Annotated in this window: 64 protein-coding genes, 1 other RNA gene and 1 pseudogene (1 of these 66 only partly in view); 32 read left to right on the forward strand and 34 right to left on the reverse strand. The window is 65.9% G+C overall.

Annotation, left to right across the window (positions count from 1 at the left end; genetic code table 11):
• From rplO to rpsL, 25 genes are all read right to left on the reverse strand, one after another.
• On the reverse strand, positions 1 to 274 hold the 5' portion of the coding sequence (rplO, locus tag ACV959_RS16495; RefSeq protein ID WP_475737635.1) for a 50S ribosomal protein L15. 203 nt of this gene lie to the left of the window's left edge; only the first 274 of its 477 coding nucleotides appear in the window; it begins with the start codon at positions 272 to 274; its stop codon lies off the left edge, out of view.
• A 10-nt stretch (positions 275 to 284) separates the two neighbouring features.
• A complete protein-coding gene (rpmD, locus tag ACV959_RS16500; protein ID WP_475737636.1) occupies positions 285 to 470 on the reverse strand; it encodes a 50S ribosomal protein L30 in 186 nt (61 codons plus the stop codon).
• A gap of 15 nt (positions 471 to 485) precedes the next feature.
• Positions 486 to 1,058, reverse strand: a complete 573-nt coding sequence (rpsE, locus tag ACV959_RS16505) for a 30S ribosomal protein S5 (protein WP_475737637.1) — start codon at positions 1,056 to 1,058, stop codon at positions 486 to 488.
• A gap of 80 nt (positions 1,059 to 1,138) precedes the next feature.
• Positions 1,139 to 1,501: a 50S ribosomal protein L18 gene (gene rplR, locus ACV959_RS16510; protein WP_475737638.1), complete on the reverse strand. Its 363-nt coding sequence runs from the start codon at positions 1,499 to 1,501 to the stop codon at positions 1,139 to 1,141.
• 12 nt (positions 1,502 to 1,513) lie between these two features.
• Entirely contained in the window at positions 1,514 to 2,047 is a 534-nt protein-coding gene (gene rplF / locus ACV959_RS16515; protein ID WP_475737639.1) for a 50S ribosomal protein L6, read from the reverse strand.
• A gap of 85 nt (positions 2,048 to 2,132) precedes the next feature.
• On the reverse strand, positions 2,133 to 2,531 hold the full coding sequence (gene rpsH, locus ACV959_RS16520; RefSeq protein WP_475737640.1) for a 30S ribosomal protein S8: 399 nt from the start codon (positions 2,529 to 2,531) through the stop codon (positions 2,133 to 2,135).
• Between the two features lie 13 nt (positions 2,532 to 2,544).
• On the reverse strand, positions 2,545 to 2,850 hold the full coding sequence (gene rpsN, locus ACV959_RS16525; protein ID WP_475737641.1) for a 30S ribosomal protein S14: 306 nt from the start codon (positions 2,848 to 2,850) through the stop codon (positions 2,545 to 2,547).
• 44 nt (positions 2,851 to 2,894) lie between these two features.
• Positions 2,895 to 3,545 carry a 50S ribosomal protein L5 gene (gene rplE / locus ACV959_RS16530; RefSeq protein ID WP_475737642.1) on the reverse strand — a complete coding sequence of 217 codons (651 nt, stop codon included), beginning with the start codon at positions 3,543 to 3,545 and terminating at the stop codon, positions 2,895 to 2,897.
• Positions 3,538 to 3,855 carry a 50S ribosomal protein L24 gene (rplX, locus tag ACV959_RS16535; protein ID WP_475737643.1) on the reverse strand — a complete coding sequence of 106 codons (318 nt, stop codon included), beginning with the start codon at positions 3,853 to 3,855 and terminating at the stop codon, positions 3,538 to 3,540. The genes rplE and rplX overlap by 8 nt, the downstream gene beginning before the upstream one ends.
• Positions 3,855 to 4,223, reverse strand: a complete 369-nt coding sequence (rplN, locus tag ACV959_RS16540) for a 50S ribosomal protein L14 (RefSeq protein WP_475737644.1) — start codon at positions 4,221 to 4,223, stop codon at positions 3,855 to 3,857. The genes rplX and rplN overlap by 1 nt, the downstream gene beginning before the upstream one ends.
• A gap of 210 nt (positions 4,224 to 4,433) precedes the next feature.
• Positions 4,434 to 4,676: a 30S ribosomal protein S17 gene (gene rpsQ / locus ACV959_RS16545; protein WP_165055000.1), complete on the reverse strand. Its 243-nt coding sequence runs from the start codon at positions 4,674 to 4,676 to the stop codon at positions 4,434 to 4,436.
• 13 nt (positions 4,677 to 4,689) lie between these two features.
• Positions 4,690 to 4,896, reverse strand: coding sequence for a 50S ribosomal protein L29 (rpmC, locus tag ACV959_RS16550; protein WP_475737645.1), 207 nt, complete (start codon positions 4,894 to 4,896; stop codon positions 4,690 to 4,692).
• Positions 4,897 to 4,908: 12 nt separating this feature from the next.
• A complete protein-coding gene (gene rplP / locus ACV959_RS16555; RefSeq protein WP_475737646.1) occupies positions 4,909 to 5,322 on the reverse strand; it encodes a 50S ribosomal protein L16 in 414 nt (137 codons plus the stop codon).
• A gap of 35 nt (positions 5,323 to 5,357) precedes the next feature.
• On the reverse strand, positions 5,358 to 6,116 hold the full coding sequence (gene rpsC, locus ACV959_RS16560) for a 30S ribosomal protein S3 (RefSeq protein WP_475737647.1): 759 nt from the start codon (positions 6,114 to 6,116) through the stop codon (positions 5,358 to 5,360).
• A gap of 12 nt (positions 6,117 to 6,128) precedes the next feature.
• Entirely contained in the window at positions 6,129 to 6,515 is a 387-nt protein-coding gene (gene rplV / locus ACV959_RS16565; protein WP_475737648.1) for a 50S ribosomal protein L22, read from the reverse strand.
• Between the two features lie 3 nt (positions 6,516 to 6,518).
• On the reverse strand, positions 6,519 to 6,797 hold the full coding sequence (gene rpsS, locus ACV959_RS16570; RefSeq protein WP_475737649.1) for a 30S ribosomal protein S19: 279 nt from the start codon (positions 6,795 to 6,797) through the stop codon (positions 6,519 to 6,521).
• Positions 6,798 to 6,800: 3 nt separating this feature from the next.
• Complete coding sequence (rplB, locus tag ACV959_RS16575; protein ID WP_475737650.1) at positions 6,801 to 7,640, reverse strand: 50S ribosomal protein L2; 840 nt, start codon at positions 7,638 to 7,640, stop codon at positions 6,801 to 6,803.
• A gap of 22 nt (positions 7,641 to 7,662) precedes the next feature.
• The gene (locus ACV959_RS16580; RefSeq protein ID WP_475737651.1) at positions 7,663 to 7,959 is read right to left on the reverse strand and encodes a 50S ribosomal protein L23; all 297 of its coding nucleotides are present in this window, start codon (positions 7,957 to 7,959) and stop codon (positions 7,663 to 7,665) included.
• On the reverse strand, positions 7,956 to 8,576 hold the full coding sequence (gene rplD / locus ACV959_RS16585) for a 50S ribosomal protein L4 (RefSeq protein ID WP_475737652.1): 621 nt from the start codon (positions 8,574 to 8,576) through the stop codon (positions 7,956 to 7,958). Before rplD ends, ACV959_RS16580 begins: the two co-directional genes overlap by 4 nt.
• Positions 8,577 to 8,579: 3 nt before the next feature.
• Complete coding sequence (gene rplC, locus ACV959_RS16590) at positions 8,580 to 9,296, reverse strand: 50S ribosomal protein L3 (protein WP_475737653.1); 717 nt, start codon at positions 9,294 to 9,296, stop codon at positions 8,580 to 8,582.
• 55 nt (positions 9,297 to 9,351) lie between these two features.
• The gene (rpsJ, locus tag ACV959_RS16595; RefSeq protein ID WP_003613511.1) at positions 9,352 to 9,660 is read right to left on the reverse strand and encodes a 30S ribosomal protein S10; all 309 of its coding nucleotides are present in this window, start codon (positions 9,658 to 9,660) and stop codon (positions 9,352 to 9,354) included.
• 116 nt (positions 9,661 to 9,776) lie between these two features.
• Positions 9,777 to 10,967 carry an elongation factor Tu gene (gene tuf / locus ACV959_RS16600; protein WP_475736294.1) on the reverse strand — a complete coding sequence of 397 codons (1,191 nt, stop codon included), beginning with the start codon at positions 10,965 to 10,967 and terminating at the stop codon, positions 9,777 to 9,779.
• A gap of 47 nt (positions 10,968 to 11,014) precedes the next feature.
• A complete protein-coding gene (fusA, locus tag ACV959_RS16605) occupies positions 11,015 to 13,090 on the reverse strand; it encodes an elongation factor G (RefSeq protein WP_475737654.1) in 2,076 nt (691 codons plus the stop codon).
• Between the two features lie 27 nt (positions 13,091 to 13,117).
• Complete coding sequence (gene rpsG, locus ACV959_RS16610) at positions 13,118 to 13,588, reverse strand: 30S ribosomal protein S7 (protein ID WP_475737655.1); 471 nt, start codon at positions 13,586 to 13,588, stop codon at positions 13,118 to 13,120.
• Positions 13,589 to 13,609: 21 nt separating this feature from the next.
• Positions 13,610 to 13,981 carry a 30S ribosomal protein S12 gene (gene rpsL, locus ACV959_RS16615; protein ID WP_026015930.1) on the reverse strand — a complete coding sequence of 124 codons (372 nt, stop codon included), beginning with the start codon at positions 13,979 to 13,981 and terminating at the stop codon, positions 13,610 to 13,612.
• Between the two features lie 532 nt (positions 13,982 to 14,513).
• Here rpsL and ACV959_RS16620 point away from each other — a divergent pair.
• Positions 14,514 to 14,753, forward strand: coding sequence for an HP1242/YdcH family protein (locus ACV959_RS16620; protein WP_475737656.1), 240 nt, complete (start codon positions 14,514 to 14,516; stop codon positions 14,751 to 14,753).
• A 25-nt stretch (positions 14,754 to 14,778) separates the two neighbouring features.
• On the opposite strand, the gene ACV959_RS16625 is transcribed toward ACV959_RS16620, so the two are convergent.
• Positions 14,779 to 15,531, reverse strand: a complete 753-nt coding sequence (locus ACV959_RS16625) for a HugZ family pyridoxamine 5'-phosphate oxidase (protein ID WP_475737657.1) — start codon at positions 15,529 to 15,531, stop codon at positions 14,779 to 14,781.
• A gap of 308 nt (positions 15,532 to 15,839) precedes the next feature.
• Between ACV959_RS16625 and ACV959_RS16630 the strand changes: the two genes are divergently transcribed.
• The 5 genes from ACV959_RS16630 (at position 15,840) to ACV959_RS16650 (ending at position 19,833) form a co-directional block, all read left to right on the forward strand.
• The gene (locus ACV959_RS16630; protein ID WP_475737658.1) at positions 15,840 to 16,538 is read left to right on the forward strand and encodes a response regulator; all 699 of its coding nucleotides are present in this window, start codon (positions 15,840 to 15,842) and stop codon (positions 16,536 to 16,538) included.
• A gap of 18 nt (positions 16,539 to 16,556) precedes the next feature.
• Positions 16,557 to 18,455 (forward strand): stimulus-sensing domain-containing protein, encoded by a 1,899-nt coding sequence (locus ACV959_RS16635; RefSeq protein ID WP_475737659.1) that lies wholly within the window; start codon positions 16,557 to 16,559, stop codon positions 18,453 to 18,455.
• Positions 18,452 to 18,916, forward strand: a complete 465-nt coding sequence (locus ACV959_RS16640) for an HPr kinase/phosphorylase (protein WP_475737660.1) — start codon at positions 18,452 to 18,454, stop codon at positions 18,914 to 18,916. The genes ACV959_RS16635 and ACV959_RS16640 overlap by 4 nt, the downstream gene beginning before the upstream one ends.
• A 205-nt stretch (positions 18,917 to 19,121) precedes the next feature.
• Positions 19,122 to 19,523 carry a PTS sugar transporter subunit IIA gene (locus ACV959_RS16645; RefSeq protein WP_475737661.1) on the forward strand — a complete coding sequence of 134 codons (402 nt, stop codon included), beginning with the start codon at positions 19,122 to 19,124 and terminating at the stop codon, positions 19,521 to 19,523.
• Between the two features lie 7 nt (positions 19,524 to 19,530).
• Positions 19,531 to 19,833, forward strand: coding sequence for an HPr family phosphocarrier protein (locus ACV959_RS16650; RefSeq protein WP_475737662.1), 303 nt, complete (start codon positions 19,531 to 19,533; stop codon positions 19,831 to 19,833).
• A gap of 12 nt (positions 19,834 to 19,845) precedes the next feature.
• Here the strand turns inward: ACV959_RS16650 and ACV959_RS16655 are convergent, their stop codons facing one another.
• Positions 19,846 to 21,813 (reverse strand): putative bifunctional diguanylate cyclase/phosphodiesterase, encoded by a 1,968-nt coding sequence (locus tag ACV959_RS16655; protein WP_475737663.1) that lies wholly within the window; start codon positions 21,811 to 21,813, stop codon positions 19,846 to 19,848.
• A gap of 151 nt (positions 21,814 to 21,964) precedes the next feature.
• Between ACV959_RS16655 and ACV959_RS16660 the strand changes: the two genes are divergently transcribed.
• Positions 21,965 to 23,782, forward strand: coding sequence for a glucan ABC transporter ATP-binding protein/ permease (locus tag ACV959_RS16660; RefSeq protein ID WP_475737664.1), 1,818 nt, complete (start codon positions 21,965 to 21,967; stop codon positions 23,780 to 23,782).
• 99 nt (positions 23,783 to 23,881) lie between these two features.
• Here the strand turns inward: ACV959_RS16660 and rpsR are convergent, their stop codons facing one another.
• Positions 23,882 to 24,118 (reverse strand): 30S ribosomal protein S18, encoded by a 237-nt coding sequence (gene rpsR / locus ACV959_RS16665; RefSeq protein ID WP_457797938.1) that lies wholly within the window; start codon positions 24,116 to 24,118, stop codon positions 23,882 to 23,884.
• Positions 24,115 to 24,543 (reverse strand): 30S ribosomal protein S6, encoded by a 429-nt coding sequence (gene rpsF, locus ACV959_RS16670; protein ID WP_475737665.1) that lies wholly within the window; start codon positions 24,541 to 24,543, stop codon positions 24,115 to 24,117. Before rpsF ends, rpsR begins: the two co-directional genes overlap by 4 nt.
• A 352-nt stretch (positions 24,544 to 24,895) precedes the next feature.
• On the opposite strand from rpsF, the gene ACV959_RS16675 reads away from it, so the two are divergent.
• The 6 genes from ACV959_RS16675 (at position 24,896) to ACV959_RS16700 (ending at position 29,617) form a co-directional block, all read left to right on the forward strand.
• The gene (locus tag ACV959_RS16675) at positions 24,896 to 25,714 is read left to right on the forward strand and encodes a hypothetical protein (RefSeq protein ID WP_475737666.1); all 819 of its coding nucleotides are present in this window, start codon (positions 24,896 to 24,898) and stop codon (positions 25,712 to 25,714) included.
• 83 nt (positions 25,715 to 25,797) lie between these two features.
• Positions 25,798 to 25,935 (forward strand): hypothetical protein, encoded by a 138-nt coding sequence (locus ACV959_RS16680; RefSeq protein WP_475737667.1) that lies wholly within the window; start codon positions 25,798 to 25,800, stop codon positions 25,933 to 25,935.
• Positions 25,936 to 25,963: 28 nt separating this feature from the next.
• Positions 25,964 to 26,785: a 3-methyl-2-oxobutanoate hydroxymethyltransferase gene (gene panB / locus ACV959_RS16685; RefSeq protein WP_475737668.1), complete on the forward strand. Its 822-nt coding sequence runs from the start codon at positions 25,964 to 25,966 to the stop codon at positions 26,783 to 26,785.
• 164 nt (positions 26,786 to 26,949) lie between these two features.
• Positions 26,950 to 27,960: a ferrochelatase gene (gene hemH / locus ACV959_RS16690; protein ID WP_475737669.1), complete on the forward strand. Its 1,011-nt coding sequence runs from the start codon at positions 26,950 to 26,952 to the stop codon at positions 27,958 to 27,960.
• A gap of 50 nt (positions 27,961 to 28,010) precedes the next feature.
• Positions 28,011 to 28,319, forward strand: coding sequence for a hypothetical protein (locus ACV959_RS16695; protein ID WP_475737670.1), 309 nt, complete (start codon positions 28,011 to 28,013; stop codon positions 28,317 to 28,319).
• Positions 28,320 to 28,396: 77 nt separating this feature from the next.
• The gene (locus tag ACV959_RS16700; RefSeq protein WP_475737671.1) at positions 28,397 to 29,617 is read left to right on the forward strand and encodes an LL-diaminopimelate aminotransferase; all 1,221 of its coding nucleotides are present in this window, start codon (positions 28,397 to 28,399) and stop codon (positions 29,615 to 29,617) included.
• A gap of 3 nt (positions 29,618 to 29,620) precedes the next feature.
• On the opposite strand, the gene murA is transcribed toward ACV959_RS16700, so the two are convergent.
• The 3 genes from murA to ACV959_RS16715 all read right to left on the reverse strand — a co-directional run bounded on the left by murA (position 29,621) and on the right by ACV959_RS16715 (position 32,402).
• A complete protein-coding gene (murA, locus tag ACV959_RS16705) occupies positions 29,621 to 30,916 on the reverse strand; it encodes a UDP-N-acetylglucosamine 1-carboxyvinyltransferase (protein WP_475737672.1) in 1,296 nt (431 codons plus the stop codon).
• On the reverse strand, positions 30,916 to 31,110 hold the full coding sequence (locus ACV959_RS16710) for a hypothetical protein (protein ID WP_475737673.1): 195 nt from the start codon (positions 31,108 to 31,110) through the stop codon (positions 30,916 to 30,918). The genes murA and ACV959_RS16710 overlap by 1 nt, the downstream gene beginning before the upstream one ends.
• Positions 31,111 to 31,184: 74 nt before the next feature.
• Positions 31,185 to 32,402, reverse strand: coding sequence for a beta-ketoacyl-[acyl-carrier-protein] synthase family protein (locus ACV959_RS16715; protein WP_475737674.1), 1,218 nt, complete (start codon positions 32,400 to 32,402; stop codon positions 31,185 to 31,187).
• Between the two features lie 287 nt (positions 32,403 to 32,689).
• On the opposite strand from ACV959_RS16715, the gene ACV959_RS16720 reads away from it, so the two are divergent.
• From ACV959_RS16720 to ACV959_RS16760, 9 genes are all read left to right on the forward strand, one after another.
• Entirely contained in the window at positions 32,690 to 33,322 is a 633-nt protein-coding gene (locus tag ACV959_RS16720) for a 50S ribosomal protein L25/general stress protein Ctc (RefSeq protein ID WP_475737675.1), read from the forward strand.
• 64 nt (positions 33,323 to 33,386) lie between these two features.
• Complete coding sequence (pth, locus tag ACV959_RS16725; protein ID WP_475737676.1) at positions 33,387 to 33,992, forward strand: aminoacyl-tRNA hydrolase; 606 nt, start codon at positions 33,387 to 33,389, stop codon at positions 33,990 to 33,992.
• On the forward strand, positions 33,989 to 34,249 hold the full coding sequence (locus ACV959_RS16730; protein ID WP_475737677.1) for a hypothetical protein: 261 nt from the start codon (positions 33,989 to 33,991) through the stop codon (positions 34,247 to 34,249). The genes pth and ACV959_RS16730 overlap by 4 nt, the downstream gene beginning before the upstream one ends.
• Positions 34,250 to 34,382: 133 nt before the next feature.
• Positions 34,383 to 34,736, forward strand: a transfer-messenger RNA (tmRNA) gene (gene ssrA / locus ACV959_RS16735).
• A 50-nt stretch (positions 34,737 to 34,786) separates the two neighbouring features.
• Positions 34,787 to 35,380 (forward strand): SspB family protein, encoded by a 594-nt coding sequence (locus tag ACV959_RS16740; protein WP_475737678.1) that lies wholly within the window; start codon positions 34,787 to 34,789, stop codon positions 35,378 to 35,380.
• A 13-nt stretch (positions 35,381 to 35,393) separates the two neighbouring features.
• On the forward strand, positions 35,394 to 35,585 hold the full coding sequence (locus ACV959_RS16745) for a DUF4169 family protein (protein WP_475737679.1): 192 nt from the start codon (positions 35,394 to 35,396) through the stop codon (positions 35,583 to 35,585).
• A complete protein-coding gene (locus ACV959_RS16750; protein ID WP_475737680.1) occupies positions 35,582 to 35,815 on the forward strand; it encodes a ribbon-helix-helix domain-containing protein in 234 nt (77 codons plus the stop codon). The genes ACV959_RS16745 and ACV959_RS16750 overlap by 4 nt, the downstream gene beginning before the upstream one ends.
• Before the next feature lie 114 nt (positions 35,816 to 35,929).
• On the forward strand, positions 35,930 to 38,263 hold the full coding sequence (locus ACV959_RS16755; RefSeq protein ID WP_475737681.1) for an ATP-dependent helicase: 2,334 nt from the start codon (positions 35,930 to 35,932) through the stop codon (positions 38,261 to 38,263).
• Between the two features lie 130 nt (positions 38,264 to 38,393).
• The gene (locus tag ACV959_RS16760) at positions 38,394 to 38,588 is read left to right on the forward strand and encodes a type II toxin-antitoxin system HicA family toxin (RefSeq protein ID WP_475737682.1); all 195 of its coding nucleotides are present in this window, start codon (positions 38,394 to 38,396) and stop codon (positions 38,586 to 38,588) included.
• Here the strand turns inward: ACV959_RS16760 and ACV959_RS16765 are convergent, their stop codons facing one another.
• The gene (locus tag ACV959_RS16765) at positions 38,589 to 38,885 is read right to left on the reverse strand and encodes a type II toxin-antitoxin system HicB family antitoxin (protein ID WP_475737683.1); all 297 of its coding nucleotides are present in this window, start codon (positions 38,883 to 38,885) and stop codon (positions 38,589 to 38,591) included.
• 400 nt (positions 38,886 to 39,285) lie between these two features.
• Between ACV959_RS16765 and ACV959_RS16770 the strand changes: the two genes are divergently transcribed.
• From ACV959_RS16770 to ACV959_RS16815, 10 genes and pseudogenes are all read left to right on the forward strand, one after another.
• Entirely contained in the window at positions 39,286 to 40,884 is a 1,599-nt protein-coding gene (locus ACV959_RS16770) for a L,D-transpeptidase scaffold domain-containing protein (protein WP_475737684.1), read from the forward strand.
• A 186-nt stretch (positions 40,885 to 41,070) separates the two neighbouring features.
• Positions 41,071 to 42,885, forward strand: a complete 1,815-nt coding sequence (locus ACV959_RS16775) for an ABC-F family ATP-binding cassette domain-containing protein (RefSeq protein WP_475737685.1) — start codon at positions 41,071 to 41,073, stop codon at positions 42,883 to 42,885.
• 265 nt (positions 42,886 to 43,150) lie between these two features.
• The gene (locus ACV959_RS16780) at positions 43,151 to 44,410 is read left to right on the forward strand and encodes a serine hydroxymethyltransferase (protein WP_475737686.1); all 1,260 of its coding nucleotides are present in this window, start codon (positions 43,151 to 43,153) and stop codon (positions 44,408 to 44,410) included.
• A 22-nt stretch (positions 44,411 to 44,432) separates the two neighbouring features.
• Positions 44,433 to 45,635: a GNAT family N-acetyltransferase gene (locus ACV959_RS16785; RefSeq protein WP_475737687.1), complete on the forward strand. Its 1,203-nt coding sequence runs from the start codon at positions 44,433 to 44,435 to the stop codon at positions 45,633 to 45,635.
• Positions 45,632 to 46,106, forward strand: a pseudogene (locus ACV959_RS16790) (nuclear transport factor 2 family protein). The gene ACV959_RS16785 and the pseudogene ACV959_RS16790 overlap by 4 nt, the downstream one beginning before the upstream one ends.
• Before the next feature lie 98 nt (positions 46,107 to 46,204).
• Positions 46,205 to 46,909 (forward strand): pirin family protein, encoded by a 705-nt coding sequence (locus ACV959_RS16795; RefSeq protein ID WP_475737688.1) that lies wholly within the window; start codon positions 46,205 to 46,207, stop codon positions 46,907 to 46,909.
• Positions 46,910 to 47,027: 118 nt separating this feature from the next.
• Positions 47,028 to 47,792 carry a class I SAM-dependent methyltransferase gene (locus ACV959_RS16800; RefSeq protein WP_475737689.1) on the forward strand — a complete coding sequence of 255 codons (765 nt, stop codon included), beginning with the start codon at positions 47,028 to 47,030 and terminating at the stop codon, positions 47,790 to 47,792.
• 127 nt (positions 47,793 to 47,919) lie between these two features.
• Positions 47,920 to 48,990 (forward strand): recombinase RecA, encoded by a 1,071-nt coding sequence (recA, locus tag ACV959_RS16805; protein WP_475737690.1) that lies wholly within the window; start codon positions 47,920 to 47,922, stop codon positions 48,988 to 48,990.
• Between the two features lie 194 nt (positions 48,991 to 49,184).
• The gene (gene alaS, locus ACV959_RS16810) at positions 49,185 to 51,854 is read left to right on the forward strand and encodes an alanine--tRNA ligase (protein WP_475737691.1); all 2,670 of its coding nucleotides are present in this window, start codon (positions 49,185 to 49,187) and stop codon (positions 51,852 to 51,854) included.
• Positions 51,851 to 53,098, forward strand: coding sequence for a cyclic nucleotide-gated ion channel (locus ACV959_RS16815; RefSeq protein WP_475737692.1), 1,248 nt, complete (start codon positions 51,851 to 51,853; stop codon positions 53,096 to 53,098). Before alaS ends, ACV959_RS16815 begins: the two co-directional genes overlap by 4 nt.
• Here the strand turns inward: ACV959_RS16815 and ACV959_RS16820 are convergent.
• Positions 53,095 to 53,496: a F0F1 ATP synthase subunit epsilon gene (locus ACV959_RS16820; protein WP_475737693.1), complete on the reverse strand. Its 402-nt coding sequence runs from the start codon at positions 53,494 to 53,496 to the stop codon at positions 53,095 to 53,097. The two genes, ACV959_RS16815 and ACV959_RS16820, sit on opposite strands and share 4 nt — an antisense overlap.
• Positions 53,497 to 53,598: the final 102 nt, after the last annotated feature.

Here is a 53,598-nt window from a genome sequence, read left to right on the forward strand (position 1 = left end):
CGTCCAGCTTCCCGGCGTCGAGCGCAGCCTGGATGCGGCCGATATTGACCTCGTTGTAATCGACCGAGAAGGGGTTGTGGAACCCGCGCTTCGGAAGGCGGCGATGCAAGGGCATCTGACCGCCTTCGAAGCCCTTGATCGAGACGCCAGTGCGGGCCTTCTGACCCTTCACGCCGCGCCCGCCGGTCTTGCCCTTGCCGGAGCCGATGCCGCGGCCAACGCGCATCCGGTTCTTGCTGGAGCCCGGATTGTCGGAGATATCGTTGAGTTTCATTGCCGCGTCCTCACTTCTCGCCGACGATTTTGACGAGATGCGCCACCTTGGCGATCATGCCGCGCACAGCGGGCGTATCCGCCAGTTCGCGGCGACGACCGATGCGCGTCAGGCCGAGGCCGAGAAGCGTCCTGCGCTGACGTTCGGGGCGACCGATGGGGCTGCCGATCTGCTCGACGATGATTTTGGTGCTCATGTCCAAGCCTCCCCGTTACGCGTCGACGGCGTCGGCGTCGACGCCCTGGCGGCGGGCCTGCAGCGCCGAAACCTTCAGCGACCGCCGGGCGGCGACCGAGCGCGGCGAGTCCTCGCGGGAGAGCGCATCGAAGGTCGCCCGGATCATGTTGTAGGGGTTCGACGATCCCTGGCTCTTTGCGACGACGTCATGCATGCCGAGCGTCTCGAAGACGGCGCGCATCGGGCCGCCTGCGATGATGCCTGTGCCGGCAGGGGCCGCGCGAAGCACGACGCGACCCGCGCCATGACGGCCGTAGACGTCGTGATGGAGCGTGCGGCCTTCGCGAAGCGGCACGCGGATCAGCGCGCGCTTGGCGGCTTCGGTCGCCTTGCGGATCGCCTCCGGCACCTCGCGGGCCTTGCCATGGCCATAGCCCACGCGGCCTTTCTGGTCGCCGACGACGACGAGAGCGGCAAAGCCGAAACGGCGCCCGCCCTTCACAACTTTCGCGACGCGATTGATGTGGACCAGACGATCCACGAATTCGCTGTCGCGCTCTTCTCGATCCCGGTCGCGACCGCGACCGCCTTCAGCTTCACGCGCCATTTCTCTTTCCGTCACTTACGCGGCGCGAAGCGCCGCTCGCTTCGTTATGGCCCTCCCCCGCTTATGGGAGACGGGAATTATTAAAACTCGAGACCGCCTTCGCGGGCCCCGTCGGCCAGCGCCTTGACGCGGCCGTGATACATGTAGGCGCCGCGGTCGAACACGACCTGCTTCACGCCCTTCGCCGTGGCGCGCTCCGCGAGGAGCTTGCCGACGGCCTTGGCGGCGTCAGTATTCGCGCCGGTCTTAAGCGACTCGCGATTCGCCTTCTCGATCGAAGAAGCCGACACGAGTGTCTGGCCCTTCTCGTCGTCGATGATCTGAGCGTAGATCTGCTTCGACGAGCGGAACACGGAGAGACGCGGGCGGCCGTAGGCGCGCTCGCGGATCGCCTTGCGGACACGCGCCTTGCGGCGCTGTTCGATGCTGACATCCTTGGCCATGGCGGCTCGTCCTTACTTCTTCTTGCCTTCCTTGCGGAAGATGAATTCGTTGGCGTATTTGACGCCCTTGCCCTTGTAGGGCTCGGGGCCGCGCAGGCTGCGGATCTCCGCAGCCACCTGGCCGACCTGCTGCTTGTCGATGCCGCTGATCATGATCTCCGTCGGCTTCGGCGTCGCAATGCTGATGCCGTTCGGGATCGGATAGTTCACGTCATGGGAATAGCCCAGCGCGAGCTGGAGCACCTTGCCCTGGACGGCGGCGCGATAACCGACGCCGGTGATCTCGAGCTTCTTCTCGAACCCCGACGTCACGCCAATGACAAGGTTGTTGACGCGTGCGCGAGACGTGCCCCAAAGCGCGCGCGCGCGCTTGGTGTCGTTCCGCGGATCGACCTTGATTGCGTTGTCCTGATAGACGACCGAGACGTCGTCCGGCACCACGAATTCGAGCTGGCCCTTCGCGCCCTTGACGGTCACAAGCTGACCATCGACCTTGGCGGTGACGCCGGCCGGGACGACCACAGGCTTCTTGCCGATACGAGACATTGTTGCAAATCCTGTTCAGTCTGAGCAGGGCCGATTGCCGGAAAACCGCTGCGCGATCGTCCGAAGCCCCGCCGGGCGCGCAAGGTCAGAAGACCTTGCACAGCACCTCGCCGCCGACGTTGTTCTCTCGGGCCGTGTGATCGGCCATGACTCCCTTGGGCGTCGACATGATCGTCACGCCGAGGCCGTTAGCCACGCGCGGCACCGCATCGACGGCCGCATAGACGCGGCGACCGGGACGCGAGACGCGCTCGATCTGCTTGATGACCGGCTCGCCGTCGAAATATTTCAGTTCGACTTCGAACTCGGTGCGGCCGTTGCCGAAATCCGTGGTCGTGTAGCCGCGGATGTAGCCTTCTTCCTTCAGCACGTCCAGGACATGGGCCCGCAACTTCGAGCCCGGCGTCGAAACCTTGTCCTTGCGGCGCATTTGCGCGTTGCGAATGCGGGTGAGGAGATCTCCCAACGGATCGTTGATCGCCATCTCAAGAGTCTCCTTACCAGCTCGACTTCACCAGGCCCGGGATCAGGCCGCGGGACCCGAGCTCACGCAGCGCGATGCGCGACATCTTCAGCTTGCGATAAAAGGCGCGCGGGCGGCCCGACACTTCGCAGCGGTTGCGAATGCGGATCGCCGCCGAGTTGCGCGGAAGCTGCGCGAGCTTCAGGCGAGCCTCGAACTGCTCCTCGATGGACAGCGACTTGTCCTTCGCCTTCGCCTTCAGCCGCTCGCGGCGGCCGGCGTAAGCCTTGACCAGCTTCGCCTTCTTCTTGTTGTTCTCAATCGCGCTTTTCTTCGCCATGAGTATTTTAGCCTTTCGGTATCCGCGTTTGAGGCCCTATGGCCTCACTGCCGGAACGGGAAATTGAACGCCTTGAGCAGGGCGCGCGCCTCTTCGTCGGTCTTCGCCGTGGTGCAGACGATCACGTCCATGCCCAGGATCGACTCGGCCTTGTCGTAATCGATCTCGGGAAACACGATGTGCTCCTTGATCCCCAGCGCGTAATTGCCACGACCGTCGAACGACTTGGGATTGAGGCCGCGGAAGTCGCGCACGCGCGGCAGGGCGACCGTGATCAGCCGGTCTAGAAACTCGTACATGCGCGTCTTGCGCAGCGTGACCTTCGCGCCGATCGGCATGTTCTCGCGAACCTTGAAGGTCGAGATCGCCTTGCGGGCGCGCGTGACGACCGGCTTCTGACCGGCGATCAGACCGAGATCGTTCGCCGCCGACGTGACCTTCTTGGAGTCGTTGACCGCTTCGCCGACGCCCATGTTCAGGACGATCTTTTCGATCGCGGGAACTTCGAGCGGGTTCTTGTAGCCGAACTGCTCAGTCAGCGCCTTGCGCACCACCTCGTCGTAGTGCTTCTTCATTCGGGGCGTATAGCCGGCGACGCTGGCCTGAGCGACGGCGGCGGTCCGCTCGTTCCCCGGCGTTTCCTTCGCGGCGGCCTTGGGAGCCTTGGCGGCTTTCGGCTTCTTTTCCTCAGCCATCGATCAATTCTCCGGAACGCTTGGCGACGCGGACCTTGCGGCCGTCGTCGAGAATCTTGAAGCCGACGCGGGTCGCCTGGCCGTCCTTGGGATCGGCGACCGCGAGATTGGAAAGGTCGATCGGAGCGGCCTTGTTGACGATGCCGGCTTCGCGATCCTTGGTCTGGCGCTGATGACGCTTGACCATGTTCACGCCGTCAACGATGGCGCGGCCCTCGTCTGGCATGACGCGCAGAACTTCGCCGGTCTTGCCCTTGTCGCGGCCGGCGATCACCACCACCTTGTCGCCCTTCTTGATCTTGGCGGCCATTACAGCACCTCCGGGGCGAGCGAGATGATCTTCATGTGGTTCTTCGCGCGCAATTCGCGCGGCACGGGTCCGAAGATACGGGTGCCGATCGGCTCCTGCTGATTGTTGATCAGCACTGCGGCGTTCGAATCGAACCGGATCACCGAGCCATCCGACCGCTTGATATCCTTCGAGGTGCGTACGACGACCGCCTTCAGCACGTCGCCCTTCTTCACGCGTCCGCGCGGAATCGCTTCCTTGATCGACACGACAATGATGTCGCCGACGCTCGCGTATTTGCGCTTCGAGCCGCCCAGCACCTTGATGCACATCACACGGCGGGCGCCGGAATTATCGGCGACGTCGAGATTTGTTTGCATCTGAATCATGGCTTACCCGCCTTTCACTCCGGTCTGGTTTCGGCCCCGCAGTATCGCGTCGGCCGACTTCGTCCGGAAAACCTTGCTCTCAATTTCCAGCGCGCTTCCCCATCGCATGGGTCATGCGATCGAGAAGCGCGCCAGTTGATGTCAGGGCTCGAGCAAATCCGGTAGCGAAAGGGCTTTTGCCCTCACCTCGAACCGGCTCGAGCGGTGTCTTTACGCGTTCGCGCCGTTTTCGACAACCCGCCAGCGCTTCAATTTTGAAATCGGCGCTGTTTCCTCGATGAATACCGTATCGCCGACTTTGAACGCGCCGTTTTCGTCATGCGCGTGATAATGCTTGGTGCGGCGCACCGTCTTCTGGAACAGCGGGTGGGTGAAACGGCGTTCAACCTTGACTACCACCGTTTTGTTCTGCTTGTCGCTGACGACGACGCCTTGGAGAATTCGCTTCGGCATGGCGCTCTAAACCTTACTTTTCCGTGCGCTTCTGCGCGGCGATGGTCTTGGCCCGGGCGATGTCGCGGCGAATGACGCGCGCGCGGGCGGTGTTCTCCAGCTGGCCGGTCGCCCGCTGGAAGCGCATGTTGAACTGCTCTTTTTTGAGCTTCAGCACTTCCTCATTGAGCTGGTCCTCGGTCATCGCCTTGATGTCGGAGAGGCGCTGCTTGGCTTTCATGTCGTCCTCCACTTACTCGGCGATGCGCTCGATGAAACGGGTCTTGATCGGCAGCTTCGCCGCCGCGAGCGTCAGCGCCTCGCGGGCGAGCGGAGCGGGAACGCCGTCGATCTCGAACATGATGCGGCCGGGCGCGACGCGCACCGCCCACAATTCAGGAGCGCCCTTGCCCTTACCCATGCGGACTTCGGTCGGCTTCTTGGATACCGGCACGTCCGGGAAGATGCGGATCCAGACGCGGCCAGCGCGCTTCATGTGGCGCGTCATGGCGCGGCGGGCCGCCTCGATCTGCCGCGCGGTAATGCGCTCGGGTTCGAGCGCCTTCAGGCCGAACTGACCGAAGTTCAGCGAGAACCCGCCCTTCGCGGCGCCGTGGATGCGGCCCTTGAAGGCCTTGCGGAACTTGGTGCGTTTGGGTGACAGCATGATGGGTGCTCTTTAGAAATTTATGTGCTCTCGCGTTACGCCGCGTCGCCGCGGGGTTCGCGCGGCTCGCGACGACGACGATCGCCGCGTTCGCGATCACGCTCGCCGTGCTCGCCGCCCGCCGAGGCCTGCTCGGCCGCGCGACGCTCCTGCGCCATCGGATCGTGCTCGAGGATCTCGCCCTTGAAGATCCAGACCTTGATGCCGCAGGCCCCGTAAGCGGTGTGCGCGGTCGCCGTGCCGTAGTCCACGTCGGCGCGCAGCGTATGCAGCGGCACACGGCCTTCGCGATACCATTCCAGGCGGGCGATTTCCGCTCCGCCCAGACGGCCCGAGCAATTGATGCGGATGCCCTGCGCGCCGAGACGGATCGCCGACTGCACAGCGCGCTTCATGGCGCGACGGAAAGCGACGCGACGCTCAAGCTGCTGCGCAATCGACTCGGCCACCAGCGCGGCTTCTGTTTCCGGCTTGCGCACTTCGACAATGTTGATCACGACCTCGCTGCCCGTCAGCTTCGCGACGAGTTTGCGGATCTTGTCGATGTCGGCGCCCTTCTTGCCGATCACCACGCCCGGACGGGCGGAATGGATCGTCACGCGGCACTTCTTGTGCGGACGCTCGATGACGATCTTCGAGACCGCCGCCTGCTTCAGCGTCTTCGCCACCGCCTCGCGGATCGCCATGTCCTCATGCAGGAGCTTGGCGTATTCGCCCTTGCCCGCAAACCAGCGCGAGTCCCAGGTGCGGTTGACGCCGAGGCGCAGCCCGATCGGATTAACCTTTTGACCCATGGTTCTGATCCTTTAGGCGTTCGCTTGCGCTTCGACTTCGCGCACGATGATCGTGAGATTCGAGAAGGGTTTCTCGATCCGGTTCGCGCGGCCGCGGGCGCGGGCGTGGAACCGCTTCATCACCAGCGCCTTCCCGACGAAGGCCTGCGCGACAACCAGATCATCGACGTCGAGCCCGTGATTGTTCTCGGCGTTCGCGATCGCGCTTTCGAGAGCCTTCTTCACCTCGTGCGCGATACGCTTCCTGGAAAACTCCAGATCGGCGAGCGCGCGATCAACCTTCTTGCCGCGGATGAGCTGAGCGAGCAAATTGAGCTTCTGCGGCGAGACGCGCAACATGCGTGCGACGGCCTTCGCTTCATTCTCCGCGAGCCGGGGCGGATTCGCCTGCTTCGACATTGCTTAGCCCCTCTTCGCCTTTTTGTCCGCCGCGTGACCATGGAAGGTGCGCGTCGGCGCGAATTCGCCGAACTTGTGCCCGATCATGTCTTCGCTGACATTCACGGGAATGTGCTTTTGGCCGTTGTGCACGCCGAACGTCAATCCGACGAACTGCGGCAGGATCGTGGAGCGACGGCTCCAGATCTTGATGACCTCCGAGCGGCCGGAAGCGCGCGAGGCCTCCGCCTTCTTCAGCAAATAGCCGTCGACGAACGGGCCTTTCCAAATAGAACGAGCCATGGATCAGCCCTTCTTCTTGCGATTGTGTCGCGAGGACACAATGAAACGATCGGTGGATTTGTTGGAGCGGGTCTTTTTGCCCTTGGTCGGCTTGCCCCACGGGGTCACCGGGTGGCGGCCGCCCGAGGTGCGGCCTTCGCCGCCGCCGTGCGGATGGTCGATCGGGTTCATGGTGACGCCGCGGTTGTGGGGGCGACGGCCAAGCCAGCGCGAACGTCCGGCCTTGCCGATCGATGTGTTCATGTGATCGGGGTTCGACACTGCGCCGATCGTGGCGAAGCACTGGCCATGGACGAGGCGCTGTTCGCCCGACGACAGGCGGATAATCACATACCCCTGGTCGCGGCCGGCGATCTGCGCATAGGAGCCGGCGGAGCGTGCGATGGAGCCGCCCTTCCCGATCTTGGTCTCGATGTTGTGGACGAGCGTGCCGACGGGAATGTTGCCGATCGGCATGGCGTTGCCGGGCTTGATGTCGACCTGCTCGCCCGACACGACTTCGTCGCCGACCGACAGACGCTGCGGCGCGAGGATGTAGGCCAGCGTGTCGTCCGCATAGCGGATCAATGCAATGAAAGCGGTGCGGTTCGGATCGTATTCCAGACGCTCGACCTTGCCGACCACGTCAACCTTGCGACGCTTGAAGTCGACGAGCCGATAGGCCTGCTTGTGGCCGCCGCCGCGGAAACGAACCGTGACGCGACCAAGATTGTTACGTCCGCCCTTCGAGGTCTTCCCCTCGGTCAGCGTCTTGACCGGCTTGCCCTTGTAGAGGTCGCTGCGGTCGACGATGACGAGCTGGCGAAGGCTCGGCGTGACCGGCTTGAATGTCTTCAGCGCCATTTTCTTGTCCCTACGCCTTCTCTTACAGTCCGGTCGTCACGTCGATCTTGTGCCCTTCGGCCAGCGTGACGACGGCCTTTTTGACGTCGCTCTGCCGCCCGCGCACGCCGCGGAACGCTTTGACCTTGCCCTTGCGGACAAGCGTGTTCACAGACTCGACCTTCACGTCGAACAGGCCTTCTACCGCCGCCTTGATCTGCGGTTTGGTCGCGGTCCTGGCGACCTTGAAGACCACCTTGTTGTTTTCCGAGGCGAGCGTCGCCTTTTCGGTGATAACCGGGGCGACGATCACGTCGTAATGGCGGACGTCCTTGCTCATTTCAGGCGCGCCTCCAGCGCGTCGACCGCGGCGCGGGTGAGGACCAGCTTCTCGCGACGAATGATGTCGTACACATTCACGCCCTCGACCGGCAGCACGTCGATCTGCGGGATGTTGCGCGCTGCGAGCGCGAAGTTCTCCTGCGGCGCTCCGCCGACGATGATGATCGCGTTGGCGAGGCCGCTCTTGGCGAAGCCGGAGGCGAGAATCTTCGTCTTCGGCGCGTCAAGCTCGGCCTTCTCCCAGACGATGATGCCGCCGTCCTTGGCCTTCGCCGACAACGCATGCTTCAGCGCGAGCGCGCGCACTTTCTTCGGCAGGTCGTGCGCATGGCTGCGCACCTGCGGACCGAAGGCGCGTCCGCCGCCCCGGAACTGCGGCACGCGGGCGGAACCGTGGCGAGCGCCGCCGGTGCCCTTCTGCTTGTACATCTTCTTGCCGGTGCGGGCGATGTCCGCGCGGTTCTTCACCGCATGGGTTCCAGCGCGGCGCTTCGCAAGCTGCCAGCGGATCATCCGGTGGATCAGATCCGGGCGCGGCTCGAGGCCGAAGATTTCATCGGAAAGATCGATCGAACCGGCCGCCTGGCCGTCGAACGACGTGACGTCGATCTTCACGGCTCAGTCCTCCTTGTTTTCTACTTGAGCGGAAGCGGCGTCGCCGGCGAGACGGAACTTGCCCGGCTGCGGCGCATCTTTCGGGAGCGCGCGCTTGACGGCGTCCCGCACGTAAATCCAGCCGCCGGCGGTCCCCGGAACGGCGCCTTCTACCAGCACCAGGCCGCGCTCGACGTCAGTCTGCACGACGCGCAAATTCTGCGTGGTCACGCGTTCGACGCCCATATGGCCGGCCATCTTCTTGTTCTTGAAGGTCTTGCCGGGATCTTGACGGCCGCCGGTCGAACCATGCGAACGGTGCGAGATCGAGACGCCGTGCGAGGCGCGCAGACCGCCGAAGCCCCAACGCTTCATCGGACCCGCGAAGCCCTTGCCGGTCGTTGTGCCCGTCACGTCGACGAACTGTCCGACGACGAAATGGTCGGCGGTGATTTCGGCCCCAACCGGAAGCAAAGCGTCCTCGTTCACGCGGAATTCGGCAAGCTTCATCTTCGGCTCGACCTTGGCCGCGGCGAAGCGGGCGCGCTCGGCCTTGGAAACGTTCTTCACCTTGGCGCGGCCGATCCCGAGTTGAACGGCGGTGTAGCCATTCTTCTCCTTCGTCCGTTGAGCGACGACTTGGCAGCCGTCCAGCTTCAGCACCGTGACCGGCACATGTTCGCCCGCTTCCGTGAAGATGCGGGTCATTCCGACCTTTTGCGCGATGACGCCCGACCGCATGTTCATAAATCCTTCGCGAAGCGGCCGCCACTCTTGGGCGCCGCCCAATTCGTTCTTAGAGCTTGATCTCGACGTCGACGCCGGCGGCGAGGTCGAGTTTCATCAGCGCGTCCACCGTCTGCGGAGTGGGATCGACGATGTCGAGAACGCGTTTGTGAGTCCTGATCTCGAACTGCTCGCGCGACTTCTTGTCGATGTGGGGCGAACGGTTCACCGTGAACTTCTCGATCTTCGTCGGCAGCGGAATCGGCCCGCGGACCTGGGCGCCCGTGCGCTTGGCCGTGGAGACGATCTCCTTCGTCGATGTGTCGAGAATCCGGTGATCGAACGCTTTCAAGCGAATCCGGATATTTTGACCGTTCATTGTCTCGTCCTTTGGGACCGTGAGCGCTTTCGCCCGCTTTCATGCGCCGCGCGCTTTTCAGCGCGCGGCTTTTTTTGCAAGAGCGAGCCGTTGGACTCGCGGTCCAGATCCGCTTTTTACTCGATGATGCTGGCGACGACGCCGGCGCCGACGGTGCGGCCGCCTTCGCGGATGGCGAAGCGCAGCTTCTCTTCCATCGCCACCGGGACGATCAGCGTCACTTCCATCGCGACATTGTCGCCCGGCATCACCATTTCGACGCCCTCGGGAAGCTGAACGACGCCCGTCACGTCCGTCGTCCGGAAGTAAAACTGCGGACGATAGTTCGTGAAAAACGGCGTATGGCGACCGCCTTCTTCCTTCGTCAGAATATAGGCCTCGGCCTTGAACTTCGTATGCGGCTTCACCGAGCCCGGCTTGCACAGAACCTGTCCGCGCTCGACGTCCTCGCGCTTCGTCCCGCGCAGCAGGCAGCCCACGTTGTCGCCCGCCTCGCCCTGGTCCAGAAGCTTGCGGAACATCTCCACGCCCGTCACCGTCGTCTTCGTCGTCGGACGGATCCCAACAATCTCAACTTCCTCGCCAACCTTGATGACGCCGCGCTCAATGCGCCCCGTCACCACCGTGCCGCGGCCCGAAATCGAAAACACGTCCTCCACCGGCATCAAGAACGGCTGATCCTTCGGACGCTCCGGCTGCGGAATGTAACGATCGACCTCCGCCATCAGCTTCAAAATCGCGTCATGCCCGATCTCCGGGTTCTTGTTCTCCAGCGCGCACAGCGCAGAACCCTTCACGATCGGAATGTCGTCGCCAGGGAAATCATACTTCGACAAAAGCTCGCGAACCTCGAGCTCAACAAGCTCCAGAAGCTCCGGATCGTCGACCATGTCGACCTTGTTCAAAAAAACCACCAGCGCCGGAACGCCCACCTGACGCGCCAGAAGAATATGCTCGCGCGTCTGCGGCATCGGACCGTCCGCCGCCGAAACAACGAGGATCGCCCCGTCCATCTGCGCCGCGCCCGTGATCATGTTCTTCACATAGTCCGCGTGGCCAGGACAGTCCACATGCGCATAGTGACGGTTCGCCGTCTCATACTCAACATGCGCCGTCGAAATCGTGATCCCGCGCGCCTTCTCCTCCGGAGCCTTGTCAATCTGGTCGTAGGCCGTAAACGTCGCCCCGCCCGTCTCCGCAAGAACCTTGGTGATCGCCGCCGTCAAAGACGTCTTGCCATGGTCGACGTGTCCAATCGTCCCAATGTTGCAGTGCGGCTTCGTGCGTGTGAACTTTTCCTTGGCCATCGCCGTTCTCCTTCAGAGAGTTCCGTTTACCCGTAGCGTCCTTGAGATCAGGCGTATTTCGCCTGCACCTTCTTCGACTCGGCCTCGGGCACCTGTTCATAGTGATCGAACTGCATCGTGTAGCTCGCGCGGCCCTGCGTGCCGGAGCGCAGATTGTTGACGTAGCCGAACATGTTCGCGAGCGGCACCATGGCGTTGATGACCACGGCGTTGGCGCGCATGTCCTGACCCTGGATCTGACCACGACGCGAGTTAAGGTCGCCGATGACCGTGCCGGTATATTCCTCCGGAGTCACCACCTCGACCTTCATGATTGGCTCAAGCAGCACCGAGCCGCCCTTCTGAAGCGCCTCGCGCGTCGCCGCGCGGGTCGCGATTTCGAAGGCCAGCACCGACGAGTCGACGTCGTGAAAGGCGCCGTCGATCAGCGTCGCCTTAAGGTCGACGACCGGGAAGCCAGCGAGAACCCCCGAAGACGTGACCGACTCAATGCCCTTCTGCACGCCGGGGATGTATTCCTTCGGCACGGCGCCGCCGACGATCTGGCTCTCGAAGACATTGCCCGCGCCAGGTTCATTCGGCTCGTAGATGATCTTGACGCGCGCGAACTGGCCGGTGCCGCCGGTCTGTTTCTTGTGCGTGTAGTCGATCTCTATCTTCTTGCCGAGCCTCTCGCGATAGGCGACCTGCGGCGCGCCGATATTGGCGTCGACCTTGTAGGTGCGCTTCAGAATGTCGACCTTGATGTCGAGATGCAGTTCACCCATGCCCTTGAGGATGGTCTGGCCGCTCTCCTGGTCAGTCGACACGCGGAAGGACGGATCCTCCGCCGCGAGCTTCTGCAACGCGACGCCGAGCTTTTCCTGATCGGCCTTGGACTTCGGCTCGATCGCGATCTCGATGACCGGCTCGGGGAACTCCATGCGCTCCAGAATGACCGGCTTCTGTTGATCGCAGAGCGTGTCGCCCGTGCGGGTTTCTTTGAGGCCGGCGAGCGCGACGATGTCGCCCGCAAAGGCTTCCTTGATGTCCTCGCGGTTATTGGCGTGCATCAGCAGCATGCGGCCGATGCGCTCCTTCTTGTCCTTCGTGGAGTTGAGAACGGTCGTGCCCGACTCGATCTTCCCCGAATAGACGCGCGCGAAGGTGATGGTGCCGACGAAGGGGTCGTCCATGATTTTGAAGGCGAGCATGGAGAAAGGCTCGGAGTCCGACGGATTGCGAACGATCTCGGCGCCCGTATCCATGTCGACGCCCTTGATGGCCTCGCGATCGACCGGCGAGGGCAGGAAGTCGACGACGGCGTCGAGCAGAGGCTGCACGCCCTTGTTCTTGAACGCCGAACCGCAGAAGACAGGATGGAAGACGATGCCGCGCACCGCCTTGCGGATGAGGGCCTTCAGCGTCGCCTCGTCCGGCTCGTTGCCGTCGAGATAGGCAGCCATAGCGTCGTCGTCGAGCTCGACAGCCGCCTCGATCAGCGCCGTGCGATATTCCTTGGCCTTGTCGAGCAGGTCGGCCGGAATCTCTTCGTCGTGATATTTCGCGCCAAGGCCCTCGTCCTCCCAGACGACCGCCTTCATGCGGATCAGGTCCACCACGCCCTTGAAGTTGTTCTCCGAGCCGATCGGGAGCTGCACGCAGACGGGCCGGCCGCCGACGCGGGTCTTGATCTCTTCCGCGCAGCGATAGAAATCGGCGCCGATCTTGTCCATCTTGTTGACGAAGACGATGCGCGGCACCTTGTACTTGTCGGCCTGACGCCAAACGGTCTCCGTCTGCGGCTCGACGCCCTGATTGCCGTCGAGAACGCAGACCGCGCCGTCGAGAACGCGCAGCGAACGCTCGACTTCGATGGTGAAGTCGACGTGGCCAGGCGTGTCGATGATGTTGAGGCGCTTGCCGTTCCAGAAGGTCGTGGTCGCGGCCGACGTGATGGTGATGCCGCGCTCCTGCTCCTGCTCCATCCAGTCCATCGTCGCGGCGCCTTCGTGCACCTCGCCGATTTTATGGCTCTTGCCGGAGTAATAGAGGATGCGCTCCGTCGTCGTCGTCTTGCCCGCGTCGATGTGGGCCATGATGCCGAAGTTGCGATAATCCTCGATCGGATGCGAGCGGGGCATGGGTATGTCCTCGTAGAGAGCTTCGGCTTACCAGCGATAATGCGAGAAGGCGCGGTTGGCTTCCGCCATGCGGTGCGTGTCTTCGCGCTTCTTCACGGCGGCGCCGCGATTGTTGGACGCGTCGAGCAACTCGGCGGACAACCGGTCGACCATGGTCTTGTCGTTGCGCGCGCGGGCGGCGGAGATGATCCAGCGGATCGCCAGCGCCTGACGGCGCTCGTTGCGCACCTCGACCGGCACCTGATAAGTGGCGCCGCCGACGCGGCGGGATCGCACCTCGATGGCCGGCGCGACATTGTCCAGCGCCTGCTTGAAAATCGCGAGCGGATCGCTCTTGGCCTTGGACTCGACCTGGTCGAGCGCGCCATAGACGATCGCTTCGGCGACGGACTTCTTGCCGTCGTACATGATGGAGTTCATGAACTTCGCGAGAACGACGTCGCCATACTTGGCGTCCTCGATAACCTCGCGCTTCTCAGCCCGGTGACGTCTCGACATTGGTGTCTTCCTCTGGCCGGATTACTTCGGACGCTTCGCGCCGTATTTCGAACGGCGCTGCTTGCGGTCCTTGACGCCCTGCGTGTCGAGCACGCCGCGCAGAATGTGATAACGGACGCCCGGAAGGTCCTTCACGCGGCCGCCGCGGATCATCACCACGGAGTGCTCCTGAAGATTGTGGCCTTCGCCCGGAATGTAGCCGATGACCTCGAAGCCGTTGGTCAGGCGCACCTTGGCGACCTTGCGAAGCGCGGAGTTCGGCTTCTTCGGGGTCGTCGTATAGACGCGCGTGCACACGCCGCGCTTCTGCGGGCAGGCGCCGAGATGGCGGGCCTTCTCGCGATACGTCTTCGGGTGACGCGGCTTGCGGATCAACTGGCTGATCGTCGGCATCAAATAGTCCTTCGCTTCGCTCAACTCGCGAATGGCGGATGTTCGGGTGGACCCGCCGGCGCATCCTCAAAGACGCGCAAACGAGCGAAGCGCCGATGGCCGGAAGGCCAAGGCGCTCCTGACGCAGAGGACCCCGGAAAATGCCAGGGTCGTGCCTTCCTGTCCGTCGCCGCTAGGCGACAGGTTGATTACCAAACTGACTTGGCGGTCACAGGCAAGGCGACAGCGTATAAGTTCGAAGGGTCGAGAGCGCGGCGCTCGCCGACGGCGTGAACTTACGGCCTGTCGAAAGTGGGCGGAACCTAATCGCGGCTTAACGGCGCGTCAAGCGAAGATTCGACCCGGAGGCGATAAAATCCACGCCGACGCGAAAATTCGCCCCGATGTCGCGCGCCACGACGATCGCGCGACGGAAGGCCGCATCGCAAAGCGATGCCGCCGCTTGCCGCCGCGGGTAATATGATCCCGATGGCCCCGCTTCGGGCGGGACGCCTCGACGAATGAAACCGAAGAAGAGGGTTCGGAGAAAAAAATGAGCCATGTTGCGCATGAACTGCACGAAGAGTTCCCCGAGAAGGCCGCCGCGATCCACGCGCTGAAGACCAACAACGCCCATTTTGCGCGCATCGCAGAAGAATATCATGTGCTCAACCGCTCGATCCATCGAATGGAAACGAACGTCGAACCCGCCGACGACGCGACGATCGAGGAATTGAAGAAGAAGCGCCTCTCCCTCAAGGACGAGATCGCGACCTTCCTCGCCGCGGTTTGACGTCGCGCCCGCGCGCTCCCCGCGCTCAGGCGCGGGCGAGGCGCGCGAGTTCGACGAGAACCTCCCGCGATTCGGCCGGCGTGCGAATGACTTTCGGAAACGTCACCCGCGCCGTGGCGTCGCCCGCGACGAGGTCGATTCCCTCCGGGTCTATTCCGCTCGCCCGCCATTGACCGGGGGCCGCGCCGGCGATTTTTTCCGCATACAGGGCCAGGGCGTCGGCGTGGTCGGCGTTCATATGGTCGAGAATGTCGCTCTCCGCGGCGATCAGCGCCGCCGCGCCGGCGACGTCCGTGAGCAGCGCGGCCGGCCCGAAATCCGCCGCGCGGGCGAAGCCGCCGTTGAGATGCACGGCCTCGATCTCCGTCCGCCAGAAGGAGAAATCGGGAAAATCCGCATAGAGCTGCGCCTTGGGATTTCGCCGCAGAAAACGCGCGCGCGCCTGCGGGCTTTGCGTGCGTGCCGCGCGCGCGACGAGCGTCAGTCGCGGATGGGCCATCGGGTCGCCGCGCCCGCCCTGCGCGAGGAGCAGCGAACAACGGCCGTCCCGCTCGAGATTGCCGGTGTGATGGGCCAGTTTGGACAGAAGAAGGATGGGGGTTCCGTCATAATCCGTGGCGATCGCGGTCAAGGTCGCAAACGGCGCCCCGGTTTCGGTCAACGTCGCGAGCGTGGCGGTGCGGATCGCGCGCAGAAGGCGCTTTGACTCGGCCACCGGATCGAAGCCCGGATCTTGCCGCGGATCGCGCGGCGGCGCGCCTTCTTTTGTTATCGTCATGATTTCGCCTGCTTTCCTAATTCAGAAAAACGCCAGAGTCGCTTTGGCGGCCAGAAATGTATATAAGGGGCGGGAGGCTGTCGCGGCCATCGGCGCCTCCCTTGTGAGCATCGGGCGTTTCTGGCCGTCTGTAAGGCCACATTTCAGCCGCGATGGGCCCGGACTTTGTCCAGGCCGCCAAACGCCTGCGAGTCGCCGGGCGACATCGACCGGCGCGGCGCCGCATGCGGCGCGGGACCAGCGTGTCCGCGGATCGGGTTCCGTGCGTCGCCTTAAGCGCCCGTCGCCGCCAACAGCAAAGGACGATCATGCCGACCATCGCTCTCGTCGACGACGATCGCAACATCCTGACCTCGGTCTCCATCGCGCTCGAGGGCGAGGGCTATCGCGTGCAGACCTACACGGACGGCGCCCAGGCGCTGGACGGTCTGCGCGCCAATCCGCCCGATCTCGCGATCTTCGACATCAAGATGCCGCGCATGGACGGCATGGAGCTTCTGCGGCGTCTGCGGCAGAAATCCGACCTTCCAGTTATTTTCCTCACCTCCAAGGACGAGGAAATCGACGAACTCTTCGGCCTCAAAATGGGCGCCGACGACTTCATCCACAAACCCTTTTCCCAGCGCCTCCTCGTCGAGCGCGTGAAGGCAATCCTGCGCCGGGCCAATCCCAAGGAGGCGGCGGCGCAAAAAGAAACCGAGGCGAAGGTTCTGGAGCGCGGCGCGCTGGTGATGGACCCCGAGCGCCACACCTGCACCTGGCGCGGCGATCCGGTCACACTCACCGTCACGGAATTTCTGATTCTCCAGTCGCTCGCCCAGCGTCCCGGCGTGGTGAAGAGCCGCAACGCGCTGATGGACGCCGCCTATGACGACCAAGTCTATGTGGACGACCGCACGATCGACAGCCACATCAAACGGCTGCGCAAGAAGTTCAAGGTGGTCGATCCCGATTTCGAGATGATCGAGACGTTGTATGGCGTCGGCTACCGCTTCAAGGAAATGTAAGGGCGAGACGCGCGGGGCATGAGCGCATCCGAGCCCGGAGAGATTGCAGCGGCGGAGAAGGCGTCGCCGACTCCTGCGCCCGCCGTCGCTCACGTGCGAACGGCGGATGCGCCGAGGTCGACGACGCGTCGCGCCCGCACCCTGTCCATCCGCCTGCGGCGTTTGTCGCGCGCCATTCAGTCACATTTCTCGTCGTCGCTGACGCGCCGCATCGTGGTTCTCAACCTCGGCGGACTCGTCGCGCTGCTCGGCGGCTTTCTTTACCTCAACCAGTTTCGCGAAGGCCTAATCGACGCCCGCGTCCAGAGCCTCCAGACTCAGGGCGAAATCATCGCCGCAGCCATCGCCGCCTCGGCGACGGTCGACACCGACGCCATCACCATCGATCCCGAGAAGCTCCTCAAGCTCGCCCCCGGCGAAAGCGCGAGCCCCTCGGAAGACCAGCCGGCGATCGAGTTCTCGCTCAATCCGGAGCGCATCGGGCCGCTGTTGCGCCGGCTCGTGTCGCCGACGCGGCTGCGCGCGCGCATCTACGACCGCGACGGCTATCTTTTGCTCGATTCGCGCTCAGTCTCCGGCCGATCCAACATTCTGCGCTTCGACCTGCCGCCGGCGGGCCGAGAGCCGACGAGGATCGACGCCTCGTCCTTTCTGCAGCATGTCCTCGACTTGCTGCGCCGACTGACCCGGCGCCCGGAATTGCCGCTCTACGAGGATATCGGCATGGCGAACGGGAAGAACTATCCGGAGGTAGGGAGCGCGCTCGAGGGCCGCGCCCACGCCGTGGTCCGCGCCAACGCCAAGGGCGAAACGATCATTTCCGTCGCCGTGCCGGTGCAGCGGTTCCGCTCCGTGCGCGGCGCGCTGCTTCTCTCCACCATGGGCGGCGACATCGACGCCATCATCGCCACGGAGCGCTGGGGCATCATCCGCATCTTCCTCGTCTCGGCGGGCGTGATGCTGCTGCTCTCGCTCTTCTTCACCAACACCATCACCGAGCCCATGCGCCGGCTCGCTGAAGCCGCCGAGCGCGTACGGCGCGGCGCCAAGTCGCGCCAGGAAATTCCGGATTTCTCCGATCGTCAGGACGAGATCGGCCATCTGTCCGGCGCGTTGCGCGACATGACGACGGCGCTCTACAACCGCATCGAGGCCATCGAACATTTCGCCGCCGACGTCGCCCACGAGCTGAAGAATCCACTGACCTCTCTGCGCAGCGCCGTCGAAACGCTGCCGATCGCCAGGACCGATTCGGCGCGCGACCGGCTGCTCGCCATCATCAAGCACGACGTGGGCCGCCTTGACCGGCTCATCAGCGACATTTCAGACGCCTCGCGGCTCGACGCCGAGCTCGCGCGCGCCGACATGGGCGACGTGGACCTCTCGAAAGCGCTCGTCACCGTCGTCGACGTCGCCCGCGCGGTTGACCGCGGCGACGGCGTCACGGTCGCCCTGACGATCCGCCCCGGACCGAACGAAGCGGCGCGCAACCACTGGCGCGTGCGCGGCCACGATTCCCGACTGGGACAGGTGTTCAACAATCTGATCGACAACGCCCGCTCTTTCTCCGAACCGGGCGGCAGCGTGCGCGTGTCGCTGTGGCCGGAACGCGCCAAGGGGCCGGGCGGCGTTCCGCTCGATGGCTACGAGATCATCGTCGACGACGACGGGCCCGGCATTCCGGAGGGCGCCTTCGAGCGCATTTTCGAGCGCTTCTACACCGACCGTCCCGAACAGGGCTTCGGACAGAATTCCGGCCTCGGCCTGTCCATCTCGCGCCAGATCATCGAGGCGCATGGCGGGCGCATCCGCGCCCTCAACCGGACCGTCGCCCACCCGCAGGGCACCGACGAGCCCGAGCCGGGAGACCGGACGCTCGGCGCCCGCTTCGTGGTCTGGCTCCCGGCGGCGCGATGACCGCAGCCGCGGACGCCGTTTTCGTTCACGCGACGGCGCTGGCGGTGGGAGAAACCGGCCTCCTCCTCCGCGGCGCTTCCGGATCGGGCAAGAGCGCCCTCGCCCTCGCGCTGATTTCCCATACGCAGGCGCACGGCGCGTTCGCGCGTCTCGTCGGCGACGACCGCGTCGGACTCGAAATCAGAAACGGCCGGCTTCTCGCCCGTCCGCATCCGAGCATCGCCGGACTGATCGAGGCGCGGGGCCTTGGCCTCGCGGCGGTCGCCTTCGAGCCTGTCTGCGTTCTGCATGCGATTGTCGATATTTGTGCGGCGGGAGAGCGCCCGCCGCGTTACCCTGATGTCGATGAACGGCGTGCGGTCATTCAGGGGATCGCCCTGCCCCGCCTCTTCGTCGAGAGCGGAGATGCCGCGTCAGTGGCTAGAATCATACTGTTTCTACAGGGGATTAAGACATTTTGACGCGCAGCCGCGCTTTTTGCTTGCCAATTTCGCGGCGACGCACAAAATGTCGCCCCTGACGAAGGCCGGACAAAATGTTTATGGGCGTGGCGGCTGTCCTCGTATATGCTGCCGGCCGGGGGCGGGAGCGCCGCGACGTCGTCACATCGCACGGCGTCGTCCGGCCTCGCAGAGCGCGAGACGTCTTCATGAGTGGTAGGGTCGAATGATCGGAATGGTCTTGGTGACCCACGGCCACCTCGCCACGGAGTTTCGCGCCGCGCTCGAGCATGTGGTGGGCCCGCAAAAACAGCTCGTCTCGATCTCCATTGGTCCCGAGGACGATATGGAGCGCCGCCGGGCGGAAATTCTCGAAGCCATTCACGCGGCCGACAGCGGCGACGGCGTCGTGCTGTTGACCGACATGTTCGGCGGCACGCCGTCCAATCTCGCCATCTCCGCGATGAACGGCGGCAATGTCGAAGTGGTCGCCGGCGTCAATCTGCCCATGCTGATCAAGCTCGCTTCGGTTCGCGACTCCGCCACGCTCGAGCAGGCGGTCCTGCAAGCGCAGGACGCCGGCCGAAAATATGTTTATATCGCGAGCAAAGTGCTCAACCCGAAGTGACTTTCCAATGACCGACGCGCAAGAGCGGGCGTCCGACAGCGCTGTTTCCCGCGACCTCAAGATCGTCAACAAGAAGGGTCTCCACGCCCGGGCGACGGCGAAATTCGTGCAGTGCTGCGAGAAATTCGACGCCGAGATTTCCGTCGCCAAGGATGGCGAAACCGTGGGCGGCAGCTCGATCATGGGCATTTTGACGCTCGGCGCCGGACAAGGGTCCACGATCACCGTCACGGCAAGCGGGCCGCAGGCCCAGGAAGCGCTCGACGCGCTGGAGGCGCTCGTCGCCAATCGCTTCGGCGAGGAGGAATAGCGGCCGCGCCGCTCAGGCGGGCGTCCTGAGCGCCGTCCGCTCCCCGAGGGAGCCGGGCCGCGAGGCCGAGACGAACGCCTCGAAAGCGGCGAGCGGCATCGGCGGGGCCACGGCGTCCCCCATGGCCTCCGCGCATCCAAGCTCCCGGAGCCTTTGCAATTGTGCGGTCGTCTTGATTCCCCTCGCGACGACGCCGACGCCCAGCTCCCTCGCCATCTGGGCCAATCCGCCGACGATCGCGGCGCAATCCTTGCGGGCGGACGCGTCGTGGACGAGCGGGCCGTCGACGACGATCCGGTCGAGCGGCGGCCGCCTGAGAGATCTGAGCGCGGAATCGCAACCGAAGCCGTCGAGCGCAACGCCAAAGCCCGCACGCGACAGAGCCAGCACCGCCGCCTCCAGCGGCGCGCTGAGGGCCCGTTCCGCGACCAGGATCTCAATGCGCCCCGGCGACGCCGTCGCCCCGGCGACGGCGTCGAGCAGGCTTTCGCAGAAATCCGCCCGGCGGAGCTGCTTGGTCGACACGCGGACGGCGACGCGCAGGCGCGACGGCAGACGCCCCGCCGCGAGGGCGGCCTGTTCGAGCGTCCATTTCCCGATCTCGTGAGCGAGGCCGAGCCGCTCGGCGAGCGCCATGAACTGGCGCGGCGCGAGTTCTCCCCGGTTCGGATGCGCCCAGCGAAGCAACGCCTCGCAGCCGGCGATCTCGCCGTTCTCCAGATTTGCGACCGGCTGGAACAAGAGTTCGAACTGGCCCAGCGCCAACGCGCGCCGCAGATCCTGCTCGAACGCCTTGTCGTCCGGCCCGGCGGCGTCCCGCGCGTCGCCAAACAGGCTCCAGCCGCCGCCACGCTGTTTGGACTGATAGAGCGCGACGTCCGCGCATTTGAACAGTTCGCGCTGATCGACCGTGTCGCGGCCCGCCATCGCCCCGCCGACGCTCGCCGCGCCCTTGACGGCGCGGCCTTCGAGCAGGAACGGCTCGTCGTAGCAGGAAACGATCCGCTCCGAGAGCACCTCCGCGGCGTCCTGGGTCACGACATCCGACGCGATGACGGCGAATTCGTCGCCGCCAAGGCGGGCGATGAAATCCGAGGTGCGCAAAGAGGCGCGCATGCGCCGCGCCGCCTGCGACAGCAGCTCGTCGCCCGCCGGATGGCCGTAGCGATCGTTGATCGTCTTGAAATTGTCGATGTCGATGCACAGAAGGAGGAAACCGCCCCCATAGCGGCGCACGCGCGCGATCTCGCGTTCGAGCGCGTCCGTGAAGGCGAGACGGTTGGCGAGCCCGGTGAGCGGATCGGTCCGCGCCTCCCGCTCGACCCCGATCTGGGTCAGCACGCGGTCCCTGAAACTCGCCGCCTCCATAAAGACGTTGCGCAACAGCACGGCGGCGTAGACGCCAAGGACAAAAGCGATACGCGACAGATCCGAGTCGCCGCTGCTCAAAAGCGTCGCCACCGCGGCCAACGTGATGAGGCCAGCGAACAACGTTGCCGCGAGCGGCGCGCGAGAAAGCGCGAAAGCGCCGCCGAACAACATGCCGGCGGTGAGCGAAATGACCATGAGCCGCGCGCCGGGACTCGCATCGAGGAAGAACAGCGGCGGCACGGCGCCCCAAAGCCCGCCGAGGATCAGAGCGTTTAACAGCGCCCGCCGGCAAACGCTCGTCGGTTCGAGCGCCTCCCGGCGGACGCCGCCGTCGCGCCGCCGCGCGCGCAGAAAGATGTAGCCCGACACGCACAGAACCGCGCTGGCCCACAGAAGGACGCGCGGGGCGAGCGGCGTATCGATCAGCGTCGCGACGAGAACCAGCGCGTTGCAGACATTGGCCGCCATCATGGCGGGCGTGTTCCGGCGGACGGCGACGAACTGCTCCTGCTGCAATCGCGCGGCGGTCTGGGGATCGGCGGGATAGGCGAACGCGTCCTTAAGCCGCTTCACGCGAGACCAGATGGCCGGCAAGTGCGCGTCAAACATAGGGGCAACCTCCGAACGCTTCGGCGGCCTCCGTCCCTACCGGCTCGCGCCTGCGCCACGCTGACCATGTGGGGAAGAAGGCGCGCCCGGCCCTTGCGCCCGAGGAAACGCCGCGGTAAGCGCGAAAGCGGGGCATCCAGCGGGCGAGACGATGTCGGTCCTGAAGATTTATGCGCGCGTCCTCGGCCAGTTGCGCCCCCAGGCGCGGCTGTCGGTCATTCTGGCTTTCGCCAATCTGTCGCTCGCCATCGCGCAATTCGCCGAACCTCTTCTCTTCGGGCGCATCATCGACCGCATGACTCAGGCCCAGGCGCCGGACCAGACCCTAAGCTGGGGCGACCTTCTGCCGCTGCTCTCGGCCTGGGCGGGCTTCGGCCTGTTCTCGATCGGCGGCGCGATCCTTGTCGGCCTCAACGCCGACCGGCTCGCGCATCGCCGACGCCTTGCCGTCATGTCCGATTATTTCGAGCATGTTCTTAATCTTCCCCTCACGTTTCACGCCAGCGCGCATTCCGGGCGGCTGCTGAAGACCATGCTCGACGGCTCGTCGGCCATGTTCGGCCTGTGGCTGTCCTTTTTTCGGGAAAATTGCGCCTCCTTCGTCGCGCTGTTCATTCTTCTGCCGGCGACGCTGTTTCTCAACTGGCGGCTCGGCGGGTTGCTGATCCTCCTTGTCGCCGTCTTCTATCTCGCGACCAGTTTCGTGCTGAGGCGCACGGAAAACTTGCAGGGCGAGGTCGAGCGCTTCAATTCCTCGCTCGCCGAACACGCCTCCGACACGCTTGGGAATATTCCTGTCGTTCAAAGCTTTACCCGCATCGAGAGCGAGTCCCGCGCGCTCAACCGCATCATCGACGACCTGCTCGCGGCGCAAATGCCGGTGCTCTCCTGGTGGGCCCTCGTCGCTGTCGCGAGCCGCGCCTCGGCGACGCTGACGATCCTCTCGATCTTCCTGCTCGGAACCTGGCTGCATCTGAAGGGGATGGCGAGCGTTGGCGAAATCGTCACCTTTACGAATTTCGCAACCATGCTCATCGGCCGCCTCGAACAGGTCGTCGGCTTCGTTAACGTCCTCTTTCAGCAGTCCGCCAAGATCGGCGAATTTTTCGCGGTTCTGGACACGCAGCCGGCGGTGGCCGACCGGCCCGGCGCGCGCGACGCGGGGCGTCTCGCCGGCGCGGTCGCCTTCGAGAATGTGACCTTCTCCTACGACGGGCGCCGCAAGGCCGTGAAAAACGTCAGTTTCACAGCGAAGCCCGGCCAGACCGTCGCGCTCGTGGGCGCCACGGGATCGGGCAAGTCGACGACGCTCGGCCTTCTGCATCGCGTCTTCGACCCGGACGAAGGCGCGGTGAAGATCGACGGCGCCGACATTCGCGACTTCACGCTGGCGTCGCTGAGGCGCAACATTGGCGTCGTCTTTCAGGAACCGATGCTCTTCGCCCGCACGATCGAGGAGAATTTGCGCATCGGGAACCCGGATGCGACGGAGGAAGAGATCCGGCGCGCGCTGGAGCTGGCGCAGGCCTCCGATTTCGTCTCGCGCCAGAGCGACGGGCGGGAGACCCGCATCGGCGAGCGCGGCCGCTCGCTCTCGGGCGGCGAGCGCCAGCGCCTCTCCATCGCGCGCGCGCTTCTGAAGAACCCGCCGATCCTCGTCTTCGACGAGGCGACCTCTGCGCTGGACGCGACGACCGAGCGCCAGATCCAGAAGGCGCTGGACGCCGCAACCAGGGGGCGCACGACGTTCGTCATCGCCCACCGCCTCGCCACCGTGCGCAACGCCGACGTCATTCTCGTCTTCGATCAGGGCGAGATCGTCGAGATGGGCTCCTTCGAGGCGCTCGTGGAAAAAGGCGGCCGCTTCGCCGCGCTCGCCGCCGCGCAATTCATGGCCGAGCCGCCCCAGCCGACGGCGAGGCTGGAAGGGTTGCACGAGGCGACGGCGCCGCAGGCGAGGGCGGGGTAGCGACGCCGTCGACTCATCCGCGTCGCCGCCATCCACCCGCAAGCGCAAAGCGCCGCGCCCCTATCGGAGCGCGGCCCAAGGTTGCGAAAAGCGGATCTCTTACCGGATCACATAGGGCAGCAGGCCCAGGAAGCGGGCGCGCTTGATGGCCTGGGCCAGTTCACGCTGCTTCTTGGCCGAAACGGCCGTGATGCGTGAGGGCACGATCTTGCCGCGCTCCGAGATGTAGCGCGAGAGCAGGCGCGTGTCCTTGTAGTCGATCTTCGGCGCATTGGCGCCGGAGAAGGGGCAGGACTTGCGGCGACGGAAGAAAGGACGGCGGGGCGCGGCGCTCATTCGGCTTCTCCTTCAGCGCGGCCTTCTTCACGACGGGGGCGGCGCTCGCCGCGATCGCCGCGCGGGCCGCCGGGTCCGCGGCGCTCGCCGCGTTCGTCGTCGTCGCGCTTGCGCAGCTGCGCGGACGGGCCTTCCTCCAGCGCCTCGACGCGGATCGTCAGGACCCGGAGAATGTCTTCGTTGATGCTCTGCTGACGCTCAAGCTCGGCGATGGCCGCCGGCGGCGCGTCGATGTTCATGAGCGTGAAATGCGCCTTCCGGTTCTTCTTGATCCGATAGGCGAGCGATTTGACGCCCCAATATTCGGTCTTCGCCACCGTGCCGCCGAGAGACGCGACGACGTTCTTGAACTGGCCGGTCAGGGCTTCCACCTGCTGGGGAGAAATGTCCTGACGGGCGAGATAGACATGCTCGTAAAGAGCCATGAGCTTCGCCTTTCCTTTGCCGCGAGCCGCTCCGGCGCCAAGCCCTTCGAGCGCTTCTGGGGAAGAATCCCGGGAAAGGCTCGAGAGGAAGTGAGTTCGAAGGCGGAGACACGGGAAGGCGGGGCGGGCCCCTCGCCTGTCGGCAAGACAAGCGCTTCCGTTCAGCCCCCGGCCGGGAACGTCGCGATGCGCGCCTTATACGCGGCTTTCGTCAGGATGCAAGGGCGCAAGGCCGCCGCGACGCGACCGATGCGGCGAGCAGGGCAAAAATCTTAGCAATTTCGTCGAATTATCCTCTAGCGCGGGCCGGACGCCGGTTCGGGGCGGCGCGTTCTGGAGGGAGGGGTCGGCGATGAGTTTTCGCGTTCCAACGCTGTCAAGCAAGCTGCGCGCGGCGCTTTTTTTCGCACTCCTCGCGATCGTCGCGGCGAGCCCCGCCCGGGCGCAGGCGGCCGAAGCGGACAACGCCACCATCGCGGATCCGTCGCTGGTGCGGGTGCTGGTCGTCAACCTCAACGCCTCCACGCTCCATGTCGCCTTTACCACGCAGTCGCACCAGCCCGGGCCGATCCGCTGGTCGGCCGCCTGTCCCGTGCGAAACCACCAGATCGCGCTCGCGCCGGGACAGCGTTGCGAAGGCCTCGCGCCCATATCGGCGGGCGTGTCGCGATTCTGCGCCTCGGACGCTCCGGAACGCGCCGGCAGGACGCCCGACTGTTTCGAGGCGCAGCGCCACAACCAGACGATGATCGAGACCAATTTCGCGAGCGGGGCCGGCTGCTATCCCGCGACCCAGTCGAGCTGCGTCTGGTACGACGTCAGCGTCATTCCCCAGACCTGCACGAATTGCGACTGGGCGGCGGATAACTGCAAGGACGCCGGCGGCGTCTCCTACAACGTGCCTGTCCAGCTGGCCTGCGCCGACGCGCCGACCTTCACTTGCCGCGGCCCCGTCGGCCCCATCGGCGCGCACGGCGCCCGTTACCCGACCCGCTGCGGGGCGGTTTTCAACGAGCCGACTTGCGCTGGCGGGCCGCAGAGCTGCCTGCAGGCCTATTTCTTCCCCATGTTCACCTCGGGCGCCTGCAAATATCCGACGAGCAAGCCGCAGCCCAACGCCCAGTGCATGCAGGGCAAGACGCTCGTCATCCGTCTGCTCGACGGCCCATGACGGACGGGCCGCCCGCGCCCATTCTTGTCGCAGGCGCCGGGCGGGGCTATGGTCCCGCCACAAATCGCCCGAAGGGGAGCGGCATGAATCGCAGACTGGCGTTGTTTTTCGGGCTCGCGGGGCTGACGCTGATTCTCTCCGCCTGCGACAAATGCGGCGGCTTCGAGGAAATTCGCGCGCCCGGCCAGCCGCACGCCTGCCGGGACGCCGCCGCGCGCTGATCCGGGAAACCGCCAGCCGGAGCCTCGAGTGTCCACGGCAGATTCGCTCCTCGAAAAGAAACGCCGCGGCGAGAAGATCGTCGTCGTGACCGCCTATGACGCGCCGACGGCGCGCGTCGAAGCCGAGGCGGGCGTCGACGTCATTCTCGTCGGCGACAGCGTGGGCGTGAACGTTCTCGGTTACGCCCACGAGCGCGAGGTGACGCTCGCCGACATGGCGCATCACATCGCCGCCGCGCGCCGCGGCGCGCCGGGCGTCTATCTCATCGGCGACCTGCCCTATGCGACCTACGACACGCCCGAGATGGCGTGCGCGAGCGCGCGCGTCCTGCGGGACGCCGGCGCCGATTGCGTCAAATTCGAGGGCGCGCAGCCCGACGCGGTCGCGGCGCTCGTCGCGGAAGGCTTCGACGTCTGCGGACATTTGGGGCTCGAATCCCAGCATCAGGACGTCAAGCGCCGGCAGGGCAAAACGGCGCAGGCGGCCTTCAGGCTTTACGAAGACGCGCTGGCCGCCGACGCCGCAGGCCAGAAGCTCCTCGTGCTCGAACTCGTGCCGCAGGAAGTCGCCGCCCGCATCACGCGCGCGGTGAGGGCCGCCACCATCGGCATCGGCGCGGGGCCGGACACCGACGGGCAGGTGCTCGTCGTCAACGATCTCGCCGGGATCACGGCGCGCGACTTCAAGCACAACCGGCGCTACGGGCGCGTCGCAGATGCGCTGCGGGAGGCCGTCGGCGCCTATGCGGCCGAGGTCCGCGCCGGCGCCTTTCCGGCGGCCGAACACGCTTTCCACATGGCCGAAGAGGAACGCGCGGCCTTCGAAAATCTCGTGCGAAACCGACGCTGACGGAAGCGCTCCGCAACGGGCGCGCCGGCGGCTGCGGGCGCCCCGCTCTTTCGCTCGCCGTAGACGCCTGCGGCGGCGCGGTGTTTCCCGCTGCGGCAAAAGTCTATATGTGGGCGCAACCTCTCGCCCCAGGCGAAACGACCCTCCCGCGGAACAGGCGCAGAATGACCCCCTCCCTCGAGACGCCCGTCGGCCTTCTCATCGTCAACCTCGGCACGCCCGACGCGCCGGACGTCGCCTCCGTGCGCCGCTATCTCGCGCAATTCCTCTCGGACCCCCGCGTCGTCGACCTGCCGCGCTTCATCTGGCTGCCGATCCTCTATGGAATCGTGCTCAACACGCGGCCGAAGAAATCCGCGCACGCCTATGATTCGATCTGGAATCACGAGATCGGGGAAGGACCGCTCAAGACGATTACGCGCGGGCAGGCGGAAAAGCTTGCCGCGTGGGCGGGCGCGCTCGGCGGCAAGGCGCCGGTCCTCGTCGATTACGCGCTGCGCTACGGATCTCCCTCGATCGCTGCGCAGATTAACATGCTCATGGCGAAGGGCTGCGAGCGGATCGTTCTGCTGCCGCTCTATCCGCAATACGCCGCCTCGACCAGCGCCTCCGTCGCCGACGACGCTTTCGCCGCGCTGAAGCGCATGCGCAAGCAGCCGGCCCTGCGCATCGGCGCGCCCTATTACGACGACCCGGCCTATATCTCCGCGCTCGCGGCGAGCGTGAGGCGCGAACTCGCCGCGCTCGATTTCGAGCCGGAAGTCGTCGTCGCCTCCTTCCACGGCCTGCCGCAGGCGCAGGTCGATCGCGGCGATCCCTATCGCCAGCACTGCGAGGAGACGTGGCGGCTTTTGCGCGAGGCGCTCGGCATGTCGCCCGAGAAATTGCGCCTCTCCTTTCAGTCCCGCTTCGGGCCGGCGCAGTGGATCGGCCCCTACACGAGCGACGTGGTGGAGGAGCTCGCGGGCTCGGGCGTCAAGCGCCTCGCGATCGTCGCGCCGGGCTTTTCGGCCGATTGCCTCGAAACCATTGAGGAGCTCGGCGCCGAAATCCGCGACCTCTTTCTCGAGAAGGGCGGCGAGAAATTCGCGCGCCTGCCCTGCCTCAACGACAGCGCGGAGGGCATGGCGCTCATCGAGTCGCTGGCGCGGCGCGAGATCGCCGGCTGGGTTTGAGCCTCCTTGCCCGCGCCGCAATTTGCGGGTTCCATGGGGTCATGACGTCCTTGCGTAACGCACTCTGCTCCGCCCTCCTGCTTCTCGCCGGCGCGGCGATGGCGCAGGAGGCGCCCGTGACCGGCGGACAGGCCATCGGCGGCCTGTTCGACGCGCTGGGCCTGCGCAAGCAGCCGCCCCCCGCCCCGGATTTCGTCGTGAACTCCCGCCGCGAGGGGCTGGATTACGCGCCGCTCGTCCCGGCTCCCGAAAAGAGCCGGAAAAGAACCCCCGCAGAGATGCAGGCCCTCGGCGCCGAGCTCGACCGCGCCATCGCGGCGAACAGGCGCCGCGCGGCTAGGGTGAAGATTCCCGATTGACGGCGCCGCGCGCAATTTGGCGAAGCGCGCGCGAACCGCTAGAATCCTGGCCTTCCTGAATCGGAACTGGTCGAGCAATGTCGGATTTCTATCGCATCAAGCGCCTGCCCCCCTACGTTTTCGAGCAGGTGAACCGCCTGAAGGCCAAAGCCCGCGCGGCGGGCGCCGACATCATCGACCTGGGCATGGGCAACCCGGACCTGCCCGCGCCCAAGCATGTCGTCGACAAGCTGATCGAAACCGCCGGCAAGCCGCGCACCGACCGCTATTCCGCCTCCAAGGGCATCGCGGGGCTGCGCCGGGCGCAGGCCGGCTATTACGGCCGCCGCTTCGGCGTGAAACTCGACCCCGAGACGCAGGTTGTCGCGACGCTCGGCTCCAAGGAAGGCTTCGCCAATATGGCGCAGGCGATCACCGCGCCGGGCGACGTGGTGCTCGTCCCCAACCCCTCCTATCCGATCCACGCCTTCGGCTTCCTGATGGCGGGCGGCGTCATCCGCTCCGTGCCCTCCGCCCCGACGCCAGCCTATTTCTCGGCGCTGGAGCGGGCGATGATCCATTCGATCCCCAAGCCCATCGCGGTCGTCGTCTGCTACCCGTCCAATCCGACGGCCGAAGTCGCCTCGCTCGACTTCTACAAGGATCTCGTCGCCTTCGCGAAGAAGCACGACATTTTCATTCTTTCCGATCTCGCCTACGCCGAAGTCTTCTTCGACGACAAGGTTCCGCCGCCCTCCGTCCTGCAGGTGCCCGGCGCGATGGACGTGACGGTCGAATTCACCTCCATGTCCAAGACCTTCTCCATGGCCGGCTGGCGCATGGGCTTCGCGGTCGGCAACGAGCGGCTCTGCGCGGCGCTGGCGCGCGTGAAGAGCTATCTCGACTACGGCGCCTTCACGCCGATTCAGGTCGCGGCCGCCGCCGCGCTCAACGGCCCGGACGACTGCGTCCGCGAAATGCGCGCGATCTACAAGAAGCGCCGCGACGTGATGGTGGAGAGCTTCGCGCAGGCGGGCTGGCCGATCCCGGCGCCCGAAGCCTCCATGTTCGCCTGGGCGCCCGCGCCCGAGCGCTTCCGCAACATGTCGACGCTCGAATTCTCGAAGCTCCTCATCGAGAAGGCCGACGTGGCGGTGGCGCCCGGCGAAGGCTTCGGCGAGCATGGCGAGGGCTTCGTGCGTCTCGCGCTCGTCGAGAACGAGCAGCGCATCCGGCAAGCGGCCCGCAATCTGCGCCGTTTCTTCGATTCGGCGGAGCAGCAGCTGCACAATGTCGTGCCGCTGGCGGCGCGGGGGTGAGCGCTACCCCTGCCCGCTGATGCGCTCGATCTGCGCGCCGCAGCCGGAGAGCTTCTTCTCCAGACGCTCGAAGCCGCGGTCGAGGTGATAGACGCGGTTGATCGTCGTTTCTCCGCGCGCGGCGAGCGCCGCGATGACGAGGGAGACGGAGGCGCGAAGGTCCGTCGCCATCACGGGCGCGCCGTCGAGGTGGTCGGAGCCCGTCACGATCGCCGTGTCGCCCTCGAGCTTGATGTGGGCGCCGAGGCGGGCAAGCTCCTGGACATGCATGAAGCGGTTCTCGAAGATCGTCTCGCGAATGCGCGAGACGCCCTTGGCCCGCGTCATCAGCGCCATGAACTGCGCCTGAAGGTCGGTGGGGAAAGCCGGGAAGGGCGCAGTCTCCACGTCGACCGGCGAAATGCCGGCTCCGTTGCGGTAGATGCGAAGACCCTCGTTGGTCTCCGCGACCGTCGCGCCGGCCTGCTCCAGCGCGTCGAGCGCGGCCTGCAGACTGTCGGCGCGGGCGCCGGAAAGCAGCACGTCGCCGCCCGTCATCGCCACGGCCATGGCGTAAGTGCCGGCCTCGATGCGGTCCGGCATGACGGCGTGGCGCGCGCCGGTGAGCGACGTCACGCCCTCGATTTCGATGGTGGAGGTGCCCGCGCCGGAAATCCGCGCGCCCATCTTGGTCAGACAATCGGCGAGATCGACGATTTCGGGTTCGCGCGCGGCGTTGCGGATCACCGTCGTTCCCCGCGCGAGCGTCGCCGCCATCAGGGCCGTATGCGTGCCGCCGACGGTGACCTTCTCGAAATCGATCTCGCCGCCGACGAGTCCGTCTTTCGCGGAGCCGACGACATAGCCGTTCTCGATCTCGATCTTCGCGCCTAGCCTTTCGAGCGCCGTCAGAAGAAGATCAACCGGCCGCGTGCCGATGGCGCAGCCGCCGGGCAGCGACACGCGGCATTCGCCCATGCGGGCCAGCAGCGGCGCGAAGACCCAGAAGCTCGCGCGCATGCGCGAAACCAGCTCATAGGGAGCCGTCGTGTCGACGATTTCCCGCGCGGTGAAATGCACCGTGCGGCCGGCGTTCTCGGAATCGCCCTTACGCTTGCCGGAGATGGTGAAATCGACGCCGTGATTGCCGAGGATCCGTTCGAGCTGCGTCACATCCGCGAGCAGCGGCATGTTTTCGAGCGTCAGCGTTTCCCTGGTGAGGAGCGAGGCGATCATCAGCGGCAGGGCGGCGTTCTTGGCGCCGGAAATGGGGATGACGCCGTTGAGCGGTCCGCCGCCGACGACTCTGATCTTGTCCATTATCCCTCGCTCTCGCTTTTCTGCGCGGCGGCCCGCACCGCCCGCTCCCGGGCCTTGCGGCGCGCGAGATTGGCGCGCAACGCGGCGGAAAGCGCCGCGGCGTTCTTTTTGCCTGCGGCCTTGCCGTCAGGTTTCACGCCCGATTCGGCCCCTTTTGGGGCGGCGGGGGCGGATTCCGCGCCTTCTTCCGTCATCGTATCGTCGATCCTGCGGGAAAACGGGCGTTTCCTAGGCCTTCGCGGCAGGAGTGGCAAGCGCGCCCGCCCGATCAGAGCGCCTTCGCCACGAGCGTCGCGTTGACGCCCCCGAAGGCGAAGGAATTGGAGAGCGCGACGCGGATCGGCATCTTGCGCGCTTCGTTTGGAATGGCGTCGACAGGGCATTTCGGATCGGGCTCGACGAAATTGATCGTCGGCGGCGCGATCTGGTCGCGCAGGGCGGCGATGGTCACAGCGAGCTCCAGCCCGCCGGAGGCGCCGAGCGCATGGCCGTGGATCGGCTTGGTCGAGGAGACCGGCGGCGGCCTGTCGCCGAAGACCGCGCGCATCGCCTCGGATTCCGTGATGTCGTTGGCGTAGGTCGCCGTGCCGTGGGCGTTCAGATAATCGACGTCGCCAGGCGCGAGCCCGGCGCTCTCGAGCGCCATGCGCATGCAGCGCGCCGGACCCTCGACGTCGGCGCGCAGCGGATCGAAGGCGTCGCTCGTCGTGCCATAGCCCGCGAGTTCGCATAGCGGCGTCGCGCCGCGCGCCTGCGCGGCCTCCAGCGTCTCCAGAACGAAGACCGCCGCGCCCTCGCCCAGTGTCATGCCGTTGCGCTTCGCGGAGAAGGGCCGGCAGAGGTCGGGGGTAAGAACGCGCAGCGCCTCCCAGGCGCGCATTGAGCCGTTGATCACGCAGGCCTCCGCGCCGCCGGCCACCGCGCGGTCGGCGCGGCCCGCGCGCAGCATCTCGAAAGCCTCGCCGATCGCCTGCGTCGCCGAGGAACAAGCGGAGGCGAGCGCGAAGGTCGGCCCCTTCGCGCCGTAGCGCATGCCGAGCGTCGTCGGCGCGGCGCTGGGGATGAGGCGCGGCACGGCGAGCGTGTCCGGTCGGCCGCCCCCTGCATATTCCGCATAGGACGTGTCGTCGATCGTCGTGGCGCCGCCGATGCCGGTGCCGATGAGGACCGCCGTGCGCGGCCCGCCGATCTCCTTGCGCGCAAAGCCCGCCTGCGCCAGCGCCTCGTCGGCCGCGACGATCGAGAATTGCGTGAAGCGGTCGCAATAAGGGAGCAGTTCCGCCTCGATATGGGCCGAGGGATCGAAGTCCGGAACCTGCGCGGCGATCTTGATGCGTCCGGGATAAGGGCGCGCGAGCGTCAGCGGCCGGATGCAGGAAACGCCGTTTTTCGCCGCAGCCCACAGCGCCGCCGCGCCGACGCCCGCCGCGGAGACCGCGCCCATGCCCGTGATGACGACCCTGCGGCGCGAAACATCTGTCGCCATAACGACCTGCTCTCCATTGCCAAAGCTGTGCGGCGGGGCGCGATTCGCCCGTTCTTTCCGATTGCCTGACGCAAGCAACGCCGACGCGCAACCTTTGCAGGCGCGAGGACTATAGAGACGCCCACCTTCTCTGTGAAATGCGGCGCCGCGTCGCGAGGCGGCCGCCTTCGCAAGGCGCCCGCCTTGCCTCTCACGGCGCCCTCCCCTATAAGCTTCGCCCGGCGCCTGCGTTTCCGACACCCCTGGAGGCGAGCGGCGCTTTTTCTTTTTCTAAAAGGACACCGACAATGGCCGAGATGAAGACGCTCGCGGCCACGGTGCGCAGCGGGACCGGCAAGGGGGCCGCCCGCAGCGTTCGCCGTGAGGGCCGCATTCCAGCAGTAGTATATGGCGGCGGCGAAGCGCCCCTGCCGATTTCGCTCGACAAGAAAGTGACGACCCAGCTGATCTTCGCGGGCCACTTCCTCACGACGATCTTCGAGCTCGACATCGACGGCAAGAAGGAGCGCGCCATTCCGCGCGACTACCAGCTCGACGTCGTGCGCGACTTCCCGATCCACGTCGACTTCCTGCGCCTGAAGCCGGGCTCTTTCCTCAAGGTGAACGTGCCCGTGCACTTCATCAATCAGGAACAGGCTCCGGGCATCAAGAAGGGCGGCGCGCTCAACATCGTCTACCACACGATCGAGATGAAAGTGCCTGCCGACAACATTCCCGAGGCGGTGACCGCCGACCTCGCGGGCATGGACTTCAACGATTCGCTGCACATCTCGCAGATCCCGCTGCCCGAGGGCTGCCGGCCGACCAATCCGGACAAGAATTTCACCGTCGCGAGCCTCAACCCCCCGGCTGGCGGCGGCGGCGAGGAAGCGTCCGCGGCCGCCGCGGCGGCGCCCCCCGCCAAGGGCGGAAAGAAGTAAGCGCGACGCCGCTTCCTGTGTTAATGGCCGGGCTCTCCCGGCCATTTTCTTTTCGGATCCATCCATGCTGCTCTTCGTCGGCCTCGGCAATCCGGGGCGGCAATACGCAAAGAACCGCCACAACATCGGCTTCATGGCGATTGAGGCCATCGCGCGCCGCCACGGTTTCGGCCCGGCCCGCGCGCGCTTCCAGGGCCTTGCGAGCGAAGGGGCCGTCTCGGGCGAGAAAGTCCTGCTGCTCCTGCCGCAGACATACATGAACGAAAGCGGCCGGTCGGTCGGCGAGGCCGCGCGTTTCCACAAAATCCCCGTGGGGGACATCGTCGTTTTCCACGACGAACTCGATCTCGCCCCCGCCAAATGCCGGATCAAGGTCGGGGGCGGCGTCGCCGGGCACAACGGCCTGCGCTCCATCACCGCCCATGTCGGCAACGACTACAAGCGCGTGCGCATGGGCATCGGCCATCCGGGCGATAAATCCCTCGTGCACGGCTATGTGCTGAACGATTTCGCCAAGAGCGAGGAGCCGTGGGTGGCGGCGCTCTGCGACGCCATAGCCGACAACGCCGCGCTGCTCGCGAAGGGCGACGACGCCGGGCTGCAGAACAAGCTGCATCTCGCAATGGAGGCGCAAGGCTTCGGCCAGGTCAAACGGGTCGGCGAAAAATGAGGGCGGCCGCGGTCGCGCTCCTCGCCGCCCTTCCCATCTGTCCCGCCGCCGCCGGCGATCCGTCGGGCGAAGCCGGCGACGCCCCTGCCGCCGCCTATGGCGCGGCGCATCCCGACTGCCGCGCCTGGTCGGACGCCTGCATCGTCTGCCAGAAACAGGACGGCGAGGATCCCGCCTGCTCGACGGCTGGGATCGCCTGCGCGCCGGCGGCGCCCAAATGCCTCGAGCCGCCGGAAGCTGCGCCGCAGGGCCAATAAACTCGGGATGGAAGGCCGCTTCAAGACGGGTTCCGCGCCCGGACCGTATCGGGAAATGCGTCGCTCGGGAGGGAGCGCCGCGTCTCCCCTCTCGGCGGCGAGCGGGTCGCTTTCCCGCGGGAGCCGCGAACCGCCCCTTTCACAAAACGCCGTCTGCCCCTATATTCGATTTGCCGGTTCGCGCCGGCTATGGCGATAAACGAACATCGTAATAAACCATCCGGACCCGGGGGCGGTACCCGGCGCCTCCACCAGAGCCCGTAAGCGCGGGCTGCGGCGGGGGCGAAACAGGATCGACGGGGGCGTAAAGGGTGCTTTTTCGCTCGGCATGATACCGCCGTTATCGGGTCAAACCTTATAGTTGCCAACGACAACTATGCTCCGGTGGCCGTCGCTGCGTAATGCAGCGCTGGTACTGGGATCAAAGCCCTAGGGGTTAGCACTTCTAGGCGGGGCCCGGAGGCGCCTGGCAACAGAAGCCTCCACTTCTCACTTTCGCGCTGCGTCCGCGAGGATGTCGGAGCGCGGGGCAGAAAGATGGCGACCGACCTTATTCGTTACGATCTTCTCGTGCAGGACGCCATGCGCGGCGTCGTGCGCAAGGTGCTGGGGGACGTCGCCGCGAGCGGCTATCTGCCCGGAGACCATCATTTCACCATCAGCTTCCGCACCGACGCGCCGGGCGTGGCGATTTCGCGCCGCCTCGCGGAACAATGGCCGCGCGAGCTGACGATCATTCTTCAGCATCAATATTCGAATCTCGAGGTCGACGACGAAGGCTTCGGCGTCACTCTCTCCTTCCGCTCGATCCCAGAGCACCTTTACATCCCCTTCGCGGCGATCACCGGCTTCTACGATCCGTCCGTCGAGTTCGGCCTGCGCTTCGAGACCGCCGAGATCGACGAGGAGGAAGAGGAGACCGAAGAGGAAGAGACGCCGCCTGCGCGTCCGGCCTTGCGCGCGGTGGACGAAAAGCCGGAACCTCAGCCGGCGCCCGCCAAAACGGAAAAGGCGGCGAAACCCGCGCCGGAAAAGGCGAAAAAGCCGGAACCTACGCCGGCGCCCGAAGCGGCCGAGGGCGAAGGCGCGGCCAAGGTCGTCTCGATCGACGCCTTTCGCAAAAAGACCTGATGGGCGACGGCGGATGGGCGAAGTCGTCAATCTTCGCCGCGCCCGCAAGGGGCGCGATCGGCGCGAGAAGGAGGCGGCGGCGCAGGCGAACCGCATCGCCTACGGCCGCACAAAGGTCGAACGCGGACTGACCGAGGCGCAGAAGCGGCTCGACGCCGCGAAGCTCGATGCGCATAAGCGCGAGACGCCGGAAGAGCCCGAGTGAACGACGCGCCTTCATCCATCCGCGTCGTCAAACATTCCATCGTCATCGCCGGCCACCGCACCAGCGTCTCGCTGGAGGAGCCTTTCTGGCGCGCGCTCAAGGAGATCGCGGCGACGGACGGGATCTCGCTCGCCGCGCTCGTGGCGCAGGTGGACGCCCGGCGCGGGGAGGCGAATTTGTCGTCGGCGCTGAGGGTGTTCGCGCTGGAACGGGCGAGCGGCGGAAAATAGCGCGACTCCCACCCTCCCCTTCCAGAGGCGTGCGGGACTCCCCGCATTTGCGCTCTCGCCCGACGCAAATCCGTGATTCCCCTTCCGTTCTCCTATATGCTGGCCAGCGGAATCATGAGGAGCAACCCGTTGTCCAGTTTCGACGATTACGCGCCGCAGGAGGGCGGGCTCGCCGCGCGGGCGGCGGCCGCGGCGCAGCGGCCGCGCTATCTCGACGGGCTGAACCCGGAGCAACGCGCCGCCGTCGAGACGCTCGACGGGCCGGTGCTGGTGCTCGCCGGCGCCGGCACGGGCAAGACGCGCGCGCTCACGACGCGCATCGCGCATATCCTCGCGCTCGGCAAGGCGCGCGCCTATGAAATTCTCGCCGTCACCTTCACCAACAAGGCGGCGCGCGAAATGCGCGAGCGCATCGAGATGCTGGTCGGCGAAGGCGCGCAGGCGATGCAATGGCTCGGCACCTTCCACGCCATCAGCGCCAAGATCCTGCGCCGCCACGCCGAGCTTGTCGGCCTCAAGCCCAATTTCACCATTCTCGACACGGACGACCAGATCCGCCTCTTGAAGCAAGTGCTGCAGGCGGAAAATGTCGACGACAAGCGCTGGCCCGCCCGCGCATTGGCGCAGCGCATCGACGGCTGGAAAAATCGGGGCCTGTTGCCGAACCAAGTGCCCGCAGGCGAAGCGGAGAGCTTCGCAAACGGCAAGGGCGGCGCGCTCTACGCGCTCTATCAGGAGCGCCTAAAAATCCTCAACGCCGTCGATTTCGGCGATCTTCTGCTCGAAACGCTGCGGCTCTTTCGCGAGAACCCCGACGTGCTCGCGGATTATAACCAGCGCTTCAAATACATCCTCGTCGACGAATATCAGGACACCAATGTCGCGCAATATCTGTGGCTGCGCCTGATCTCTCAAGGGCGCCGCAATGTCTGCTGCGTCGGCGACGACGATCAGAGCGTCTATGGTTGGCGCGGCGCGGAAGTCGAAAACATTCTGCGCTTCGAGCAGGACTTTCCCGGCGCGAAGATCGTGCGGCTCGAACGCAACTATCGCTCGACCGGCCACATCCTCGCCGCCGCCTCGCATCTCATCGCGCATAATGAAGGGCGTCTCGGCAAGACGCTGTTCACCGATGGCGAGGACGGCGAAAAGCCGACGCTCACGGGCGTCTGGGACAGCCAGGAGGAAGCGCGCGTCATCGGCGAAGATATCGAGCAATTGCAGCGCAAGGGCCATTCGCTCGAAGAAATCGCCATTCTCGTGCGGGCGTCCTTCCAGATGCGCGAATTCGAGGAGCGTTTCGTCGAGATCGGCCTGCCCTATCGCATCATCGGCGGCCCGCGCTTTTATGAGCGCGCCGAAATCCGCGACGCGCTCGCTTATCTGCGCTGCGTGGCGCAGCCTTCCGACGATCTCGCCTTCGAGCGCATCGTCAATACGCCGAAACGCGGCCTGGGCGACGCGACGGTGCAATTGCTGCATGAATATGCGCGGCGCGAGCGCATTCCGCTGATGCAGGCCGCGCGCGTTCTCACCGAGACGGAGGAGCTGAAGCCGAAGCCGCGCAGCGCTCTGAAGAGCCTCGTCTTCGACTTCGATCGCTGGCGCGCGCTCATCGAATCGAAGCCGCAGCACGAGTTCGCCGAAATGGTGCTCGACGAATCCGGCTACACCCAGATGTGGCGCGACGACAAGACGCCCGAAGCGGCCGGCCGCCTTGAAAACCTCAAGGAACTCGTGCGCGCGATGGAGGAGTTTCCCGATCTTTCCGCCTTCCTCGAACATGTCTCGCTGGTGATGGAGGCGGACGAGTCGAAGGAACAGGAGCGCGTCTCGATCATGACGCTGCATGGCGCGAAGGGCCTCGAATTCGAGACGGTGTTTCTTCCGGGCTGGGAGGAAGGGCTTTTCCCGCATCAGCGCTCGCTCGACGAGCAGGGCCGCGCGGGGCTGGAGGAAGAACGCCGCCTCGCTTATGTCGGCCTCACCCGCGCCAAAAAACGCGCGCGTATTTTCTTCGCGAGCAATCGCCGCATCCGCGGCCTGTGGCAGCCAACCGTTCCCTCGCGCTTCGTGGACAATCTGCCGCCAACGCATGTCGAGGTGGTGGAGGCGCCGAGCGCCTCGCAATATGGCGGCTACGCCGTCTCGCGCTTCGCCAATCTCGACACTTACGGGTCGAGCTACTCCACCCCCGGCTGGAAGCGCGCGCAGGCGGCGAAGAGCGAACCCGCCTCGCGCCCCTCGCGCGCGAAGCAGCCCCTGACCATCGAAGGCCAGGTCATTGCGCGCTCCTCGACCGGCTCGCGCTACGGCGCCGGAACGCGCGTGTTCCACACGAAGTTTGGACCCGGCACGGTGGCGGCCGTGGACGGGAACAAATGCACGGTGGATTTCGACAAGGCCGGGCGGAAGATGGTGCTGGAGAGTTTTTTACAGGCGGGGTGAGACGGCTGTGGAAACCCCCCCTTCTTTTGCATGCCTTCCCCCCGTTATCCACAGCGAGACCCGGTTTACTTGTTGCGAATCGAGCAAGGAGGGCATCAATAGTTGGCGCTTGAAAATTTGAGGGCGCCCAATGCTCACCAACAGCCGCGACATCATCCGCCGCCTCGAAAAAGAAGGCTGGCGACTCGTGCGCTCGAAAGGTTCACACCATCAATTCAAGCATCCCGCAAAGCCCGGCCGCATAACCGTGCCTCATCCGAAAAAAGACATGCCGCCGAAAACAATCGCTAGCATTTATGAGGGCGCCGGCTGGGCGAAAGACTGATTACTCTGCCGCCTCGCGGCTTTGCGTCCACGGCGCCGCGACCGCGATAACGATATCGGCGGCTTTCAATTGCTCGGCCCATTTGGGATCGGCGCGCAGCGCCTCGAAATCCCGCGGCTCCGGAATCGGCAGCCCATCCTCCCGCATCCCCTCGGCCCAAAGCTCCAGCGCCTCGCTCGCCATCGCGAAGAGATCGTCGATCTCATCGGCGGCGGAGAAACAGCCCGGCGCGTCGGGGAAGGTCATGCCATAGGCGCTGTTCTCGTCCTTATGGACGATCACGATATAGGGCTTCATCGGACGGCCTCTGATTTCTGCTCGCAACATAACGCGGGACGCCGCAGCCCGCTACGGCGTCGCGACGACGGGAGACCCCCCGTCATGCCCGCGCTCGTCGCGGGCATCCGCGCCCATCGCTCGCGCCGCCTCCCGGCGTGGATGGCCGGGGCAAGCCCGGCCATGACGGGCTGGCGCCACGCCATCTAGCCTCTGCCGTTCGGCATGTGGCCCCCACGCCACACTGTCGCTTTTTGCGACAAAAGCGCGCGCTTTGCGATGTGCGCCAATTAACAGCCCCACGCCCGCACGCTAGATATTGTGTCAGAACTTGGCGCGGCGCACGGCGACGCCCCGTCAATATCCTTAACCGTTTTGGTTTACGAATCCGCGCCGTATCCCGGTTTCGTGCGAGGCAGCCATGCAGGCTCGCAACATTTTTGCCCGATTCTCCCTTTCCGCCGCCGCGCTCGTCGCGGCGCTAACCGCCGCGCCGGCCTCCGCCGATCCCCGCCGCGCGGATCTTCTCGCGCCGCCCGCCGCCGTCGCGCTCACGGGCCTCGACAGGGCGCCCGCGGCGGCGTCCCTCGATCCGCTCGCGGAACCCGAGTCGCCGCCGGTCGTGGCGCTGACCGCCGCCCGCCTGCGCGTCCTGCCGCCCGAGGCGGACCGACTCAATCTCGCCCGGAGCCTGCTCACCGACGACCAGCGCGCCCTCGCGCAGGCGCTCGAAGACTGGACCGCGGCGCCCGAGCTCGCCCGCAACGCGGCCCGCCGCGCGATGCGCGCGAAGATCGCGAGCGCCTATGTCGCCCGCAATTTCGAACCCTTCTGGAGCGACGCCGGCGGCTGGCGGGAGGGCGCGGCGTCCGCCGTCTCGCGCCTGCGCGCGGCGGCCGAGGACGGACTCGACCTTCGCGGCGTGAAGATCCCGTCGACGGAGAAGGGCGCGCCCTCTGTCGCAGACGAGCTGGCGCTTTCGGAAGCGGTGGCGACTTACGCCCATCAGGCGCGCGGCGGCCGCCTCCAGCCCGAGCGGCTCTCGCGCCTCATCGGCGCAAGGACCTATCCGCCGGACCCGGCGCAGGCGGTCGCGCAGGTCGCGGCGGCCGGCTATCGCGCGAGCGAGACGCTGCAGGACTTCAATCCCCCGCATTACGGCTACCAGCAGCTGCGCGAGAAGCTGATCGAGCTGCGCGCGCATCGCGCCGGGCTGCCCGAGATGGACGAGCGCGTCGCCGCCGCCGAGGAAGGCGTCGCCCAGACCGACGCGCTGCCGCCCTCGAAAACGAAGCGCCGCCGCATGGAGACGCTGGGCGGACCCTCGACCTCGGCGCTGGAGGCCGAAATCCTCGCCAATATGGAGCGCTGGCGCTGGCTGCCGCGCGACATGGGCGACGAGCGGATCGAGGTCAACATCCCCGACTTCGAACTCGCCGTCATCCGCAACGGCATGGTGACGCATCGCACGCGCGTGATCGTCGGCAAGGAGGAGACCCCGACGCCGATCTTCTCCAACGCGATGCGGGAAATCATCGTCAACCCGTCCTGGTACGTGCCGCAGTCGATCATCCAGAAGGAATGGGGCGGCGGCGTCGGCGCGGGCTATCAGGTGTCCTACCGCAACGGACAGATGGTCGTGCGCCAGCCGCCGGGCGAGAAAAACGCGCTGGGCCGCATCAAATTCGTCTTCCCGAACGACTTCGCGGTCTACATGCACGACACGCCCTCGCGCGGACTCTTCGCCGCCTCCCATCGCGCCTTCAGCCACGGCTGCATGCGCGTGGATCAGCCCTTCGCGCTCGCCGAGGCCGTCCTTGGCCCCGGCAGCGGCTGGTCGGAGGAGCGCGTGAAGAAACTCATCGGCCCGAGCGAGCGCTACATCAATCTCGCGAAGCCGCTGCCTGTGCATGTGGTTTATTTCACGGCCTATGTGGACGAGACGGGCCGGCTCGTGCAGCGGCCGGACCTCTATGGCTATTCGGCGCGGGTGCGGAAGGCGCTGGGGCTGGGGGGCTGACGGCCGGCGCCCGGCCGCGCGCCGGGCGTTTGCCGCGGACCGTTCAAAGCCGTCACGCGGGCCGCTCACGAAGGGCCGGGGGACGCCGGCTGCGAGGAGGGCGGGCGTCCGCGACAGGTGACAAATCCCGCGAACCGATAGAAAAAGCGTCTCCTTACAGAGACGAGACCCGGTTCGCGACTCGCAATGGCTCCCCCTCCCCTTCTCGCCCTTCAGGGCGTCATGCTCACCCTCGGCGGCAAGCCGCTGCTTGAAGGCGCGGATCTTTCGGTCGCGCCCGGCGCGCGCATTGCGCTCGTAGGGCGCAACGGCTCGGGCAAGTCGACGCTGCTGCGAATCGCCGCGGGCGAACTCGACGCCGACGCGGGCGTGCGCTTCTTCCAGCCCGGCGCGAGCCTGCGTTACCTGCCCCAGGAGCCGGATTTCTCTGGTTACGCCTCGACAGCCGCCTATGTGGAGGCGGGCCTCGGGCCGCTCGACGATCCGCATGTCGCGCGCGCGCTCCTTCTTGAACTCGGCCTCACCGGCGACGAAGACCCGGCGCGGCTCTCGGGCGGCGAGGCGCGCCGCGCGGCGCTCGCCCGCGCTCTCGCGCCTGAACCCGACATTCTGCTGCTCGACGAGCCGACCAACCATCTCGACCTGCCGACGATCCTCTGGCTCGAAAAACAGCTCGCCAGCCTGCGCTCGGCCCTGGTCGTCATCAGCCACGACCGGCGATTCTTGCAGGACCTGACCCGCGAGACCATCTGGATCGACCGCGGCCGCGCCAAGCATCTCTCGCGCGGCTTTGCGGAATTCGAGGCCTGGCGCGACAAGGAGCTGGAGGAAGAAGAGAAGCAGGCCCACAAGCTCGAACGCAAGATCGCCAATGAGGAGCATTGGCTGCGCCATGGCGTCTCGGGCCGCCGCAAGCGCAACATGAAGCGCCTCGCGGGCCTCCATGCGCTGCGCGCCGAGCGTAAGAACCGCGTGATGCCCACGGGCGAGGCGAAGCTCGAGGCGAGCGAGGCGAGCGTCTCCGGGAAACTCGTCATCGAAGCGTTCCGGATCAGGAAGAGCTACGGGGAGCGCGTTATCGTGGACAATTTCACGACGCGCGTCCTGCGCGGCGACCGGCTCGGCATTGTCGGCGCCAATGGCGCGGGCAAGACGACGCTGATCAATCTGCTGACCGGCGCGCTGGCGCCCGACAGCGGCAAAGTGAAGCTCGGCGCGGGGTTGGAAATGGCGACGCTGGACCAGAGCCGCGCGAGCCTCAAGCCCGAAACGACTTTACAGGACGCGCTCACCGGCGGCGGGTCCGACACGGTCGAGATCAATGGCGAGCGGCGCCATGTCGTCGGCTATATGAAGGACTTTCTCTTCAAGCCCGAACAGGCGAGGACGCCCATCGGCAAGCTTTCGGGCGGCGAGCGCGGCCGCCTGATGCTCGCGCGCGCTCTAGCGAAGCCGTCGAACCTTCTCGTGCTCGACGAGCCGACCAACGATCTCGATCTCGAAACGCTCGACCTGCTCGAGGAAATGCTCGCCGATTATCCCGGCACGCTGATCGTCGTCTCGCACGATCGCGATTTTCTCGACCGCGTCGCGACGAGCGTGCTGATGAGCGAGGGCGACGGCCGCTGGGCGGAATACGCCGGCGGCTACAGCGACATGGTCGCGCAGCGCGGGCGCGGCGTCGAGGCGCGCGGGGCGCCGCCGGCCGGCGCGCCGAAGGAGAAGGCGGCGAAGGAAAAGCCCGCCGAGAAGGCGCCCGCGAAAGCGAAGCTCTCCTTCAAGGAGCAGCACGCGCTCGCGACGCTGCCCGCCCGCATGGAGGAATTGCGCGCGAAGCGTACGAAACTCCAGGCGTTGCTCGACGACCCCGAGCTCTACGCCAAGGACCCCGCGAAATTCGCGAAGGCGAGCGAAATGTTCGCCGCGGTCGAAAGCGACCTCGCGGCCGCCGAGGAGGAATGGCTCGACCTCGAAATCAAGCGCGAGGAGATCGAGGGGTAGCGGCTCACGCGCCTGCGGCGACGCGGAACAGGGCGATGAGCATGGCTCCGTAAAACCCCATCGCCAAGGCTGTTGCGAGAATCTGCACGACCACGCCTTCGAGATCGAATTCCTGTTGCATCTCCGCCTCCATCGTTTGGTTGATGAGACCTTAACCGCGAAGGGAGAGAGGCGGATGTGCGGGGGCGCACGGGCGGAGGAATGAAGCGCGGGCGTCGCGCCGGGGCGCGAATCCAGCTAGTTTCATTATCCGAGAGGACCCCCCATGCCCCTTCCCCCTCCCGGCTATTTCACCGCAGGCCTCGAAGCCGATCCCGAACTCGCCGTCGCCATCGACGGCGAGCTCGCGCGCCAGCGCGACGGGATCGAGCTCATCGCCTCCGAAAACATCGTCTCGCGGCTGGTGCTCGCGGCGCAGGGGTCCGTGCTCACGAACAAGACCGTCGAAGGCGCTCCCCACGCGCGCTACTATGGCGGCGCGCAATTCGCCGACGCCGTCGAGGCGCTCGCGATCGAGCGGGCGAAAAAGCTCTTCGGCTGCCGTTTCGCCAATGTGCAGCCGCATTCGGGCTCCAACGCCAACGCCGGCGTGTTTCTGGGCCTGCTGAAACTCGGCGACGCCATTCTCTCCATGAATGTCGCGGCGGGTGGGCATATCAGCCACGGCCATCCCGCGACGCTCACCGGCCGCGACTATCGCGTGACGCATTATGGCGTGAACCGCGACAGCGAGCGGATCGACCTCGACGAGGTCCGCGATCTCGCCCGCGCGACGCGGCCGAAAATGATCATCGCCGGCGGCTCGGCCTATCCGCGCGCCATCGACTTCGCGGCGCTGCGCGCCATCGCGGACGAGGCCGGCGCCTGGCTTCTCGTCGACATGGCGCATTTCGCCGGCCTCGTCGCCACGGGGCTTTATCCGCATCCCTTTCCACACGCCCATGTCGTGACGACGACGACTTACAAATCTCTGCGCGGCGCGCGCGGCGGCATGGTTCTGTGGAACGACGACAGCCTCTCGTCGCGCATCAACGCGGGCGTATTCCCCGGTGTGCAGGGCTCGGTGATGCTGCACGCCGTCGCGGGCAAGGCCGCGTGCCTGGGCGAGGCGCTGCGGCCGGAGTTTCGCGCCTACAACGCCGCCGCGCTCGACAACGCCCGCGCCCTCGCCGCCGCGCTCGCCCGGCGCGGTCTGCGCATCGTGACGGGCGGCACGGACATGGGTCTGATGCTGGTCGATCTCTCCGCAGCCGGCGTCACGGGCGACACAGCGGCGAAGGCGCTGGAGCAGGCGGGGCTCGCGGTCAACAAGAACATGATCCCCTTCGATCCGCGCCCGCCCGAGGCGCCCTCGGGCCTGCGCCTGTCGAGCAACGCCGGGACGACACGGGGATTCGGCGCGACCGAGTTCGAAAGGATCGGCGCTTGGATCGGCCGCATTGTGCGCAATCCGGCCGATATGCAGGCAATCGACGCGACGCGCGAAGAAGTGCTGGCGCTGTGCAGGGCTTTTCCTATTTACTAGGGGCTCACAAATTGCGGCGGTCATGGCTCCAAAATTCACGGCGCGCTTCGTTCAGTCGCTCGACAAGGTCGATGCGGCCGCATGGGACGCCTGCGCCAATCCGGCGTCACTCTCCGAGGAAGACGGCGAGCGCTTCAATCCCTTCGTCGCGCACGCCTTCCTGAACGCGTTGGAGCGCTCCGGCTCGGTGGGGCGGGACGCGGGCTGGTCGCCGGTTCATGTACTGGTGGAGGATGACGGCCGCCTCGTCGCCTGCGCGCCCGCTTATCTCAAGACGCACAGCCTCGGGGAATATGTCTTCGACCGGAGCTGGGCGCAGGCCTATGAGCGGGCGGGCGGCGCCTATTATCCGAAAATTCAGGTGGCGGCGCCTTTCACGCCCGTGACGGGCCGGCGTCTTCTCGTCGCGCCTGAGGCGCCAGAGGGCGCGCGGACGGCTTTGATCGCGGCGCTGCGCGGCTTGCGCAGGGCGGCGCAGGCCTCCTCTATTCATGTCACCTATCCGACGAAAGGCGACGCCGAGGCGCTGCGCGACGCGGGCTTCACGCTGCGCGCGGGCGAGCAGTTTCATTTCATTAATGACGGCTACGCAAATTTCGACGATTTCCTGCGCGCGCTCTCCTCCCGCAAGCGCAAGAGCGTGAAGCGCGAAAGGCGCGAGGCCCTGGGCGACGATCTCGCCATCGAGCGTCTCATCGGCGCCGAGATCGAGCCCCATCACTGGGACGCTTTCTTCGCCTTCTATATGGACACGGGCGCGCGCAAATGGGGGCGGCCCTATCTTACGCGCTCTTTCTTCGATCTCATCGGCGCGGCTATGGCGGAGCGCATTTTGCTCGTCATGGTGAAGCAGGGCGCGGATTATGTCGCGGGGGCGATCAATTTCCTCGGCGACGACGCCGTTTACGGCCGCAACTGGGGCGCGCTGATCGAGCGGCCGTTCCTGCATTTCGAGGTGTGTTATTATCAGGCCATCGACTACGCCATCCGCCACGGCTACAGGCGCGTCGAGGCGGGCGCGCAGGGCGAGCACAAGCTCGCGCGCGGCTACCGCCCCGTCGTCACATGGTCGGCGCATGATTTCGCGGATGCGGGTTTCGCAGCCGCCGTCGCGGATTTCTGCCGGCGCGAGCGAAAGGCGCTCGACGATCTGATGAGGGAACAGTTGGACGCGCTGCCCTTTCGCAATCCGGAACATGAGCGCAGGGAGGAAATTGACGCATGAGCGAGATCCCACGCCCGCCGCTGCCGCCCTTCATCCGCGAAACCGCGATCCGGAAAGTGCGCATGGCCGAAGACGCCTGGAACACGCGCGACCCCGAGCGCGTCGCGCTGGCCTATACGGTGGACAGCCGCTGGCGCAACCGCGCGGGGTTTCCTTCCGGGCGCGCAGAGATCGTCGAATTTCTGAAGCGCAAATGGGCGCGCGAACTCGACTACCGGCTCATCAAGGAGCTGTGAACGTTTGCGGACGATCGCATCGCCGTGCGCTCCGCCTATGAATGGCGCGACGACGCGGGCGACTGGTTCCGGTCCTACGGCAACGAGAATTGGGAGTTCGACGAAAACGGCCTCATGCGCTTGCGCTATGCGAGCATCAACGATCTGCCGATCCGAGAGTTCGGAGCGCAAATATCATTGGCCGCCGGGCCCGCGTCCCGCGGACCATCCGGGTCTCTCCGAACTGGGGCTGTGAGACGCCTTTCGGCTGCGAGAACGCGGCGCCTTTTGCGGCTCGGGGCGCGAAACGCCATCTCCGCGCTATCGGAAGAAGACTAAGAGGGAGCGTTCGCCATGCAAACGACGATCAGAAAATCCGCGGATCGGGGAACGGCGCGCCTCGGCTGGCTCGACAGCCGCCACAGCTTTTCCTTCGGCGGCTATTTCGACCCGGCGCATATGGGTTTCGGCCCGCTGCGCGTCATCAACGAGGACCGCGTCGCCCCCGGCGGCGGCTTCCCGACCCATCCGCATCGCGACATGGAGATCGTCTCCTATGTGCTCGACGGCGCGCTGGCGCACAAGGACAGTCTCGGCGCGGCTTCGGTGATCCGGCCGGGCGACGTTCAGCGCATGACCGCCGGAACGGGCGTGACGCACAGCGAATACAACGCCTCGGACGAGGCGCCCGTCCATTTTCTGCAGATCTGGATCGTTCCGGAACGCGAGGGGCTCGCGCCCGGCTACGAGCAGAAGCGCTTCGCCCCGGCGGAAAAGCGCGGCCGGCTGCGGCTCGTCGCCTCGCGCGACGGGCGCGACGGCTCGATCACGGTGCATCGCGACGTAGATGTTTATGCGACGGCGCTCGCGCCGGGCGAGCGCGTCGCGCATGAGATGCGGCCGGGACGCGGCGCCTGGGTGCAGGTCGCGCGCGGCGACGTCTTGGTCAACGGCGCACGGCTCGAAGCGGGGGATGGGCTTGCGGCGACGGGCGACGGCGAACTCCTTCGCGAAGGCGGGAGCGAGTCCGAGGCGCTGCTTTTCGACATGGGGATGTAGGAACGCCGCAGGCGCGGGGGATCGACGTCCCCGGCGCCCGCCGGCTTCCGGTTGACGGCCCGCCGCCAATCCTTAGTTTCGCGCGTCGAAACGTCGCGCAAACGGAGACCACGCCGCCGTGGATGCGAGCCCGCCACTCTATTTCGGCGACGACGCGGACGCCTATTTCGCCTTCCGCCCGCCCTATCCCGGGGCGCTGTTCGACTGGCTCGCGGGCGTTGCGCCCGCGCGGGGGCTGGCGTGGGATTGCGGAACCGGCAGCGGTCAGGCCGCGTTGGGCCTCGCGCGCCATTTCGACAAGGTGGTCGCCACAGACCCGGATCGCCGCCAGCTCGCTCGCGCCCCGAGGCGCGCCAATATCGACTATCGCCTCGCCGCCGCCGAGGCCGATGTCGGTCTGACGGAGGAAGTCGACCTCGTCGCCTGCGCCTGTTCGATTCACTGGTTCGATCTCGACGGATTTTATCGTGTTGCTGCGCGGGCTCTGAAGCCCGGCGGGATCATCGCCGCCTGGACCTACGACTGGCCCTGGACCGGCCGCGCACCGCTCGACGCCGTCTTGCGTCACCTCAAGGACGACGTGCTCGGCCCCTTTTGGGGCGAGAACGCCGCACTCTATTTCGGCGGCTACAGAACGCTCCCCTTTCCCTTCGCCGAGCGGGACGCGCCCCTTTTCGAGGCTCCGATCGCGCATTCGAGCGCCGATCTGAAGCGGTTCCTCGCGACCTGGTCCGCCGTAACGAAATATCGGGCCCGTCGCGGCGCCGATCCGCTTCGCCTCGTCGAGCGGGAACTCGACGCGGCCTGGCGCGCCGATCCGCCCGCCCTGCCGTTGCGCGCGCCCCTGCACATGCGCTGCGGCGCGAAGCCCCTCTTGGCCTGAACGCCGCCGCCCGGGCGAGGCCGAAGGCAAGAACGAAAAAAGAACTTGGCATTGAGAACAAATCATGCACAATCGGGTCAGCGCCGTTGCCCCGGTCCGCCAAATCGTGCCAGAAGGGATGTCAGCTGTGAGCCAAGCCAATCTCCGCCTCGTGGAAGGATCGTCCGTGGACAAGACCAAGGCGCTGGACGCCGCCCTGTCGCAGATCGAACGGGCCTTTGGAAAAGGGTCCATCATGAGGCTCGGCAAGAATCAGAAGGCCGTCGAGATCGAGACCATTTCGACCGGGTCTCTGGGCCTCGACATCGCGCTTGGCGTCGGGGGCCTGCCGCGCGGTCGCGTCGTCGAGATTTACGGGCCGGAATCCTCGGGCAAGACGACGCTGACGCTCCATGTCATCGCGGAGGCCCAGAAGACGGGCGGGGTCTGCGCCTTCGTGGACGCCGAGCACGCGCTTGATCCCGTCTACGCCCGCAAGCTCGGCGTCAATCTCGACGAGTTGCTGATCTCTCAGCCCGACACCGGCGAGCAGGCGCTCGAAATCACCGATACGCTGGTGCGCTCCGGCGCGGTCGACGTCCTCGTCGTCGATTCGGTCGCCGCGCTCACGCCGCGGGCGGAGATCGAGGGCGAGATGGGCGACGTCCAGCCGGGACTCCAGGCGCGCCTCATGAGCCAGGCGTTGCGCAAGCTGACCGCCTCCATCGCGCGTTCCAATACGCTCGTCATCTTCATCAACCAGATCCGCATGAAGATCGGCGTGATGTACGGCTCGCCGGAGACGACAACCGGCGGCAACGCGCTCAAATTCTACGCCTCCGTGCGCCTCGACATCCGCCGCGTCGGGTCGATCAAGGACCGCGACGAGGCGATCGGCAACCAGACCCGCGTGAAGGTCGTCAAAAACAAGGTGGCGCCGCCTTTCAAGCAGGTGGAATTCGACATCATGTATGGCGAGGGCGTCTCGAAAGTCGGCGAACTCATCGATCTCGGCGTCAAGGCCGGCGTCGTCGAGAAATCGGGGGCTTGGTTCTCCTACGATAACCAGCGTCTCGGCCAGGGGCGCGAGAACGCCAAGTCCTTTCTCCGCCAAAACCCGGAAGCGGCGGCGCGCATCGAGCAGGCGATTCGCGAAAACGCCGGTCTCATCGCCGAAAAGATCCTCGACTCCGGGAACGACGACGACGCGGCAGAGTGAGCGGAACCCGCTCCCATGGCGACGAAATGCGAAAGGCCCGTTCCCCGGGCCTTTTTCATTGCCGAAACGCCTCGGGACTGGCATATCGCCCGCAATCCCGGACGTTCGGCGCCGCCGCAGCGCCCGCGCGCCCGGCGCCGTTTTCACCCGATGATCGGAAACCTGCCGATCACGCTCCAGAGAGACGCAAAGAGATGAGTGGCGTCAACCACATCCGTTCCGCCTTCCTCGACTACTTCGTCAAGAACGGCCACGAAAAGGTCGCGTCCTCGCCTCTCGTTCCCCACAACGACCCGACCCTCATGTTCACCAATGCGGGCATGGTCCAGTTCAAAAACGTCTTCACCGGCGTGGAGAAGCGCCGTCAGGCGCGCGCCGCTTCCGCCCAGAAATGCGTGCGCGCCGGCGGCAAGCACAATGACCTCGACAATGTCGGCTACACCGCCCGTCATCACACCTTCTTCGAAATGCTTGGGAATTTCTCCTTCGGCGATTATTTCAAGGAAGGCGCGATCGAACTCGCCTGGGGTTTGATCGCCCGCGAATTCAAGCTCCCTGTCGATCGCCTCCTCGTCACGGTCTATCACGACGACGACGAGGCTTTCGATCTCTGGAAGAAGATCGCCGGGTTCCACGACAGCCGTATTATTCGCATCGCCAGCTCCGACAATTTCTGGAGCATGGGCGACACCGGCCCCTGCGGCCCCTGTTCCGAAATCTTCTACGACCAGGGCGAGGCGCTCGCGGGCGGCCCGCCCGGCAGTCCGGACGAGGACGGCGACCGCTTCCTCGAATTCTGGAACCTCGTTTTCATGCAATATGAGCAGGTCGCCCCCGGCCAGCGCGCGCCCCTGCCCCGCCCCTCGATCGACACGGGCATGGGCCTTGAACGCATCGCCGCGCTGCTCCAGGGCGTGACGTCGAATTACGACATCGATCTCTTTCGCGCGCTCACCGGAGCCGTCGCCGAATTTACCGGCGCGCCCGTCGCCGGCCCGCGGGCTGCGAGCCACAGGGTCATCGCCGACCATCTGCGCGCCTCCTCATTCCTGGTCGCGGACGGCGTGACCCCCTCGAACGAGGGCCGCGGCTACGTTCTGCGACGCATCATGCGCCGCGCCATGCGCCACGCGCAGATCCTCGGCGCGAAAGAGCCCCTCATGTGGCGCCTCGTCCCCACGCTCGTCGCCGAGATGGGGCAGGCCTATCCCGAACTCCTCCGCGCCCAGGCGCTGATCGTCGATACGCTGAAGACCGAGGAAACCCGTTTTCGCGCGACCCTCGCCCGCGGCCTCGCCATTCTCGACGAAGAGACCGCCGGCCTCGCGCCCGGCGCCAAATTTTCCGGCGAAACCGCCTTCAAACTCTACGACACTTACGGATTCCCGCTCGACCTCACCGAGGACGCGCTTCGGCCGCGCGGCATCGCCGTCGACAGAAGCGCCTTCGACGCCGCCATGGAGCGCCAGCGCGCCGAGGCCCGAAAGGCCTGGGCCGGCTCCGGCGAAACCGCCACCGAGACGCTGTGGTTCGCCCTGCGCGAACGCCTCGGCGCGACGGAGTTTCTGGGCTACGACAGCGAAAAGAGCGAAGGCGTCGTCACCGCCCTCGTGCACGACGGCGCTGAAGCCTTCACGCTCAAGAAAGGCGATCGCGGGGCGATCATTCTCAACCAGACGCCTTTCTATGGCGAGTCGGGCGGACAGGTCGGCGACGTCGGCCTCATCGCCGGCAAGGGCGTCCGGTTTCGCGTTGAGAATACGCTTAAGAAACTCGGGGACGTGATAGTTCACGAGGGAGTGGTCGAGGAAGGGGAGATCGTTCCCGGACTGGCGCTTGAGCTCGAGGTCGACCACGGCCGCCGCCGGGCGGCGCGCGCGAATCATTCCGCGACGCATATTCTCCATGAGGCGCTGCGGCAGGTGCTCGGCGACCATGTCGCCCAGAAGGGCTCCCTCGTCGCGCCGGAGCGCCTGCGCTTCGACTTCACGCATCCCAAGCCGTTGAGTGCGGAGGAACTCGCGCGCGTCGAAACGCTGGCGAATGAGATCGTGCAGGACAATTCGCCGGTCGAAACGCGCGTCATGGCGCAGGAAGAGGCGATCCAATCGGGCGCGCGCGCGCTCTTCGGCGAGAAATATGGCGACGAGGTGCGCGTCGTCGCGATGGGCCGGCCCGGCCCAGGCGCAGGTCACGCCTTTTCCGTCGAGCTTTGTGGGGGAACTCACGTCGCGCGCACCGGCGACATCGGGCTGATTGCAATTGTCGGGGAGAGCGCCGTAGCTTCCGGCGTGCGCCGTATCGAAGCGCGCACGGCGGAAGGCGCGCGAACCTATCTCGTTTCGCAGGCGCGCGCGCTTCAGGACGTCGCCGCCCTGATGCGCGCCCCGGTCGACGAAGCGCCGGGGCGACTCGCCCAGCTCATCGAGGAACGCAAGAAGCTCGAGCGCGAGCTTGCGGACGCGAAACGCAAACTCGCCATGGGCGGCGCGGGCGGGAGTTCTGTCGGCGGGGAGCCCCGCGACATTGGCGGCGTCCGGCTCCTGGCTCGCGCCGTCGAGGGCATCGACGCGAAGGATTTGAAATCGCTCGTCGACGAGGCCAAGAAGACCGTCGGATCGGGAGTGGTTGCGATCGCCAGCGCCTCGCCGGACGGCAAGGCGGGCATCGTGGTCGGCGTCACGCCGGACTTGACGGAACGATTCAGCGCTGTCGATTTCGTCCGGGCCGCCAGCGTCGCCCTCGGCGGCAAGGGCGGCGGCGGTCGGCCCGACCTCGCCCAGGCGGGCGGCCCCAACGCAGCCGCGATCGGCGACGCGCTCGCCGCCGTCGAAAGCGCGCTGCGGGACAAGGCGGCTCCGTGACGGCGAGCGATCGGCGGCACTGGTATTTCCGCCTGAGGCGGCGCGTTCATGTTGTTCTGGACGGCGGCGCGCATGACCGCGTCACGCGCATTCTCCACCGCGCCCTCATTGCGCTCGTCGCACTGTCGGTTCTTTCGGTCGTTCTGGAATCGGTGCCGGAATATGAGCGGCAATACCGGCGCGTTTTTCTTGCGATCGAATATCTCGCCGTCGGCGTCTTCACACTGGAATATTTGCTGCGATTGTGGTGCGCGCCGGATCATACGCCATATTCCGATCGAACGCCGGTAGGCGCGCGGTTCGCATTCATCGCTTCCGGCTCCGCGATCGTCGATCTCTTGACGATTCTTCCGGTTTACCTCTCTTTCTTCTTCGCGGCCGACCTCCGCGTTTTGCTGATTTTGCGTCTGCTGCGATTTTTCAAGCTCGCGCGCTATTCGGCAGGCATTCGAACGCTGGTGGCGGTCATGGAAGCGGAACGCAAAGCCCTGCTGGCGACAGCGATTCTGCTATTTGGCGCCGTGCTGTTTTCCGCGACCGCCATCCATCTTGCGGAACACGACGCGCAGCCCAAGAATTTCGGCTCGATTCCCGCCGCTATGTGGTGGGCGATCGTTACGATCACCACGGTGGGTTACGGCGACGTCACGCCCTTGACGCCGGCCGGACGCATGATCGCCGCGATCACCATGGTCGCGGGCTATGTGATGCTAGGCCTTCCGGTCGGCATCGTCGCCACAGCCTTCGCGGAGGAAATTCACCGGCGGGAATTCGTCGTTACCTGGAGCATGGTCGCAAGCGTGCCCCTCTTTCGCACGCTCAACGCATCGGCGATTGCGGAAATCATGCGCTATCTCAGCGCGCAATCCGTTCCGGCCGGCACATTAATCGTGCGCCGCGGGGAGATGGCGCAATCCATGTATTTCATCGCAGAAGGCGAAGTGGAGATCGAACTGCCCGGAGAGTCCGTGCGGCTGGGGCCTGGACAGTTCTTCGGCGAGATCGCCATCTTACACAAGACGCTGCGAACGGCCAATGTGCGCGCGACGGAGCCGACGAAGCTCCTGATCCTCGACGCCTATGATTTGCAGACGTTGATCAACCGCAACCCGGAGATCGGCGAGGCCATCAGGACGGTCGCGGCGACGCGATCGGAACTGGCGCCGGAAGAGCAGCGCGGCGACATCATCGAGGCGGAACTCGAAGAGCCGTTGCCGCCGCGTGCGCCGACAGAGGAAAACTAGGCGGCGACGGAGGCCCGCATTTCCTCTAGCTGGGCGAGCTTTTCCGCCGCGACCCGGCGCGCCTCGTCGCTCTTGGCGTCGGCCAAATCTTCCCTGGCGTCTTTGATGTCGCCATCGAGCTTGGCGAGGTCGATGTCGGCGAGCGGGACGGCAAGCTCGGCGAGGATCGTGAAGCCGTCTGCGTTGACGTCCGCGAAGCCGCCGCGCACGAACAGCTTCTCGACCTTTCCGTCGCCGCCCGCGACGGTGACCACCCCGGACTTCAGCGTTGTCATCACTGGCGCATGGTCTTTGAGAACCGTGAACTGGCCCTCTGCGCCGGGCGCCGCCACGCTTTCGACGTCGCCCGAAAACAGGAGCTTCTCGGGGGAAACGAGTTCGAAGTGGAAAGCGGCCATGTCAGTCTCCGGCGGCGCTGAACGTCACAACCGATTGGCCGGCGTTCCCCCGGCCGTCAGTTTTTTGGCGAATGCGGAGCGGGCGCTTTCCCACTCCGCGCG

Source organism: Methylocystis sp. Se48, from assembly GCF_056269425.1.

Bases quoted from the DNA above. Each gene is read 5' to 3' on its own strand.
- alaS (WP_475737691.1), top strand. From the start codon at position 49,185: ATGAGTGGCGTCAACCACATCCGTTCCGCCTTCCTCGACTACTTCGTC.
- ACV959_RS16775 (WP_475737685.1), top strand. From the start codon at position 41,071: ATGGCTCCCCCTCCCCTTCTCGCCCTTCAGGGCGTCATGCTCACCCTC.
- ACV959_RS16645 (WP_475737661.1), top strand. From the start codon at position 19,122: ATGATCGGAATGGTCTTGGTGACCCACGGCCACCTCGCCACGGAGTTT.
- rplR (WP_475737638.1), bottom strand. From the start codon at position 1,501: ATGGCCAAGGATGTCAGCATCGAACAGCGCCGCAAGGCGCGTGTCCGC.
- ACV959_RS16660 (WP_475737664.1), top strand. From the start codon at position 21,965: ATGTCGGTCCTGAAGATTTATGCGCGCGTCCTCGGCCAGTTGCGCCCC.
- rpsC (WP_475737647.1), bottom strand. From the start codon at position 6,116: ATGGGTCAAAAGGTTAATCCGATCGGGCTGCGCCTCGGCGTCAACCGC.
- rplC (WP_475737653.1), bottom strand. From the start codon at position 9,296: ATGCGGTCGGGCGTCATCGCGCAAAAGGTCGGAATGACCCGCATCTTC.
- ACV959_RS16710 (WP_475737673.1), bottom strand. From the start codon at position 31,110: ATGACGGAAGAAGGCGCGGAATCCGCCCCCGCCGCCCCAAAAGGGGCC.
- rpsJ (WP_003613511.1), bottom strand. From the start codon at position 9,660: ATGAACGGTCAAAATATCCGGATTCGCTTGAAAGCGTTCGATCACCGG.
- rpmD (WP_475737636.1), bottom strand. From the start codon at position 470: ATGAGCACCAAAATCATCGTCGAGCAGATCGGCAGCCCCATCGGTCGC.
- ACV959_RS16715 (WP_475737674.1), bottom strand. From the start codon at position 32,402: ATGGCGACAGATGTTTCGCGCCGCAGGGTCGTCATCACGGGCATGGGC.
- rplF (WP_475737639.1), bottom strand. From the start codon at position 2,047: ATGTCTCGTATCGGCAAGAAGCCTGTGGTCGTCCCGGCCGGCGTCACC.
- ACV959_RS16580 (WP_475737651.1), bottom strand. From the start codon at position 7,959: ATGAGCAAGGACGTCCGCCATTACGACGTGATCGTCGCCCCGGTTATC.
- rpsF (WP_475737665.1), bottom strand. From the start codon at position 24,543: ATGGCTCTTTACGAGCATGTCTATCTCGCCCGTCAGGACATTTCTCCC.
- rplV (WP_475737648.1), bottom strand. From the start codon at position 6,515: ATGTCGAAGCAGGCGAATCCGCCCCGGCTCGCGGAGAATGAAGCGAAG.
- ACV959_RS16640 (WP_475737660.1), top strand. From the start codon at position 18,452: ATGACCGCAGCCGCGGACGCCGTTTTCGTTCACGCGACGGCGCTGGCG.
- ACV959_RS16655 (WP_475737663.1), bottom strand. From the start codon at position 21,813: ATGTTTGACGCGCACTTGCCGGCCATCTGGTCTCGCGTGAAGCGGCTT.
- rpsH (WP_475737640.1), bottom strand. From the start codon at position 2,531: ATGGCGATCAACGATCCGTTGGGAGATCTCCTCACCCGCATTCGCAAC.
- ACV959_RS16650 (WP_475737662.1), top strand. From the start codon at position 19,531: ATGACCGACGCGCAAGAGCGGGCGTCCGACAGCGCTGTTTCCCGCGAC.
- rplN (WP_475737644.1), bottom strand. From the start codon at position 4,223: ATGATTCAGATGCAAACAAATCTCGACGTCGCCGATAATTCCGGCGCC.
- rpsR (WP_457797938.1), bottom strand. From the start codon at position 24,118: ATGAGCGCCGCGCCCCGCCGTCCTTTCTTCCGTCGCCGCAAGTCCTGC.
- ACV959_RS16720 (WP_475737675.1), top strand. From the start codon at position 32,690: ATGGCCGAGATGAAGACGCTCGCGGCCACGGTGCGCAGCGGGACCGGC.
- ACV959_RS16745 (WP_475737679.1), top strand. From the start codon at position 35,394: ATGGGCGAAGTCGTCAATCTTCGCCGCGCCCGCAAGGGGCGCGATCGG.
- ACV959_RS16630 (WP_475737658.1), top strand. From the start codon at position 15,840: ATGCCGACCATCGCTCTCGTCGACGACGATCGCAACATCCTGACCTCG.
- ACV959_RS16680 (WP_475737667.1), top strand. From the start codon at position 25,798: ATGAATCGCAGACTGGCGTTGTTTTTCGGGCTCGCGGGGCTGACGCTG.
- murA (WP_475737672.1), bottom strand. From the start codon at position 30,916: ATGGACAAGATCAGAGTCGTCGGCGGCGGACCGCTCAACGGCGTCATC.
- ACV959_RS16795 (WP_475737688.1), top strand. From the start codon at position 46,205: ATGCAAACGACGATCAGAAAATCCGCGGATCGGGGAACGGCGCGCCTC.
- ACV959_RS16765 (WP_475737683.1), bottom strand. From the start codon at position 38,885: ATGAAGCCCTATATCGTGATCGTCCATAAGGACGAGAACAGCGCCTAT.
- ACV959_RS16700 (WP_475737671.1), top strand. From the start codon at position 28,397: ATGTCGGATTTCTATCGCATCAAGCGCCTGCCCCCCTACGTTTTCGAG.
- ACV959_RS16730 (WP_475737677.1), top strand. From the start codon at position 33,989: ATGAGGGCGGCCGCGGTCGCGCTCCTCGCCGCCCTTCCCATCTGTCCC.
- rplP (WP_475737646.1), bottom strand. From the start codon at position 5,322: ATGCTGTCACCCAAACGCACCAAGTTCCGCAAGGCCTTCAAGGGCCGC.
- ACV959_RS16820 (WP_475737693.1), bottom strand. From the start codon at position 53,496: ATGGCCGCTTTCCACTTCGAACTCGTTTCCCCCGAGAAGCTCCTGTTT.
- rpsN (WP_475737641.1), bottom strand. From the start codon at position 2,850: ATGGCGAAGAAAAGCGCGATTGAGAACAACAAGAAGAAGGCGAAGCTG.
- ACV959_RS16625 (WP_475737657.1), bottom strand. From the start codon at position 15,531: ATGACGATAACAAAAGAAGGCGCGCCGCCGCGCGATCCGCGGCAAGAT.
- ACV959_RS16620 (WP_475737656.1), top strand. From the start codon at position 14,514: ATGAGCCATGTTGCGCATGAACTGCACGAAGAGTTCCCCGAGAAGGCC.
- rpsE (WP_475737637.1), bottom strand. From the start codon at position 1,058: ATGGCGCGTGAAGCTGAAGGCGGTCGCGGTCGCGACCGGGATCGAGAA.
- rpsS (WP_475737649.1), bottom strand. From the start codon at position 6,797: ATGGCTCGTTCTATTTGGAAAGGCCCGTTCGTCGACGGCTATTTGCTG.
- fusA (WP_475737654.1), bottom strand. From the start codon at position 13,090: ATGCCCCGCTCGCATCCGATCGAGGATTATCGCAACTTCGGCATCATG.
- rpsQ (WP_165055000.1), bottom strand. From the start codon at position 4,676: ATGCCGAAGCGAATTCTCCAAGGCGTCGTCGTCAGCGACAAGCAGAAC.
- ACV959_RS16740 (WP_475737678.1), top strand. From the start codon at position 34,787: ATGGCGACCGACCTTATTCGTTACGATCTTCTCGTGCAGGACGCCATG.
- tuf (WP_475736294.1), bottom strand. From the start codon at position 10,967: ATGGCCAAGGAAAAGTTCACACGCACGAAGCCGCACTGCAACATTGGG.
- ACV959_RS16760 (WP_475737682.1), top strand. From the start codon at position 38,394: ATGCTCACCAACAGCCGCGACATCATCCGCCGCCTCGAAAAAGAAGGC.
- ACV959_RS16635 (WP_475737659.1), top strand. From the start codon at position 16,557: ATGAGCGCATCCGAGCCCGGAGAGATTGCAGCGGCGGAGAAGGCGTCG.
- rplB (WP_475737650.1), bottom strand. From the start codon at position 7,640: ATGGCGCTGAAGACATTCAAGCCGGTCACGCCGAGCCTTCGCCAGCTC.
- ACV959_RS16780 (WP_475737686.1), top strand. From the start codon at position 43,151: ATGCCCCTTCCCCCTCCCGGCTATTTCACCGCAGGCCTCGAAGCCGAT.
- ACV959_RS16675 (WP_475737666.1), top strand. From the start codon at position 24,896: ATGAGTTTTCGCGTTCCAACGCTGTCAAGCAAGCTGCGCGCGGCGCTT.
- rplE (WP_475737642.1), bottom strand. From the start codon at position 3,545: ATGGCTGAGGAAAAGAAGCCGAAAGCCGCCAAGGCTCCCAAGGCCGCC.
- ACV959_RS16755 (WP_475737681.1), top strand. From the start codon at position 35,930: ATGAGGAGCAACCCGTTGTCCAGTTTCGACGATTACGCGCCGCAGGAG.
- rpsL (WP_026015930.1), bottom strand. From the start codon at position 13,981: ATGCCGACGATCAGCCAGTTGATCCGCAAGCCGCGTCACCCGAAGACG.
- ACV959_RS16770 (WP_475737684.1), top strand. From the start codon at position 39,286: ATGCAGGCTCGCAACATTTTTGCCCGATTCTCCCTTTCCGCCGCCGCG.
- rplX (WP_475737643.1), bottom strand. From the start codon at position 3,855: ATGGCCGCCAAGATCAAGAAGGGCGACAAGGTGGTGGTGATCGCCGGC.
- rpmC (WP_475737645.1), bottom strand. From the start codon at position 4,896: ATGAAAGCCAAGCAGCGCCTCTCCGACATCAAGGCGATGACCGAGGAC.
- ACV959_RS16785 (WP_475737687.1), top strand. From the start codon at position 44,433: ATGGCTCCAAAATTCACGGCGCGCTTCGTTCAGTCGCTCGACAAGGTC.
- rpsG (WP_475737655.1), bottom strand. From the start codon at position 13,588: ATGTCGAGACGTCACCGGGCTGAGAAGCGCGAGGTTATCGAGGACGCC.
- hemH (WP_475737669.1), top strand. From the start codon at position 26,950: ATGACCCCCTCCCTCGAGACGCCCGTCGGCCTTCTCATCGTCAACCTC.
- pth (WP_475737676.1), top strand. From the start codon at position 33,387: ATGCTGCTCTTCGTCGGCCTCGGCAATCCGGGGCGGCAATACGCAAAG.